This window comes from Shewanella scandinavica (genome assembly GCF_031932065.1).
GTDB lineage: Bacteria > Pseudomonadota > Gammaproteobacteria > Enterobacterales > Shewanellaceae > Shewanella > Shewanella baltica.
In genome coordinates, this window is record NZ_JAUOES010000011.1 from 115,177 (window position 1) to 163,200 (window position 48,024).

Consider the following 48,024-nt stretch of genomic DNA (forward strand, 5'->3'; position numbering starts at 1 on the left):
CTGATTTTAATGGTGCCAGCGGGCAGAGTAGTGCTGACTTTCGTCAACTCTGACTCGGTTTTGACCGTTTGATGGCCCTCAAAATCCTTAGTATTAAACACTGGGTTACTGAGTTTGTATTGCTGTAATTTAAGCTCTGTCGGTTTGGTCAGGCGCGTCATGCGGATGCCATGTATGTTCAGGCGATCAATCACTTGCGTCCATTGCGCCGGAATATAGTAAGCGCTCGGACGAGTGACTTTAATATCGGGTACAGTCTCGGCGATCACGGGCAAGTTGGGGTACAGCTTAGGTTGACCGTTCCAGCGCACCACCTCAGTGCCACTGATGGGGCTCTTTTCGAGTTGATAGTCGATGCCCTTAAAATCCCAACCTTTTGCCAGCGGTGCCGATTTCCACGTTAGGGTGATCAACGGCGAAGCGCGATATTTATCTTCTTGAATCGCACTCTTCAGTTTAGTCGCCTGTTCGCCCACGGTTTTGAGGGTTTGCTCCAGCATCACATAGGTGCCGAGCACTCTTTGTTTAAAGGGTTTTAAGCTGTGGTTTTCAATCAAAATAGTGGGTAAATGGCGCGCATCACCATAACCGTTAGAGAAGCGCGGACTTGGATTCCACAGCGACATGCCTTTGGTGATATCGGCGTTATCCACGGCAAAAATCAGCGGGCCGGGAATATGGCCTTGCTCGGTTAATGCCGCTTCAACTGCGGGTCTGTAGCTGTTTTCGAGCCAGCGGTAACTGGCTGGGCTTAACCCTTGGGCAAGGTTATAACCAAAGGTGACATCGTATTGATAATCTATGCCGTCGGTGACATGCACGTCGATATACAAGTCTGGCTGCCACACGTTGATTGCGCGCAGCATGTGCTGCATTTCTAAGGTATCGGCCTTGGCATAATCGCGGTTAAGGTTAAGATTATTTGCCGTAGTGCGCCAGCCCATATTCACAGGGCCACGTTGATTCACGCGATTAAATTCGCCGCTGCGCTCATGGGCATCGACACTAAACATAGGCACAAACAAGAGGTTGGCTTTATCCAGCAGGGCGCTTTTATCGCCTTTAACGATGTCACGTAGCAGCATCATGCCGGCATCTTTACCGTCAATTTCTCCGGCATGAATCCCTGCTTGCACTAAAACCGTTGGCTTAGTGTTTTGCTTGAGGCGTGCCGACTCATTAATGCCTTCACTGCTGGCGATATACATCCAAATATCGCGGCCCTGTGGGCTCTTACCTAAGCTAACCTTCTGTAATTTATCTGTCTCACCTGCCAGCTTGTCGAGCCAAGCGATAGTGGCATCGTAGCTTGGGCTCTCAATACCACTACTTTGCTCAAACGGCGTCGCCCACTCGTTATCGACACTCAACATGAGCGATTCGCTGGCGCCATGCCAAGTGATACTCGGCGGTAAAATCGCATCGTTGACAAAGGTATTGGCTCGCTCAGGGATGGGCGCTGGTTGTGCTTCTGGCGCCGTAACTGTGGTATCGGCCAGTACATTAGTCGCAGTTTCAGTCGCTTGGCTATTCGCTGCTGGACTTGCATCCTGTGGCGTTGTTGCTACTGGGGTTTCAACTGGCGTTTTGTCGGTGACGGTTTGCGCCGCAGCGACTGACGTTGAGGTTGGCAAATCAGTAGATGCTTGAGCTGTTTTGGCTAAGGTTTTTGCCTCGTTGGCAACAGCATCGACAGTGTAGAGACTGCCGGCAGAAAGGCAGGCAATGGCGATAACGGAGAGGGAAAATAAGCGCATGAAAAGAGTCCAGATATCGAATTTTTAATAGGACGGTATCTTTTCATTAAACGCCCCGTTAACGCAAGGGCGGTCAAGGGGTTATCTTGGTTCGCGAGAGTGATTTTTAGCTGTGATTCCCCGTGGTAACGGCTTATGAACGCTTGGCAGTTTTGTGTAACACGGTTTGTCCGCGATAAGCGATTTCGATAATCTCGATATCGGCGTAGAGGGCTTCGACGGCGATGGCGAGTTGATAGATAAGCCAGCCGTATCCCGTGAGGGCAAATCCCTGCGCGACTTCATTTGTCAAAGGGGCTGAATTCGGCGTCTGAGCGGCCAAGCTGAGTTGTAATCTGAGTTGCAACTCTTGCCCTAGGGCGGTGGGCAGCGTGGGTAAAGATGCGGTTTTACCTGCGACAAATTCACTCAGCCTTTGAAGATGGGCAGTAAGCTCGGCGGCGACGCGATTGATTTGGTGGTAAGCCTCTTTGTCGGCTTCCTGCCAGCGACTCAAAGGCAACAATTCGAGTAGGGTGATCAGCCGAACCTGTTTATTGACCAATTCCGCCAGCAGTATTTTATGCTTTTTTAAGGTTTGGCTTTCCCACTCGAGGGAGAAAAACAGCTTCTTTTGGGTTAATACCGCTTTCATGGCCGCTTCGAGTTCGGCGCGAAAATCTAAATCATGGTTAGCGGGAGCGTGTAAATGTTGGGTGAGCACCTTTGCCATATTGTCGATGGCATTGGCGAGCTGGCTGCGCCAGTCTTGTTTGGCCTTGATTGGGAAAATAAATAGCGAGACTAAAATAGCAATCACGCAGCCTGAGAGTATGTTGGCTGTGCGCCACAGCGCTTCAGAAGTATCATGGTTAGCATCGCCGACCACTATGATGATGGTAAATCCTGCCACGAGATAGGCGTAGCTGTAGCGTCCCGCCGAGATAAAACAAATCAAGCTGACGGCTAAGATCAGTAGCCCCATAATCAGCCAATAACTGTCGATAGTGGCGACTAACATCACGCCATAAGCAGAACCTAAACAAGTGCCTACCGCCCTTTGCAGGGACTTTTCAATCGCACCACCCACCTGTGGCAGGCTCATCATAATGATCACGATCGTCACCATGCTCCAAATAAAATGTGGCGGCGACCAAATGGCATTAATGGTGACGGCAATCAGCAAGGCGAGGCCAAGTTTAAGGGCATGAATGGCGCGGAAATGGCGATAGATAAAGTCGGCAAAAGGGCTTGCAGGGGCAAAGACGGACATAATGCAACACTCCTTTGGGCTGATGATAGCCAAACTATTATCGCAGAAAGACGTCGCGTCCGTGTGGCTTGGCAGATAAAGAAATACGAATTGCGAGGCAGCGCCGTTTGAGCTTAGTCCAAGGCGCCGCCAAGATCACATTAATTTCAATTAAGTGATAATAAATCAGTAGGATAGAGTTCGGTATATCTAACAGCGGGCATAAAAAAGGCTTGAATAAGCCTTGCCTATTCAAGCCGATATTTGAAGCCTTGAGTGACTGTTTCGCTAGCTTAAGCTGCGCTCGCTATCCGCTTTAACGTTAACTTCTGTGTATTTATCCATGATCAAGGCACAAGCCGCATCGCCAGTAATATTAAGTGCGGTGCGGATCATGTCAAACACTCTGTCTAAGGCAAACAGCAAAGGTAAGCCATCGATAGGGATGCCAGCCGCTAACAACACTGCCACCACTAAGAATGATGGACCGGGCACACCCGCTTGGCCAATTGCGCCTAAGGTTGAGGTGAAGATGATGGCTGCATAGGCTGTCATCGACAAATCGACGTTATACATTTGGGCGAAGAACATGGCCACTAAACCATAATAAATCGCATTGCCGCTCATATTGATCGTGGCGCCTAACGGCAGCACGAAGGCTGTGGTTGCCTTAGAGACTTTAAGATCTTCTTCGCAGGTTTCCATATTCACCGGCAGTGTCGCCATTGAAGAGGCGGTCGATAATGCCATCACCTGAGGTTTTTTCATCGCCGAAATAAACTGGCGTGCCGAGGCTCTCGAGAAGAGCTGCACCACCAATGGGAAGAAGATAAAACCGTAAATCAGAATCGCGGCCACAAACACGGCGAATAACTTAAATACGACTTCTAAGGCATCGAAACCGAAGGTGCCGACAGAATCGGCCATCAAACCAAATACACCGATAGGCGCAATGATCATCACGCAGTTGATCATCCACACAAAGGCGTCAACAACAGTGTTGAGTGCGGCTAAAATTGGCTTAGCGCCATCGCCTTTAACCTTGGTCAGCGCGATACCGAAGAAGATACTAAAGACTAAGATTTGTAAGATGTTACCGCCGTTCAGCGATTCGAACACATTGGTTGGGATCATGCCGATAAAGGTATCCATAACCCCTGGCAATGCGCCGTGTTCCTTAGTCACTTCCATCAAATCTGGGCTGCTATGGGCAGTGAAATCAACCCCCGCGCCCGGTTGGAACAGATTGCCCATCACCAACGCCAGTACTACGGCGATGCCTGATGTCACGATAAAGAAGCCAAAAGTGCCAATGCCTATCTTACCTGCCGATGGGCTATCGCCTAAGCTTGCTGCGCCGCTGATGATAGAAACTAACACCAGTGGTATCACTAGCATTTTGATTAAATGGATAAAAATGGTTCCGAGTGGTGCAAACACGCTTGCACTTTCGCCCATGATAAAACCGACTAGCGCGCCGATAATCATGGCAATAACCACTTGCACACCAATGTTGCCTAATAAACTCTTGCTCTTCATTCTTGCGAAACTCCCCAGTTGCCGCAGCATTTTGTGTCATGTAGGCGATTTGAATCTAGACGCCGTAAACCTTAGTGATTAAGGCCTACTCTAGGCTAAAAGCCAATGCCCGACACTTTTTTTGTCCGGCTAAAGTACCACAATTGCATAGCAGGGGATTGTGAAACATCACCAACCTTGGTTTCAAAATAACCAAAGTCTAAATCACGCCAACATTAAATGAATAATACTTAATTTTATCGGCTTAAAAATGAATAAAGTTTATTTAATGGTGCGATTTTAGCTGCCAGATTGATGAATTGTGATTTTGCGTTAGGTTGCACAGTCGCGTTGGGCCGATATAACGACTGTTGAAAGTATCAATTTTAACCTTTGCGTAGTTTTTTCTGTGGTATACAACCTGTTTTTTCCATTATTTATGGATGAACTGACTGCAAGTGATTAGAAGGAGCAGATTAACTCAAAGCCATAGACTTATATTTTTTAAGCAAGTTAACATGTCACTCTGACGTTAATATGAAGGAGACATTGGTGGATATAGGATCATTCCTTGGCGAATCAGAGCCGTTAAAAAGCTGGGTTAATAAGTGTATTACTCAGCGAGGCTTACAATATTGGCTTGTTTATCAAGATACTGCGGAAAATGAAATTCTCCAACTGACCACGCGGCTACTGCCAATTGTCGATGATATGAGGGATTGGTCTAATGAAGAAATCGATGAGTTTGAAGATAGTCTGATAAACAATGGTTATTGCTATCTGCTCAATATGGATCAAATCGAAGATGTAATCGATAATCTTAAGCAGCAAAAAGCTCAGCCCAGTGAACAGGAACTACTTGAAGCTATTATCTTTTACTATGAGCGAGATGCGTTTATCAGCCTCTGATAGGCTTAGTTTTCGGAGTGTAGTGACTTAAGTCGAGTAGAGATAAGCGCCCCTGAGGTATCACTTCAGGGGCGCTAGTTTATTAAGGTTGGGTTGTTAGGGATTTAAAATGGTTGTATAGCGTGTTGCTGAAGCTGCTGTCGTAGGTAAATCGATAAAACTGTTTATTTACTGATGTATCAAAAGCCTTGTTTAGCTCAACTTCGGTCAGCAAGTAAGGGCTGACTAGGTAGTAGTGTGAACTAACCATTTCGCGCTCAATAGGGTCTTCAACTATTTGAGTTATGGTCAACAGCTGCTCATTACTTGGACTGGTACTAATGCCCCATTCATATTGCGCTTCGGGTTGGCCGAAACTATCGAGAAGAGTGAACTTATTAGGCGTATCTTGAATATACCCGTCAGGGTAAGCGTACGACCAGAAGAGTTGCACTAGCAGCTTAGAGTACATCTGACTTGCTGTTGCAACATCAGTTTCATGTTTGATGGGGGCTTCATTGCGGCATAACACGTCGTCTGTTTGCTTAATATCCATGCGATATATTTGCGAAGGCCAAGATAGTGGCGCCAGTTTAAGATCCGCAGGGAGGTTCACTAGCAAATCTTGCCAGTCAGCGGCACTGTTTTGGTACTTCTGAAAATTCATTTGGATTTCGACATCAGTGCCAGCGTAGACGGTTTTTAAAAGGTTGCCCTCAATGATCGGCTCTTTACTGACATAACCTTGATCGTTACGTGTGGAATTAATCCATTTTTGCATCGGCTCATTCCAACATTCGGTTTCAGTATCCTCTTGAGATGTTTTTTCGATGAGCATAGCGACTTTACCTGAGATCACGCCAGTAAGGCTTTGCTCATCAACACCATAATCCAAGGTGATAAAATGACTGTTGCGTACGGTTTGTATACTGAGTACATGTAATTCGCCTGCTTGATTGTGCATACTGCTATACACATTATCCCAGTCAACACTGTTCATGGCTTTGTCATCAACCGGCGCTTCCATATAACCGAAGGACACTAAGGTATTTTCAACCTTATTGGTGACGGCGACAGGATTGGTTTGCAGATAAGCATCAGTGCCAAATCCATACCCTAGGATTAAATTCTCGAAGGCTTCAAATGCGGCGATTAACACTTCGATGGCTGCCAAAATTTCCACTGTGCGCTCATTGGTGAGATTTAGCAGATAATCGTGTAACAGCAGAGTGTCGATAAATGTCGGTTGCAGGGTTATTTCGGGCGAAAGACTAAATAAATCGGCTTCGACTTGTTTAAATCCAGTGGCGTATAAGGATTTGAGTTTGGCGCGGAACTCAATCACTTGCTGTGGCGTTAAGTCGGCCTCAATCATCTTGCGATAGCGTGAAAACTCAATATTGGTCAGCGCGTTGATATGACCCGCATGATCGGGCAGGGCAACGATATTCATGCCGCCAGTGGTGGCGCTGGTGTTAGCTGCGGCGGAGCTCATCGCCAATGCTGAGCGTGCAGATGACGGTGCGGTATCAATCCAATTGGCCAACAGGTAATAGTTAGGTTTTTCGGTCTCGCTTTTCCAATCTATTTGATATTTACCATCGGTATCCGTCGTTGTGCTGGGTTCGCCCTCAGAGCAGCTTAAGTCTTGGTTGAGGTCGACACACACATTCGCACCAGCGATGGCACCGATATAGCTGACTTGCCCAGTAACGTTATGCGCATATTCAGTCGGTGGAGTAGGCTCTGGGATCTGTGTTGTATCATCTTTATCGTCCGAGCCAGAACATGCCGTCAGTAAACTGGTGGCGATAAGCAAAGAGAGCAGTTTAGGTTTAAACATCTTGTATCCTTACGTGAATATACTCGGCAACTTCCATCGCCATTATTTAAGCCGTGTCTATTTTATTTTAATATTAATCAATATCTTGGAACGTTTGTTTCTATTGTTTAAATGTGATTAGCTTTACATTGGGTACGATGACGGGGGTAGGCAATAGCGGATAGCAATTGAGAACGCTTTTGATGAGACGTTTACCATTTTTTAGAGAAATCCCTTTCGCTACGACTTAACATCCAATCCTGTAATTAACTCAGGCGCCTGTTGTGCTAGTGTTAATTGCTTGTGTATTTTCCTTTCTGTTTAAAAATCAAACAAGTATGCAAAAGTATGAAAGGTGCATACTTAGCTTGAAGATTTTAATGAGAGACTTGAGCTGGTTAGATCGCACATTCCAGCATTAACAGCGGTATGCCATTGGTTTCTGCTTGTTGCATACGTTCTGCCATGTCTGTTGGACTCAGTCCAGGATGGATAGGAATAAGCTTTTTTGATGCCAATAATGTTTTGAGTTCAGCGCAATTCACTGTTTTGTCAATGCTGATGGTCTGGACGTTAAGTTCGATTAAGCTTGGCCAATTATTTGAGCTAATGCGGCTGAGGAACAGGCTATCGAGTTGTAGGTTTTTACCCGAAAAGTCAGTGACCTTCATATCGGTCAGCATTAAGGTTTTAAGATTATTACTGTTCAGATTACCGAGTGTGCTGAGCGTGCCACCTTTTAAGCTTAGGGTGTCGAGATTGTTAAAGGCGCTGAGATCTTGCAACGTCACTATGTCTGTGGGGTTAAATTGGCAGTTAAGCAGACTGAGTTCTTGGCTCTGCTGAATAGTGAAGAGTTTAGTTTGTTTTTGGATGCAGTCATTAAGTGGCATATTGCTGAATTTAACGGCGGATATCGGTTGTGAAATCTCAGTAGCGAGCTCCGTTTCAGGCTCATCAGACTCGCTATTGTCTTGCTCAGTATCCTCTTCGATGGCTTGTTCATCTCCCATATCATCGAGTATTGGCGCATCATCTTCAGCCATTTCATCCGCCATATTTTGTGATGCAGTTGGGTGGGGCAAGCCCTGTTTAGCCGCAAATGCATTGATAAAGGCGTTGGCTATTGCATCTCCTTTTTCGCCTGTGAGTCCATCGACAATAGCCGGTGTATCATCGCCTAAAACACAGAGCCGAAATCGATGAAACAGACTCGTTAAGGTGTTTACCCGTGCCTGATTAATATTCATGTCCATTAAGGCTGGAAAAGCGTCGCCTAGGTTTTGGAGTTTAGGGTAAGTGTTGAGCCTATCCACATAGGCGTTGAGCTCTTTGATTTGTGCTCTGAAATCTGCCACAAGTTCTGGTTGATGGCATTGACTCGCATGCGGAACTTGCTGCTGTAATTCTTTAAAATACCTAAGGTACTCATTCGCTAACATGAGTTGTTGCTTTGCCTTAATCGCCAGACGTTGAGGAATGCCTTCCCTTATAACGGCAAGTGCATCACCTTGGTGGCGATCTAACGCATCGTCAATTCTGTCCTCTGGTGCTGTTTCCCCTAATGCAATGGCTTGCTCTATGAGTGGTACTGTTTGGCTGTCAAAAGTCGCCAAAGCCTGATCTCTATCCAGCGCGGCGCTAGCAGGAAAAATACTGCAGGCAAGTAAACTATATAGGGCAATTAAAGAGAGAAACCGAGGGTAGTGGGCTGATGGCAAAATAAACGTCCTTGTGATGAAGCTGCTCTTGGCGAAGAGAGTGATTAAGTGTTTGACATCAATGTCAGGTTGCCGTTTTTTTAGTCAGTTATTTTTGCGTGTAGAGCCCGTCTCCTCAATCACGCTAAAGTATTAACTTTTGTTAGGTAAGGTTTGGTTAAAACGGCAGATTATCTTCGAAATACCATTTACCAGCAGCTTCAAACAGAATGCAGTTCACGCTTCCTTTTTGTTTTCTGCCATCAGGTCTCACAAAGTAAAAGTTATAATGCAAATCTGCCATGTTTGTCATATCGGGATATTGCCCTATGTTATCTTTACTTGGGTCTCGAAAACTGGATTCTTGCTCGGAGAATACGATTTTATCTAATGGAATTTGACCGAACATTTCATTTTTATAACCATTGATGCTAAGCATGGCCATCTTCTTCGCTAACTTACCTTCATTCCATGTCTGTAACATGGGATGAAACTCTTTAATCATGGCATCCATTTTGTTATCGCGAATATCCTGCATCATTTTGTCACAGCGGGGTTTTAGCTCGGCAATTAATTCAGCAGGTAACTCTGAACCTGTGGCGTACATGGGGAATATCGCTGCAAGCCCTAGCAGTAGAGATATAGGTTTACCGAGTTTAAATAGGTAGAGTTTCTGTAATTTCATATGAGTTCCAATATCAAGAGTTTAATGCCACAGGGTTGAGGCCCGTATAGCTGACTTATATTTCGTAAGAAATACGCTATTTCTTCTCTGCTTGTCATCGCTATGCTGTTACAAACAGGGGAAGGTATTTCTGTAATTGAAAATAATCACATAGCGTTACTGCATCAGCTTGCGAGTGCGCCATGGTTCTAATTGGTATCTCATCATTTCAGGTAGTTATCTCGCTATAACTTATTGAGTAATTTGTTCACAGCATCGCCTGCCGCTGCGACCCTCTGAAAAAAAGGCGGCTGATTAAACGTTTCGGGTTGTGTAATGTGGTTACGAATATAGTCTTCGAGTTGTTTAACGTCGGGTAGAGATTGGGTTTGTACAAAGAATGATTGATAGTCAGGGATGGATGTCGTGCTTTTAATGCCACTAAATTGCCAAGCACGTGATACCGCTGTAGTTGCATAATCAATAGTGATTTCAGACTGACCATAATAGACGGCATTAAGTATTTGTTGTTCGCCTAAGAATACCAATATTTGGTCGTAACCTTTGTTGGAGACTGGCAGTAGTAACTCTCTTTGAACACTAAAAAAGAGGGAGTCTTCATTATCACTACCCATTGATAGCGCAGATAATGTCGAGGCGTTGAGGGATACATCAGAGGCTATTTTTAGTAACACTGAGCGATTAACTTGCACATTAAGGGTATTGCTCTTGCCGTAGGTATTTTTGACATATAATTCTCCCGAAACAGCGGTATTGGGAATATCAAAAATTAATTCAACTGGGTTGATTGAGCGAGGCACAATCTCTTGTCCAGAGAAAACCACTTTAGTCTGTTCATTAAAATGGCTGCCTCTCAGTAACATTTCAGCGCCCGGTTTTGCCCGCAGAGCCGTTTGCTCGAGTATTATGGGGATATTTTCATTACGATAAAGGATATCAATACCATTGGCGCTGATTAGATTCGAGGCAACAAAATACATTTGGGTTACATCAGCCGGCAAAATGAAATCCACACTTGCATCTTGATTTACTTCGACTGGCATATTGATTGGTCCACCAGACTTACGGGCAAATACAAGTAAACCATCACTCAGACCTTCACCCAGTATTCGATGTTTTTTATTCGCGATGAAAACGTCTTTTATTGGTGTCTGTCCATCATGTAGATAATAGATAGTTCTAATTTCTTTATAATTTTCAGAAGGGTAAGCCGCAGATTTTACTCTTGAATGAGGTTCTATATCATTGACATCTAAAATAAGATCGTCGTCGTCATCGAGATCGATGAAATCAGCCAGTGCATCGCCATCAAAATTGAGCGGAGATTGACTATTCTTACCTACTTCCATGGCATCCAATACCGAGTTTCCATCGGCATCAAGGTCAGCAAACGCTGCTAATCCGTCATTATCTAAGTCAGTCGCACCCTCCAAGCCATCTTTTATTCCATCTGCATCAGTATCATCATCGAGCCAGTTGGGTAAGCCATCTCCATCGACGTCATGCAGCATCAGATTGTCAGATTGAAATACATAGAACTCTTCCCCGTCATAAATACCATCATTATCAGTATCCTGAGAATAAGCTTCAAAACCGAAGGCTGGTTCTATTGCGTCATCAATGGCATCTACGTCATTATCAAAAAATGCCGCTATCTTGTAGTTAAAATCAGGCCTGCCGCGGAAAAGTTTGTCATTGATTACCAGATAATAAACGCCTGATGTCCTCGGTTTTACTTGGATTGCGCGCTTATATTTTCCGACAGGCTGATAGTTTGGTGCCCATGCAAGGATAGCTAGTCCCTCGCTATCTAACACTGCCATACCTGGTGAGAAATCATGACTTTGGGAAGATAATAAAAACGTGACTGATTTGCCTGCCTTTAGTTTTATCTGGTAAAAATCGAGATCATTGACTTGTTGCACAACCCCAGAAATACGCGATGGGATTTGTTGGACATGATTTGCAACATCTTGATTATTATTGAACTCTTCTTCAGCAACTAAGGCGTACTGACTTTTATATTTATCAAACGGATAATCATCCAATTCGTCGGGCACGCCATCTCTATCTTCATCTTTATTTTCCCAAGTGCCTTGATGCTCTGTTGGCGTGACAGTTGTTGCTTGTGTAAATAGCGGCATGGCTAAAAGGGCGATTAAGGATAGGATCCGAGCTGAGTGGGCTGATGGCAAAATAAACGTCCTTGTGATGAAAGTGAATCTCGGCGAATAGACAGGTTAAGTGATTGACATCTATGTCAGTCTGTTTCTTTTTTAGCCAGCCATTTTTGCGTTTAGAGTTCGTCATCACAATCACGCTAAAGTATTAACTTGCCAACCAGAATAAGCCATTAGCCATCTGCGCTTTATTCATCTTGTCAGGTCTTTATTTTAATCAAACAGTAATGGAACAGCACAAAACTGTGATATTTCTTGCCCCAGCTTTTTCATTTGGGGCAAGTCACCATATTGAAATCTCAATGGTTCAATTTGAGTATCCATCACAATTAATAAATCATACCTATGGGGCTGGCCGAGACGTTGCCGTATTTGAAATGCTGCAATGTGGTTGATGGGGATGACTTGTTGGGTTAGCGGATAGAGCGAACTGACGTTAATGGTGATTAGTTGTTGTTTGAGATCAAACTGAATACGCCTACGAGCAAATAGTAGATGCCAACTAAGAAGTGCAATGAACGACCAGATAATCACTTCGGCATAGGACCAATGCTCAAAACCTAGCGCGTTAAATAAGGTGAGTGAAGCGACTAGGCTTGCAAAAATCCAGCGCCCAATGGTTTGTGCTCGAGTTTTAGCCATGATTGCTATGGTCGGTGAGAGTTGTTTAAAGTGCATCGCTATAGGCTTCCAATAAACTTCATCGCAAAGCCAAACACCATAATAAATGGCAGCGGATAAAACAGTTTAAGTATTAATTTGGGGTGCCAAAGTGGTTCGATATCTGCCGAAGGCGGACGATGAGTAGGATTGTCATTCTCTTTAGCGTCAATCGCTTGTGCGCTATATCCATCGACCGTGTTGATGGTGTCGACCTCTTGCACTAGCGGTTTATTCTGATCATTTAGCGAGAGTGACGCGATAAGTGGTTCATTCGATGAGAGTATGTCTAGCTCACGGATATTGGGAAATTGGGTGATTTGCTCTTTGGCAGGAAGATTAAATGTCTGTGCAAAGAACATCATAGCTTGAGTGGTATCGGTTAAACTGCCGATTGGGTACACAAGATTATGCAACTTAAGCTCATATTGGTTTCTGTTATAACTATCGTGGCGCAATAGTAACTCGGTAGATTTCAGTGGTGCTAGGTAGGCTTTTTTGAAGTGATAACCCAAAAATTGTGATTGTACGAAACGTTGCTGACTTGGATTATCAAGTACCAAATGCTGCTTGAACGCCCAGAGAATGAGTACTAGAGGTAGCAACAATGCCACGACAAACTGGTAAAAAATCTGCTCACCGCCGTCGAGGGTGATCGCCATGATAAGAGATGCCGAAAGTGGCAATAGTCCCAATAATGCTAACCCTCGACGAACATAATGGCTCTTAGTTGCAAGACGAAGCTGTTCATGCAATCCATCAGGATTGATAAACCTTTGGGCCTTTTTAGATAATTGCGAATACTGCATTACTACCTTGCCTTTATGTCGTTGGCTGTTTTAGATCACTTACGGCAATTTGGAGAGGAACCAACCTTTTGGTGTTTCGACAAATTTGCAACTGACCGAGGCTTGTTTATTGGGGCTGGTGATCAGCAGTTTAACTCTTGCTTCTTGGATAGCGCCTTTTTGCCGTTTAAATTCGTCTGCTGTGCTATAGCTCACCCCTTTGGGAGTAATTTCATCCATGGTTCGGTCAACATACCAGCGCTTGTGGGAGCGTTGCAAAATCTCGCCAGCATATTCCTGTTCTTTTTTAGTTGGTGCGTACGGCATAAGAGCGATAAAGGTCGCTAGGTCTTGGGTCTTAATAAAATCGAAAGTGCCTAAGCAGCGTTGGGTTAATTCATCGTCTAATTTTTGATTTACTGCTTGCACACATAGCGGCATAAATAAAAGGGCGATTATGGATAGGATCCGAGCTGTGTGGGAAGATGGCAAAATAAACGTCCTTGTGATGAAAGTGAATCTCGGCGAAAAGACAGGTTAAGTGATTGACATCTATATCAGTCTGTCGTTTCTTCGACAGCTATTTTTGCCTGTACAACCCATCGCCTCAATCACGCTAAAGTATTAACTTGTTTCATATTTGTTATTGCGCAATCCGTTTAGTGTTACTTTTCGCAGCAGTATTTCTATGGAGGGTAAATATTGATGCGTGTTTCTAAGCGGAGTTATTTAGTGGGGATATTGGCTATGTCGACGAGCCTGTTGCCATTGTCGTTAATGGCGGCGGATGAGGGATTATTTACGCCTTTTCCTACGGCGAAATTAAAGGATGAATTGACGCGCCATTATGCCGAATATCCCTTTATTATCAGCGCGGGTGAACAAAGGTCTGACTATCGTTTTAAGCCCATCTTCGGTCAGGTCCATCAGCAAAAATACAAATTAGCGCCCGAATATAGCCCTGCGCATATTCTCGACAATTACCGTGAGCAGATTAAAAAGCTTGGTGGCGAAGTCCTATTCGAGTGTCTGCTTGAGGCTTGTGGTGATTCTCGCATATTACGAGAGAAAATTGCGCTGTTGGATGGCGTTATTGGTGTTGAAAGTGGTTACTTGTTTGCTCGAGTTAAAAATGAGCAAAAAGAGTTTTATACCGCCATACAAGCAGCAGTTATGGATGATTCTGCGGGTCTTCATATTACGACGCTCGAGGCGATCCCCGAGCCGTTAGACTTAGTCACGGTTAATGCCGCATTTTTACAGCAGGAGCCTAAGCAAATCGAGTTTAAAGATAATCAAAAGAAGGATACCAACGGCGCCGAGGATCATCCGCTTATCAGCCGCCTAAAGGGAAGCTATATTCAGGACTTTAAACGCCAAGGCTTTGCGAGCACTGCCTTTGTGTCTTCAATGGATGCAAGCAATAAGCCTGTGCTGGTGGATCGTGCGGGTAAGTTGACTCAAAATGGCTATTCAATACCAAAGGAATATTCGGGTTACGAGGTGTTCACTAACTACAAGGTGGCATTGACTAAACTCGGATTCGAGACGCAATTTGAGTGTCAGGGAAAGGCCTGTGGTAGGGAGGATAGGTTTATCAAAGCCATCGATTCTCTAGTGAATATTGGTAACGAAGACAGCCAGTTTTATGCTTGGTATACCTTAACGCGCCCCGAGGGCAATGTGCATGTGAGCACTTATACCCTTGGTTATATTGATGGTTTATGGACCGACTTGCGGGTGTTAGAGGAGACAGAGCTTAAGGATGACCGCGTGGGGATCAATCTTGAGGCGCTGACCGACCAAATCGAAGCCAAGGGGCATGTTGCCTTAGAAGGGCTGCTATTCGAGTACGATAGCGACAAGTTGCTGCCCGAGGCGCAGCCCGTTGTCGAGGTGCTTGCGAGTTACTTAAAGGCAAATCCTAAGCGTGCATTTTATGTGGTGGGTCATACCGATGACAAAGGTAATCAAGCCTATAACCAAGGTTTGTCACAACGTCGTGCTGTTGCAGTCGTCAAGCTGCTTACCGCAAGTCATGGCATTAAAGCTCAACAGCTTGAAGCTGTGGGTATTGGCGAGCATGCGCCCATTGCCAGCAATAATGATGAGGCGGGGCAACAACAGAATCGTCGAGTGGAGTTAGTGCTGAGATCGGATACTAAGTAAGCCCAATCGTTTGATTCAATGAATATAAAAATGGCGTCAGCTCTTGTCGAGTTGGCGCCATTTTTGTTTATCTGCGATCGCTCAGCCGACGTATCCGCTAAGCGATATTCAGGCTAAGGCTAAGATAGTGCTGGGAAGGAGAGTGAACTGCCAATTCCTAATGGCAGGCCTAGGGCCCAGTAAGCGAGTAAGAAACCGCTCCAAAGCAGCAGAAAACTGATTGAAAACGGCAGCATCAGCGCCACAAGGGTGCCTATGCCTGATTCCTTAACGTATTTTTGGCAAAACACCACTATCAGCGGAAAATAAGGCATCAGCGGGGTGATGATATTGGTCGATGAGTCGCCCACGCGGTAAGCGGCTTGAGTCAGATCGGGCGATACGCCCAGCTCCATCAACATGGGCACCATGATGGCACCAATCAAGGCCCATTTGGCCGACGCCGAGCCGACTAATAGATTGACTAACGCGGTGAGAAACACAATCCCCACTAATGTTACACCCATAGGAAGGGCCAATTCCTTTAGCGCCAACGCGCCTTTAATCGCCATTAATGCGCCTAAATTGGATTGACCAAAGGCATAAATAAATTGGGCGCAGAAGAAGGCCATGACAATGTAATAACCCATACCGCTCATGGACTTACTCATGCCTTGAATAATGGCTCTGTGGTTGTTTGCCGTGCCAGCGACGTAACCATAGACTATGCCTGGCACGAGGAAGAACACAAAAATAATCGCCACAATGGAGCGCATTAAGGGAGCCGAGGCACTGGTTAAGGCGCCATCGGTACCACGCCAGGCAGAGTTGTCACCATAGGCGCTAAACACTAGACCTAAGGCACATAACAACATGGCGCCCATGGCGAATTTGAGTCCGCGGCGCTCATGGGGTTGCAGTTCATCTAGGGTTGGGAGCGTGCTGGGATCGCCATTCACAGCTGTGTTTTTTAGGCGCGGCTCAATCACTTTATCCGTTAAGAACCAGCCAACTAAGATAATTAAAATGGCAGAAGCCGACGTAAAGAAGATATTATTCAGTGGGTTAATCGTTAATGTGGCAGCCGCTGGGTCGGCCGATAATCTTGCCGCCGCCTGAGTTAAGCCAGCTAACATAGGGTCAAGGCTCGATGGCACGCCAACGGTTGCAGAAAAACCGCCGGATACGCCAGCAAAAGCGGCGGCAATACCGGCTAGAGGATGACGACCCGCGGCATAGAAGATCACCGCGCCGAGTGGGATCACCAGTACATAACCCGCATCAACCGCGACATGGCTAAGGATACCCACGGCGATCAATACCGGGGTGAGTAACATCTTGGGGGTCACCGATAAAATCGAGCGCAGGCCAGCATTAATAAAGCCAGTATGCTCAGCCACGCCAAGCCCCAGCATAGCAACTAGCACGACACCGAGCGGCGGGAAAGTCACAAAAGTGGAGACTATGTTCGAGGTAAATGCAGTCAGTGCGCCGCCTTCGAGCATATTCACGACTTGAATGGGGTTGCCCGTACGAGGGTCGATTTCATCAAAACTGACACCCGATAATCCCCAAGAGATCAGCCAGACTAGGCCCAGAAACATCGCAAATAACACCGCCGGATCGGGCAGTTTATTGCCGACGACTTCGACGCCATTGAGAAATCGCTGGAATCCAGTGACAGGTTTATGGTTTTCCATTTGGGTGCCGCTTCCTAAAAAATGATGATTGTTATCTGTGATTATAAAAACGCAGCATTAATTTAAGCTTGGTTTAACTAATCGATAAGAAATAAAACACATAAAAATCTATCGCAGTGACTTTAGTGCGGCTGGCTATTAGTCATAAAATCCATAGGCAAATAAAAAGCGCGGGTTCATGACTGAACCCGCGCTTTTTTACTCAACAATGTGTTTGATTACATTATCTAAATGAATCCGCTAACCGCTTATGCCTTTGGGCCTGCGTTACGGATGGCATCTGACACTTGGTACTTAGCGAAGTTCTTAGTGAAAGCTTCGGCCAGTTTTTGGGCGTATTCAGCATATAGCGCTTTATCGCCCCAAGTGTTGATTGGGTTGAGTAAATTGCTGTCTACGCCTGTGACTGCCACAGGCACGGCCAGATTCAGCGTGTCTAAGTGGACGGTTTCAACATCTTTCAACTCACCGCTGACAATCGCATCGACGATGGCGCGCGTCGTAGGGATGTCGAAACGTTTACCCACACCGTGTGGGCCGCCAGTCCAGCCAGTGTTAACTAAGTACACTTGGCTACCGAATGACTCAATGCGCTTCATTAACAGTTCTGCGTACACGCCTGCAGGGCGTGGGAAGAAAGGTGCACCGAAGCAGGTTGAGAAGGTCGATTGGATCGCCGAGGTTGAGCCGATTTCAGTCGAGCCCACTTTAGCGGTATAGCCAGACAAGAAGTGGTATGCCGCTTGTTCTTTGGTCAGGATAGAAACCGGTGGTAATACGCCAGACACGTCGCAGGTTAAGAACACAACCGCATGTGGCTCGGCGCCGCAGTTGTCTTCTTTACGTTGGGCGATGTGCTCCAGCGGATACGCTGCGCGGGTGTTTTCCGTCAGGCTGCTGTCTTTGTAGTTGGGTACGCGGTGTTCGTCCATTACGACGTTTTCAAGCACAGTGCCGAAACGAATCGCATCCCAAATAACAGGTTCATTCTTCTGGCTTAAATCGATACATTTGGCGTAGCAACCGCCTTCAATATTGAATACACCGCCAGGTGCCCAGCCGTGTTCATCGTCACCGATCAGGAAGCGTTTTGGATCGGCAGAGAGTGTGGTTTTACCTGTGCCAGATAAACCGAAAAATAGCGTAGTGTCGCCATCTTTACCTACGTTGGCCGAGCAGTGCATAGGTAGCACGCCTTGGGCTGGCAGCAGGAAGTTTTGTACAGAAAACATAGATTTTTTCATTTCGCCAGCGTATTTCAGGCCAGCTAGCAGCACTTTACGTTCGGCGAAGTTTAAAATCACCGCTGCATCTGAGTTAGTGCCATCACGCGCGGGATCGCAAACAAAGTCAGGGGCATTGATGATCTGCCACACTGGCTTGTCTTTACGGTTAAATTCTTCTGGGATGATAAAAAGGTTGCGGGCGAACAGTTGGTGCCAAGCGTATTGCGTGGTGACACGTACTGGTTGGTAATGCTCAGTATCGGCACCGACTTCGAGGTCAGATACAAACAGTTCTTTATCGGCTAGGTAAGCTTCTACCCGCGCCCATAAACCTTCAAAAGCACCGGGGTCGAAAGCTTGATTGACTGGGCCCCATTCGATGTCTGCTTCTGAACTGGGTTCTCTTACGATAAAACGATCGCCGGGTGAGCGACCACTGCGAGCGCCTGTTTTAGCGACTAATGCGCCATTGGCTGTCAATTCACCTTCGCCGCGTAGCAGGGCAAATTCGACAAGTTGTGCTGTTGAGGGGTTAAAGTGAACGCGGTTTAATCCATCCGCCATAGTGAGGTCTCCATTTGATTTGTAAGGTTATTTTTTGTTATCGATCGTCTGCCGATTTTATTTTATTTATTACCTAAGCTTTGCTAGGTAACAAAGTGAGGCGATTGTAGCCTAAGCCGAGTGCAATGTGTGAGGGGATTGTGGGTATGAATAAAAAATGGGCGCCGAATCGGGCGCCCATATTGTTTAACTTTGATGATCCGTTTAACCGATTATTGCTGGGTCGTTGACGTCTGACCGTTCGCAAATAATGCCGCTACGTCTATGGCATCAAAAATGTATTTTGCGTGGCAATATTCGCAGCCCATTTCGATCTTGCCGTCTTCGGCGAGAATGGCTTCGATTTCTGCTTGATCTAAGGTTTTGATTGCGCCGGCACTGCGTTCATGGGAACAGGTGCATTTAAAGCTCACATCGATAGGATCGAATAGGCGCACTTCTTCCTGATGATAGAGGCGATGTAATACGCTTTCTGCATCAAGAGTGAATAACTCTTCGGCCTTGATGGTCGACGTTAGTTGGCTCAAGTGTTCGAAGTCGGCGTTGTGATCTTGCTGGCTTGGCAGAATTTGTAGGAACATGCCCGCCGCTTGTTTGCCGTCGGCAAATAACCAAATGCCTGTTGGTAACTGTTCAGATTGATTGAAGTATTCTTCAACACAGGCCGCAAGTGTTGGCTTGTCCAGTGCGACCACACCTTGGTAGCGCTCACCTTCATCGGGTGTTAAGGTGATGACCATATAGCCCTGACCGAACAGATCGGTAAGGCTAGCATCATCGGCAAGTTCAGCATTCCAGCGAGCCACACCGCGTAACTCTTGTAGATTGTTACCGTTGATCACTGCTAAAGAAACAGGGCCGTTGCCTTGTAACTGCACGCTGATATCGCCGCTAAATTTTAATGTCGCGGTTAATAGCGAGGTGGCCGCCATTAATTCACCCAACAGCACTTGCAGTACGGCTGGATATTCTTGGGCGCTGATCACTTGTTGATAGCTGTCTTGTAACTGCACCAGTTCACCACGCACATCGGCATTGTCGAACAAGTAGCGGTGTAAAGTATCTTGGTTCATCGTGTATCTCACTGTTAAAGGTCTTTAAAGCGCATGAGCTGACGTCGTTGCTTTTTATCTGGTTTCTGATCGGGTATCGGGTTATTGAGCATGTTGAGACGTCGTTGCTCAGCATTAATGGCCCGTTTAGCCAGACTTGTCGCGGTTTCTTCGTACAATTCTTGTGCAATCGCACCACTTTGGCGTAATTGCGATAATTTTTTTATGACGATCTCTTTATCGTCATATCCTTGGCGTATCTTAAGGACGGCGCCTATCTCGGCATTCCTACTAGATTTGGCGCGCTGGCCGTTGTAATGTACTTTGCCGCCGTTAATCATTTCTTTGGCGATGGCACGGGTTTTATAGAAACGTGCAGCCCAAAGCCACTTATCGAGTCGAATGTCTGTTTTGTCGCTTTGACTTTGCGTCATAGTGTCTCCAGCTAAAAGATCGATGAGTTCACATGCCGAGCAAGAAAATGCGTGAAGTGCATTTCTATTATGTTAAAGGGTGGCGTGCTTCACACCCTTTTGTGGCGGGCAAAGTTAGCATAATTGGCCTATTTTCGCCAATTTGAATGCTGTTATGGGCTTGTTGCCAAATGCAGCCTAGGTTAGCATGAGGCGGTTATTGCCTAATTATTATAATCAGAACAGAGACCTGTATCGAGGGTCCACATAAAATATGGATTTATTAGATAAAGTTATCGCAAAAGCCATTGGCATGCCCCATAAACTCCTAAGCCGGATTGTCTTCTGGTTGGGCTTTATTGTGATCATGTTGTTAGCTGCGCAAATTACATGGAAACTAGTGCCTACTCACTCATCTGCCAGTGCTTGGTCCCCAACGCCCGTAAGCGTGAATGGCAAAAGTGCCGGTCAGGTTGATCTCGCAGGTCTGCAGCAGCTTGGACTCTTTGGTAAGGCGGATGCGACATCTGATAAACCTAAAGTCGAAGTCGTTGAGACTGTGACCGACGCACCTAAGACTACACTTTCAATTCAGCTGACTGGGGTTGTCGCATCGACGGCCGACCAAAAAGGCTTAGCGATTATTGAGTCCAACGGCAGCCAAGAAACCTACAGTTTAGGCGATAAGATCAAGGGCACATCTGCATCACTCAAAGAAGTCTATGCCGACCGTATCATTATCACTAACGCTGGCCGTTACGAGACCTTAATGCTCGATGGCTTAGTCTATACCAGCCAAAGCCCAGCCAATCAGCAGTTACAACAAGCTAAGAGTAATAAGGCTGGCTCGGCAGTGAGCCGTGTTGATCAACGTAACAATGCCGATATTTCCCAAGAACTCGCCGAATCCCGCACCGAATTGTTAGCCGACCCGAGCAAGATCACCGATTACATTGCCATTTCACCCGTGAGACAAGGTGATTCTGTGGCGGGTTATCGTTTGAATCCAGGGAAAGACGCCAATTTGTTTAAGCAGGCGGGTTTTAAAGCCAATGATTTAGCCAAATCGATTAATGGATACGACTTGACCGTAATGAGTCAGGCGTTAGAAATGATGAGCCAATTACCCGAGTTAACCGAAGTGTCCATTATGGTTGAGCGGGAAGGACAATTGGTTGAAATCATGTTTAGTTTGCCGCAATAACACGCGTTAGAGGAAAGAAAAAGAATGAATAACAAAAGGATTCGACGCAAGCTGATTGCTGGGGTTGTTGCGGGTGCAGCCATGTTCTCCTCCCAATTCGCTTGGTCTGAACAATATGCGGCCAACTTTAAGGGCACAGATATTCAAGAGTTTATCAATATCGTTGGTAAAAACCTGAATAAGACCATCATAGTCGACCCAACCATCCGCGGAAAAATCAACGTTCGCAGTTATGATCTGCTGAACGATGAACAGTATTACCAGTTCTTCCTCAACGTCTTACAAGTCTACGGTTATGCCATCGTCGAGATGGAAAATAACGTCATCAAAGTCATCAAAGACAAAGACGCCAAAACCGCAGCCATCCGAGTGGCAAATGATAACGAACCCGGCATGGGCGATGAAATGGTCACCCGCATCGTGGCCTTATATAACACTGAGGCCAAACAATTAGCGCCCTTGTTACGCCAATTAAATGATAACGCGGGTGGCGGTAACGTAGTGAACTACGATCCCTCCAACGTCTTGATGTTGTCTGGCCGTGCTGCCGTGGTGAATAAGTTGGTTGAAATTGTCCGCCGCGTAGATAAGCAGGGCGATACTTCAGTACAAGTCGTGCCGCTCGAATACGCTTCTGCGGGGGAAATGGTACGAATTATCGATACCCTTTACCGTGCCACGGCTAACCAAGCTCAATTGCCAGGCCAAGCGCCAAAAGTGGTTGCCGACGAACGCATCAACGCTGTGGTTGTTAGCGGTGATGAAAAGAGTCGCCAACGTGTGGTCGAGCTTATTCATCGTCTCGATGCCGAGCAAGCCAGCACCGGCAACACTAAGGTGCGTTACTTACGTTATGCCAAGGCCGAAGATTTAGTTGAAGTGCTGACAGGGTTTGCCCAAAAATTGGAGGGTGATAAAGACCCAAGCGCTCAAGCTGCAGGTGGTAAACGCCGTAATGAAATCAATATCATGGCGCATACAGAAACCAATGCCTTAGTGATCAGCGCCGAGCCCGATCAGATGCGCACTATCGAGAGCGTGATTAATCAGCTCGATATTCGCCGTGCTCAAGTGTTAGTCGAAGCCATTATTGTCGAAGTGGCTGAAGGCGATAACGTTGGTTTTGGGGTGCAATGGGCGTCTAAAGGAGGGCTCGGCACTCAGTTTAATAACTTAGGCCCAACTATCGGTGAGATTGGTGCGGGTGTTTGGGCTGCACAGCCTATCGAGGGGGATCTTGTTTGTTCTGGCACTAATTTAGACAATTGTAAGCGAAATCCAGATAAACAAGGTGATGTTACCTTGCTCGCCCAAGCTTTAGGCAAAGTGAACGGTATGGCTTGGGGCGTGGCCATGGGCGACTTTGGTGCCTTAATTCAAGCCGTGTCGAGTGACACTAACTCAAACGTACTGGCGACACCGTCGATTACCACCTTAGATAACCAAGAAGCGTCTTTCATCGTCGGTGATGAAGTGCCTATTCTGACGGGCTCTACCGCCAGTTCGAGCAACAGTAACCCATTCCAAACCGTTGAACGTAAAGAGGTTGGGGTTAAGCTGAAAGTGGTGCCGCAGATCAACGAAGGTAATGCGGTTAAGCTGACGATTGAGCAGGAAGTGTCAGGGGTTAACGGTAACACAGGGGTAGATATTTCCTTTGCGACTCGCCGTTTGACCACCACTGTTATGGCTGACTCAGGGCAAATCGTGGTTCTGGGTGGCTTGATCAACGAAGAAGTGCAAGAAAGCATACAAAAAGTACCGTTCTTGGGTGATATCCCCATCATTGGCCACTTATTTAAATCTTCTTCGAGCAAAAAGACCAAGAAAAACCTGATGATCTTCATCAAACCAACCATTATCCGTGATGGCATCACAATGGAAGGGATTGCTGGGCGTAAATATAACTATTTCAGAGCATTACAACTTGAGCAGCAAGAGCGTGGCGTTAACTTAATGCCAAATACAAAAGTGCCTGTGTTGGAAGAATGGAATCAATCAGAGTATTTGCCGCCAGAAGTTAACGCGATTTTAGAGCGTTACAAAGAGGGCAAAGGCCTAGATACTCAGATGCGTAAAACAGATCCGACTTTAAAGTCACTGGAAGAAAACAAGAATAAAGATAAAACCAATGAGTGAAATACAATTATCCCAAGTCGATGACCTCAGCCAAGTCTCCAATGAGCTAGGTCTGGAAGCTGAAGGTGATGAGGTGTTTCGTTCGAGCAGTAAAGAGCGCTTACCCTTTGCCTTCGCCCATCGCCACGATGTGGTGCTCGCGCCGGGTGAAACGGGCGACTTGAGCTTGTTTTATACCAGCAAAACACCGTTAACGGCCATGCTCGAAGCACGGCGCTATTCGGGTGTTGATTTGCCTTTGGTTAAGCTCGAAGTCGCGAAGTTTGAGGCCAAACTCACTCAAGCGTATCAGGCGAACTCGTCTGAAGCGCAGCAGTTGATGGAAGATATCGGCAACGAGATGGATTTATTCACCCTTGCCGAAGAACTGCCGCAGACCGAAGACTTGCTCGAAGGTGATGATGACGCGCCTATCATCAAACTGATTAATGCCTTGTTATCTGAAGCGATTAAAGAAGAAGCCTCGGATATCCACATCGAAACCTACGAGAAACAGCTCATAGTGCGTTTCCGTATCGATGGTGTGCTCAAGGAAGTGCTTAAGCCAAACCGTAAGCTGTCGTCGCTGTTAGTGTCGCGGATTAAGGTGATGGCGCGCCTCGATATCGCCGAAAAACGTGTACCACAAGATGGCCGTATTTCCCTGCGTATTGCTGGTCGTGCGGTAGATGTGCGGGTATCGACCATGCCATCGAGCCATGGTGAGCGCGTCGTGCTGCGTCTGCTGGATAAAAATACTGGCAACCTCGATTTAGAGCAATTGGGGATGACCGACAGTATTCGCGTTAAGTTTGAAGATCTTATCCGTCGCCCCCACGGTATTATTCTGGTGACTGGCCCAACGGGTTCGGGTAAAAGTACCACCTTGTATGCGGGTCTGACTGAGATCAACTCAAAAGACACCAACATACTTACTGTCGAAGACCCAATCGAATATGAGCTAGACGGTATCGGTCAAACCCAAGTTAACATTAAGGCTGACATGACTTTCGCTCGAGGTCTGCGCGCAATTTTGCGTCAAGATCCCGATGTGGTGATGATAGGTGAAATCCGTGACCTCGAAACCGCGCAAATTGCGGTGCAAGCATCACTGACTGGTCACATGGTGATTTCAACCCTGCATACCAACACGGCCTCTGGCGCAATTACGCGTTTGCAAGACATGGGCGTTGAGCCATTCCTTGTATCATCGAGTTTGCTCGGTGTGTTGGCGCAACGTTTGATCCGTACCCTTTGTCCCAAATGTAAAATTGAGCATGTGCCCGATGCACGTGAGCGTGAGTTACTGGGCATAGCGGCCGATGACGACAGACGTATCTTCCGCGCCAATGGTTGTAAGTCCTGTGGTAACAATGGCTACCGTGGTCGAACCGGTATTCATGAATTATTGCTGGTTGATGACAATGTCCGCGAATTGATCCATGGCGGCCGCGGTGAGTTAGCTATCGAAAAGTATATCCGTCAGTTTGTGCCGAGCATTCGTCACGATGGCATGAGCAAAGTGCTCGCGGGCATCACCACTCTCGAAGAAGTGCTACGTGTGACTCGCGAGGAGTAATTTATGCCAGCATTTGAATATAAGGCACTGGATGCCAAGGGAAAGCAGCTTAAGGGCGTAATCGAGGCGGATACCGCCAGACACGCCCGCAGCCAGTTGCGCGATCAGCGCATGATGCCCTTAGAAATTCTGCCTGTTTCTGAAAAAGAAGCCAAAGCCAAAAGCAGCAGCTTTGCGTTTTTCAAACGGGGTATCTCGGTCGCTGAATTAGCCTTGATCACCCGTCAAATCGCGACCTTAGTGGCCGCGGGTTTACCGATTGAAGAATCCCTCAAGGCCGTTGGTCAGCAATGCGAAAAAGATCGCCTTGCAAGTATGATTATGGCGGTACGTTCGCGGGTGGTTGAAGGTTACAGTCTGGCCGATTCCTTGGCCGAATTTCCGCATATTTTCGATGATTTATACCGTGCCATGGTGGCCTCGGGTGAAAAGTCCGGTCACTTAGAAGTGGTGCTCAATCGTCTGGCAGATTATACCGAGCGACGCCAACAGCTTAAATCTAAGCTGACCCAAGCCATGATTTATCCTGCGGTATTGACCACAGTGGCGATTGGGGTGATTTCCATCCTGCTGGCTGCGGTGGTGCCGAAAGTCGTTGGGCAGTTTGAACACATGGGCGCCGAGTTACCCGCTTCGACCCGCTTCTTGATTTCGGCCTCTGACTTTGTGCAAAACTACGGTGTGTTTGTGGTCATTGCCATAGTGATGCTGTTCGCGCTCTTTCGGCGCATGTTAAAGTCGCCTGCGTTTCGAATGAATTACGACAATTTTTTATTGAGCATGCCAGTTGTTGGCCGCGTGAGTAAGGGCTTGAATACGGCACGTTTTGCACGGACCTTAAGTATCTTATCCGCAAGCTCTGTGCCTTTGCTTGACGGTATGCGTATCGCCAGTGAAGTATTGCAGAATGTGCGAGTACGGGCCGCAGTGGATGATGCGACTGCGCGGGTGCGTGAAGGAACTAGCTTAGGTGCGGCATTGACTAATACTAAGTTGTTTCCGGCAATGATGTTATACATGATTGCCTCGGGCGAAAAGAGTGGCCAGCTTGAGCAAATGTTAGAACGCGCCGCCGATAACCAAGACAGGGAATTCGAGGGCAACGTCAATATAGCGTTAGGGGTATTTGAACCTATGCTGGTGGTGAGTATGGCGTGTGTGGTGCTGTTTATCGTGATGGCGATTCTGCAGCCAATCTTAGCCTTGAATAACTTGATTAGCGGTTAATTTTTTGAATTTATGGATTATGACCAAGTCGATTGGCATAGGATTTTTTAGGAGAAGTAGTCGATGCAAATGAACAAGAAACATCAAGGTTTTACCTTACTCGAAGTGATGGTAGTTATCGTTATTTTAGGGATTTTAGCCTCTATGGTGGTGCCTAACTTAATGGGTAACAAAGATAAAGCTGACCAACAAAAAGCGGTATCTGACATAGTCGCGCTCGAAAATGCCTTAGACATGTACAAGTTAGATAACGGCATCTACCCGACGACCGAACAAGGTTTAGAAGCCTTAGTGCAAAAGCCAACGATTTCGCCTGAGCCACGTAACTACCGTGAAGATGGTTATGTAAAACGTCTGCCAGAAGATCCATGGCGCAATAAGTACTTGCTGTTAAGCCCTGGCGAAAACGGCAAGCTAGATATATTCACTGCAGGCCCAGATGGTCAACCAGGTACCGAAGATGACATCGGTAACTGGAATTTACAGAATTTCCAATAAGATGTTAAAGCTGCGCCACGCTGGTTTCACCTTAATGGAGGTGATGCTAGTGATCTTGTTGATGGGACTCACGGCCGCGGCCGTGACTATGTCTATCGGCAATTCGGGCCCACAACAGGCCCTAGATAGAACGGCGCGGCAGTTTATCGCTGCCACTGAAATGGTGCTCGATGAGACCGTTTTGAGTGGCCAATTTATTGGTATTGTGATTGAGAAAACCAGTTATCAGTTTGTTTTTTATAAAGACGGTAAGTGGGATCCTTTGGATAAAGACAGGCTCTTGTCTGAAAAGCAGATGGAGCCGGGTGTCGTGATGAACTTAGTGCTCGATGGTTTGCCCTTGGTACAAGACGATGAAGAAGACGATTCTTGGTTTGAAGAACCACTAATTGAGCCCTCTGCCGATGACAAGAAGAAACATCCTGAGCCACAGGTCATGCTATTCCCGAGCGGCGAGATGAGCGCTTTTGAGCTGACGTTTATCGCCAAAACTGACAAAGGTCAGCAGGCCGAAGCGTTAGTGGTCGGCGATGCGCTGGGCAGATTAACCATAGGGCGCCCCGATGAAACGCGTTAAGGGCATGACGTTACTCGAAGTGATTGTGGCCCTTGCCGTGTTTTCGATTGCGGCCGTGTCGATCACTAAAAGTTTGGGCGAGCAGATGGCCAACATGCCGATTCTGGAATCGCGCACTTTGGCACAGTGGGTGGCCGATAATCAGATGGTCGATGCCAGACTCGAGCCGCAGTTTCCTGAAATCGGTAAAAAAGAAGGCCAAGTTGAACTCGCAGGAAAGGATTGGTATTGGCGTAAAGAAGTGGTGAAAACCACGGACGATAATTTTCGTATGATCCGCATAAGCGTGAGTGAAGACGAACGATATCAGCGTATTGCAGCACAAGTGAGCAGTTATGTCCTTAAAACTGACTAGTGCGCAGCGGGGATTTACCCTACTAGAAATGCTGATCGCTATCGCGATTTTCGCCATGATAGGTTTGGCTTCTAATGCCGTGCTCAGCACTGTGCTGACCAACGATGAAGTGACGCGCACTTTCTCTACTCGGCTTAAAGCCCTGCAGCAAGGCTTTGGTGCGATTGAGCGTGATCTCGCCCAAATGGTGGCGCGTACACCCAGATTACTCGAAGGGGGTCGAGGTTCGACCGTCTTCCAAACGGGCAATGATATCTTAGACTCGGAATCAGAAGCCTTAGTGTTTTACCGTTTAGGTTGGTTAAATCCCGACGGTTTATTACCGCGGGGCAGCTTGCAGTCGGTGGCGTATGTGGTGCACGAAGGGCGACTGGAGCGTTGGTATTTTCCTTATCCTGAGCCTGAATTTGGCGCCGAGCCGATTAAGACAGTGGTCATAGATAAAGTGTTGTCGGTGGAATATTCCTTCTTTATGGATGACAAATGGGAGCGCAAAGTCGAGGCGACTAAGTTGCCTAAAGCGATCGCCATGGAAATTGAGATTGAAGGCTTAGGCAAGATCCAACGTAAGTTCTTGTTACCGCTAGGTGCTGCAGCACCTGAAAAGTCTAAGGATGATGATAATAAAGACGAAAATCCGGACGATGCTAATAAAGATAAAAACGACGATGGCAGTGATACGGGCAATGGTTCCGGTGACCCAGATTCTGGCGATACCGGAGACGGTGATCCTGATGCAGAGGGCCGCGAATGAGAACCCAATCTCGGTCTAAACAGCGCGGCGTTGCACTGATCGTTGTGCTCTTGATAGTGGCTATGGTGGTGATCATCGCGACAAATATCACTGGCCGTAATCAGTTGTCCATGCGCCGAACCTTAAACTTGGCTCAGTACGATCAAGCTTATTGGTATGCGATTTCCGCCGAAGAACTGGCGAAGAAGATTTTAAAACAAGATTTAGATGACTCTGAAGGTCGAGTCCACAGGCAGCAATATTGGGCCATGGCCGATGTAGTGTTTCCAGCGGAATACGGTGAAATCGCGGGTAAGATCACTGATATGCGCGCCTGTTTTAATTTAAACGCCTTGTCGGTTACCACGAAAGAGGTGGAAAACGGTCAACCTAAGCTGCCGTTGGCGGCGAAGCAATATAAGGCTTTGTTGGTGAGCTTAGGGATGGACGACTTTAGTGCGGACCGTCTGACTCAGACCTTAAAAGATTATATCGACGATGACACCACGGCCAGCCCCTACGGCGCCGAAGATGCCGAATATGAATCGCGAAATGTGCCTTACCGTGCGGCCAATACGCTGATGAATCATCGCAGTGAGTTGCGCGCTGTGATGGGATACACCCAAGATATCTATTTGAAACTCTTGCCCTATGTTTGTGTGATCCCAGGCAATGACAGGCAATTGCTTAACGTCAATACTGTGGAAGTTGAGCAAGCGGCGCTGTTAGCTGGCATGCTCGATAATCAGATTTCGGTCGGCGAAGCAGAAAGCATTATCAACCAACGCCCCGGCGATGGTTTTGACAAAATCGAAGATTTTTATGAAAGCTCATCTATGGGCTCGATCAAGTGGGAAGGTGCCATGAAGTCGAGTTTTGTCATCGGTAGCCAATATTTTCTGTTGGCCTCGGGGGCGAAAGTCGATAACGCCGTATTTAGAATGGAAAGCGTGCTCAAAAAGGGCGGCGGCAACAAAATGGAAGTGCTCACCCGTCAGTTTGGTGGCCAAAAATAATGGCAGCGCTCACCCGGCAGGGTTTGATGTTGGTGGACAAAAATAATAGCAACGAGCTCAGTCACGCTTTCTTGACTGGGACTGGTGGAGAAAAACTGTGAGTGAACGGCTATTTATTCGCTTGGGCAGAACAGCAGAGCAAGCATGCTCATGGCTCGTTTGGTCTGAGCAAGAACAGGAAATTATCGCCTCTGGCGAGCTCGCCAATGCCCAAGGTTTGTCGACCTTAACTGAGCGTGCGGGTAACCGTCCCGTCGATGTGTTAGTGCCCGCCGCGGCAATGACACTCACTAGCGTGCATTTACCCGAAAAAGGCCAACGCCAAGCCTTGAAAGCCTTGCCCTTTATGCTCGAAGAAGCTTTAGCCGAGGACGTGGATGCCATGCATTTTACCGTCGGCCCGCGTGATGGCGATGCCTTAAGCGTGGTCGCCGTGGCCCATGAGCAAATGCAGACTTGGCTGAGTTGTTTGACCGAAGCGGGTTTAAAAGTGAAACGCATCGTACCCGATTGCTTAGCCTTACCATTGCAAGAGTGCCAATGGGCGGCAATGAATTTTGGTAATGAACTATTACTGCGTACCGGATTAGCCACAGGCCAGAGTTTACCTTTGCCTTGGTTACCGATTGCGCTGGAGCAACTTAGGCCCGCACAGGGCGAAGTGTCTGTCGCCAGTTATACCGATATGCAACTCGAAGGTGTTGAGCTTAAGCCGCAGTCACTTGAGCTACCTATGTTAGTGTTAGCCCGCGGTATTTTGCATGCGCCAGTTAACTTACTGGGCGGCGTTTACACGCCTAAGCGTGAATACAGCAAACAGTTGATGATGTGGAAGAGCGCTGCCATCGTTATCGCCATCGCTTGTGTGCTGGCCTTAGTGAATAAAGGGCTGACCATACATCAAGTCAATGGTCAGATTGCCGATCTTAAAGCTCAGAGCGAATCCATTTATCAGCAAGTGGTGCCGGGGAATTCGCGCATTGTTAACCTGCGTTCGCAGATGGAAAGTCAATTACGCGCATTGCAGGGACAGGGCAGTGGCGCCGAGTTTTTTGCCATGCTCGATGGTTTGCAGGATGCCTTTAAGCAAGTGCCTGAACTTAAACCTAATAGCTTAAGATTCGAAAGCGCACGTAACGAGATCCGCATGCAAGTGAGTGCGAAAAACTACGCGCAAATCGAGAAGTTTAAAGAGATCGTTGGTCGTCGTTTCCAACTCGATGGCGGCACTATGAATAGCGGTGAAGATCAAGTCACCAGTACCTTAACCTTGAGGAGCAAATAAGATGGATAATTTGCGGACTTGGTGGCAAGGGCTCGCATCGCGCGAGCAGCAGTTAGTCGGTTTTTGTTCGGTATTCTTAGTCATTGGTATTTTTTATTGGGGTGTTTGGACGCCAATCGCCACTGCCGAAGCCGATGCATTACGTAACCTCACTGCACAGCAACAGACGTTGAACTATGTAAAACAAACGGCGAATAAAATTTCGGGTTTGAAGCAAAACGGCGCTAAGCCGACTATGTCGGGTAGTTTAAGTTCAGTGGTTAACCAAACTGCGGGCAATTATGGGTTAGTGATTACTCGTATGCAGCCCCAAGGCGATAAGATCCAAGTGTGGATGGATGATGTTCCTTTTGATGCCTTGTTGGGTTATTTGAGTGAGTTAGTGCAGAAAAAAGGACTATCACTCGAAAGTGTTGATTTGGCAGAGGCCGATGCCCCTGGCTATGTCAAAGTTAGACGTATCCAACTGTCGCAATAAATTAAGGTGTAGCTGTGAGTTTGATAAAAAAAGTCATCATAGGCGTACTGATTTATTTAGTATTTTTAGTCGTTCTATTTCCCGCTAAGATTGCGATAGCGTTAGCGCCATTACCTGCAAATATCAGTGTTTCGGGTGTGAGCGGCAGTATTTGGTCTGGCAACATAGAAACCTTAAGTATGCCGCAACGCCAGTTAGAACAAGTGCGTTGGGATCTCAGTCCTTGGGCCTTGTTGTTAGGTAAAGTGAAAGTTGATTTTCAAGTGGGCAGCCGCGCCACACCTGTCAGCGCTAAGGGATTAGTCTCTTGGTCCATGGGCGGCTTAAGTGCGCAGGGTTTACGTTTCGAAGCGCCAGATAGCTTTTTACTCGGCAATGCAAAACTGCCCTTTAAAACCGAAATATCCGGTGAAGTTAGCCTATTAGTCGAGACGTTAGAGCAAGGTAAACCTTGGTGCGAGCAGTTGTCTGGTAAGCTGTTTTTGAATCAAACCAACGTTAAAAACCAGTTTGGCAATTATCCACTAGGCAATATCGAACTCGGCCTGAGTTGCGTTGATGGCAAAGCGCAATTAGCCACAGATGAAGCCAAAAACCAGCTCGGTATCGTCGGCACTTTGCAGTTAGACGAAGGCAATATGGTCAAAGTAGCTGCTAAGATTAAAGAAACGGCTGAGCAACCAGAAGATATGCGTAAGTCACTGGGTATGCTAGGTAAACGCGGCAGCGACGGTTATTTCCCTGTGGTATATCAGGGTCGTATTCCTGGGCTATAGCGCTGTTTCAGCGCGCGATGATAGATCTGCACTATGAATGAAAACGAAGGCACCTTAGGTGCCTTTTTTATTGTCTTTTTATCGTGTTAGATCCTTGAGTAGCGAGTGATAGTCGGTAATCGCGGGGAAATCTTGAAAGACTTTGACTGGCTTTTTACTGTCTGGGTTAGCAATCCCCAACTGATGGCCTACGCCGGCAAGTTTAGCGGCCTTGAGTATGGGTTCGCTGTCGTCGATAAAGAGACAGCGACTCGGCTCAAGTTGAAACTTTTCAAACAAGGTGAGCCAGAATTGTGGGTGTTCCTTAGGGTAACCCGTCTCGTGGCTGGAGATCATTGCATCGAGCCCTGCGGCCAGCTCGGTATGTTCAAGCTTTAAGGCAAGACTCTTAGGGTGGGCATTGGTCACCAGAATGCGCTGTTTACCTGCAGAGGCCAAGGCCGCTAAAAATGGCATGCTGTCTTGACGTAGCTGAATGCGATCCACCAAAGTGCGATGCAAACCCATAATGTCGAGTTGTAGCTGCTCCTGCCAATAATCGAGACAGTACCAATCGAGTGTGCCGACGACTTTTTCATAGGCATTTACGACTAACTGCTGCGCTTCGTCCTCGCTCAGACCCCGTTGCCTGCTTAATTCCTGCGGCACTAAACTCAGCCAAAAATGGTTGTCGAAGTGCAAATCCAATAGAGTGCCGTCCATGTCGAGTAGAACTGTATCGATAGTCTTCCAGTTAAACATTGGGTATTTCCTATTCTTTGCATGCTGAACAACGCCTGCGATTAACGCGTGAGCAGGGTAATTGTCAAAGGCTGTCATTATGATTATTCACGCAACTTGTATGCTCATATCTTTGTGCTAGTCTTGGATGACTAATAATTTTTAGTCTGAAAATTAAGCGGTTGGATATGGATATCTGTTCTTTTGCCCTATTAGCTCAAGTTCCAAACTCCCTAAGTTTACAGCAAGAGCTTAATGCTTTGCTGCTGCAAGACTGGCTACCCCACGTAAATCAGCGTGATTATCGTCAAGGGGATCAGGGCGGTTGGGATGTGCTCGCTTTGCGCTGCGCCGCTGAGTATCAAGCCGCGCATCCTATCTTGCAAGCCTTCTCCATAGCTACACAGGAGTACTGGCAAGATCTGCCTTGCCTCGAATCTAGCTCTGCGCTACTCAGTGTGATCAAATCTTTAGCCTGTCCGGTGAAATCCGTGCGCTTGATGCGCTTACATGCGGGGGCAGAGATAAAGCCCCATAGAGATCAAGGACTCTGCCTAGAACAAGGCGAGGCAAGATTACATTTGCCACTGCAAACGAATGAGCAACTCAACTTTTACGTGGACGATAAACGTGTACCCATGCAGGCCGGAGAGCTTTGGTATATCAATGCCGACCAAGTCCATTGGGTTGAAAATAAAGGGCAGGATGCGCGGATCAATTTAGTGATTGATTGCGAGGTCAATACTTGGTTAAGGGAGTTAATCGATGCTGCAAAGATCGGAGCTTGAATTAGGGCATAGTTTGGATGTAGCTGTATTAACTCAGTTTGCTAATTCGCTACTGCTGTCGACCTCAGCAGGGGAGTCTAAACGGCTCATTGATCCCATGTTGAAGCAGTTGTGCCAAATAGCGGCAGTGGAGTTACACCCCGAGTCTTTTTTGGATACTGAGGCGAGCCATACGCCTTTTGGTAAGGCGGTGTCACTCACTACCGCAGCGCAGTGTGCCGAAGATCCCGAGCGGGGCCGAGTCTTTATACAAGGGATTTATCAAGCAATACAAGATCGTCTAAAGGCTCATCCCGGGCAGACTGTGAACATCTTATATGCGGGGACAGGGCCTTTTGCTTGGTTATTATTACCTCTGCTGCCGTTATTTTCTGCGAGTCAAATTCAAGTGACCTTGCTCGACATTCATCAAGCCTCGTTAGATAAAGTCACTAAGCTTATTGAACACTTTGATTTGGCTGATCGTGTGGTGGAGAGTGTCTGTGCGGATGCCACGCTTTGGCAGCCAAATACAGTCGTAAAGTTTGATGTGATTCTTTCCGAAACCATGAAGCACTTGTTGCAACAGGAGCCGCAAGTGCAAATTTTTACCCATTTACAGGCGTATCTTGCAGATGATGGTGTGCTCATCCCGCAAAATATTGAGTTAGAAGCTTGGCTTGAGTGTCGTACTGTGCAGGATTTTGTGGAGACGCATTATTTAGGGCCGTTATTCGCGCTCAACCTACAAACAGCACGCTTACTTGCCGATGGAGATCGTAGCTTCTTGGCTGGTACTTTACTGCTCCCCGATTTCAGCCCGAGTGCGGTAACGCTTAAGTTCACGACTTCCATTCAAGTCTATGGTAATTCCATGCTGAGCGAATACCAATCTCAACTCACGTTACCTCGATATCGACGTGAACATTGGCTTAAGCCACTCTCATGCCTTGCTTTTCGATATGAGCAGGGTACTCATCCCGATTTTGTATTTGATGTTATAGAGCAAAAACCAGTGCTGGTGTCGAGTGACGATCTGAGCTGCTTAGGCATTTATCATTTGCAGCGGCTTTGGCAAAAGATACAGCTACGCAAACGGGGAGTGCCATTCACTGAACTGGCTAATGAATGGCACTTAGATAAAACCTTGCTGGATCTCTGTGGAATAGGGCTAGAGCCGGGTCTAAGAGCTTTATATCAAAACGATCATCAGTCAGCTTTTGTTGCTTACATTCAGCAAATCGCCAAGCTGACAGCCGCGGATATTGCTGGGATTAATCAGCAATTAGGCGCTATTTTCCATGGATTAACGGCATCGGTCACAGTACCAGAAGTCGAAGACTTCAATCCAGCGGAGGTTGAAGACTCAAATCCGGCTGCGGTACTCAGTGAGTCACAACTCAATTTTTGGCAAAGTGAAGGCTACTTAGTGATCCCGCAAGTACTCACGGCAGAGCAATGCGCCGCAACTCGAGATTTTATTTGGCAGCAGTTAGGAGCCAATGAACAAGATCCCACCACTTGGTATCAACCTCATGAGTTTATGCAGAAAATCATGCTGCAACTGTTTCGCCATCCGCAACTGGACGCGAATCGACAAGTCCCCAAAATTCGTCAAGTGTTTGAACAATTGTGGCAGCAAACGGATTTAGTTATGACAACCGATAGAGTCAGCTTTAATCCACCAGAAACGCCAACTTGGCATTTCCCCGGTCCTGATATGCACTGGGATATGCCGCTACAGCTCCCCGTTAAGTTTGCGACGCAAGGGTTAATTTATTTAACCGACACTGGCGAGGAACAAGGCGCATTCTGTTGTGTCCCAGGATTTCATCTCAAGATAGAGGAGTGGCTTCTCGAACAGAGCAAGCCTGATATTGAGCTTCAGCAACAGGATTGGTCATGCTGGCCAGTTAAACCAATCGCCGCTAATGCAGGTGATTTAATCATTTGGCACCATGCCTTGCCCCATGGCGCAAGCCCGAATCGGGCTAAACTACCGCGTATGGTGCAGTACATAAACATGTATCCCTTATGAATCCAGAACAATGCTATTGGTCGTTAGTCCATAACCCCGCAGCCTTGAGAGAGCTAGGCAAGGCGACGACTATGGTTGGGTTTTGCCAATATTTGCGGCGATTTTGGTGTTTGCCAGATTATGGTGATGAGGCGTTGCTGGCGATTTTGTGGGCAGGGAATCGGCAAACCTTAGCTCCAGATTTTTCCCTTTTATGCCAGTTTTGGGTGCCAGCAGACTATGACCCTAAACGCAGAGTATTAGAGTGGATGTCCGCCGCAGAAAAACCGATTCACCCATTCTACTCGGAGCATATTTCTGCCGTGCGGGGTCAGTTATTGTCAGTCTTGATCAAACCTAAAACCGCTCTCTTACCTGCGCCAAATCTTTCGGGACTAGTAGAACAAGTGCAGCCTGCCGGATTCATATTTCACCTCTCCCGCTGTGGCTCTACCTTAGTGTCGCGCAGTTTTGCTGGGTTATCTAAATGCAGGGTGTTATCTGAATCGCCTTTGCTGACTCAAGTGTTACTGGACGGGAGCCTATCAGACACACAAAGACGTGCGGCTTTAACATTTTGCATTAACACTCAAGGTCAGTTGTTTCATCCTGAACAGCATTTGTTGATTAAATGGAATGCGTGGGATTTGCAGTTTTGGCCCTTGATCCTATCACTTTATCCTCAAGTTCCTGTGTTATTGCTACTTAGAGACCCCGTCGAGATCTTAGCCTCACAGCAAAAGTCTGCTGGATATCATATGGTGCGACAACCATCTCGACCTTTATTCCGTGAATTATCAGTACCAGAGGAGGAGTCGATACTGGAGTATCAATGCAAGGTATTGCGCTTGTTATTGGATTATGGCTTAGAGATGAGTCAGTGTAGCCAAGTGATGGTCGTGGATTATCAGGAGCTGTTACCCGCGATAGCGAATAAAATCGCAAACTGGTTTTCGTTGGATCTCTCTCAAGAAGAGTGCAGTCAAGTCGAACAATGCCAGTTAATACACTCTAAAACAGCCACGCAGCCCTTTGTAGCAGATTCACAATCTAAACAAAGTTTTTTTTCGGCTAAGCAAAAAGAACAGATCCACCGTTATTGTAACTGGTCTAATCTTCACCTTTTTGAAACTAAAAGTTAACATGAATCTTGTATTTTTGTGTGATGTGAACTAGCTTTAGCCAACTATCTATATTAAAAAATATCAGCAAGTTAACGTTTTTATTCTAGGGATGGAAAATGCAATCATGTACCTCCAAGCAGTTAGCCGTTTTATTCTGCGAACGCATTCCCCTGAGTCACTCTTTAAACCTGTCATTCGATTTGTCGAGTTTTGCTCGTTAACCCCGAGCCGAGCTGCCACGGCGAATTAATGAACTATACAGCGCTGTCAGAGTTAATTATTACAGGGAATGTGTTTGATGGTAGAAGACATAGTATTACCTAAAGCCTATTCATTGCGTTACGCGTATAAAAATGACGATGCTTTTGTATTTGCACTATTTTGTTCTGCAAGGACGGAACTGTCTCTATTACCGCTTTCCCCACAGCAACGAGAGCTGTTAGTGCAACAACAATACCGCTTACAGCAAGCGGGTTACGCTGCCCAATACCCTCAAGCTGTGACTCTAATCATTGAATATCAATCAATTTCTATTGGCAAAATCATACTTAATCCCTCTGCTAACGGTGTCCATATCGTCGACTTTGTCATCGCGCCGCAATTTCGTGGCTATGGTTACGGTTCAGTCATTTTAGACTCGGTAAAAGCCTATGCCCAAGCAAAAGAGGCGAGTGTGAGTCTGAGTGTTGATCGACAAAATATGCGTGCGAAACAGTTATATCTCCGCTTGGGTTTCTTACCTTTTGAAATATCACCTACCCAAGAGTGGCTATCGTGGCCATCACCATAGGTAGTGTTGTTTCGGGGTAGTGGAAAGCGTGTGTAATCAACCTGATGATGTTTGGACAGGTTTGCTTTTATTAAGGAGTCATGGATGTCTGATAATTTTCTTGGAGAAATTAAGCTTCTCCCCTACGAATGGGCACCTAAATATTGGGTTTTGTGTGCCGGGCAATTATTGCCAATCAATTCCAATCAAGCGCTTTTTTCATTATTGGGTACGACCTACGGTGGAGACGGTGTCAATACCTTTGCATTGCCGGATTTACGTGGTCGCGCACCGGCTCACCCTAATGCTGCTATGGGTTTGCCACAGGGTAGCAAGGCTGGTGCAGAAAATGTAACCCTAGTACCCAACAACCTGCCAGTCCACAATCACCTTGTGATGGCCAGTTCTACGGCGGGCGATACCGTGCTTTTTGCAGGCAATAATATTGCCGCTGCCAAGAACAACGCAGGCGCTGTCAATTTGTATGAACCCGCTGCAAGTTTGCAAGCGTTGGATCCTGCAACGGTATCCAATACCGGCGGTAACCAACCCCATCAGAATTGCCAGCCTTCGCTGGTGATGAATTATTGCATTGCCACTCAAGGCATTTACCCTTCACGTAACTAGAGGAGAATCACTATGGATGCTTATATTGGTGATATCCGTCTGTTTGCGGGTAGCTTTGCACCGAGGGGTTGGATGTTGTGCGCGGGTCAGCTATTAAGTATTAGTGAGCAGACGACGCTTTTCGCTCTGATTGGAACGACATACGGCGGCGATGGAGTCACCACTTTCCAGCTGCCAGATTTGCGCGGCCGGCTTCCGGTTGGGCAGGGCAACGGCGCGGGTCTTACTCCCCGTGTTATCGGCCAGCAATTTGGTGTTGAATCCGTGACCTTGTTAACACCGCAAATACCTTCACACAGCCACAGTTTTTCGGCGAGTACAGCAAGTCCCTCCACATCACCCAGTCCCACGGGTAATGTGTTTGCCCACAGCAATACCGATAATATTTATGCTCCTTTGCCAACTAGCGGTGCCGATCCCCAAGTTATGAATGCACTCAGTGTGCAAGCCACCGGGGGAACACAACCACACAATAACATCATGCCTACCACAGCGATAAATTACATCATGTGTATTGAAGGCATTTTCCCATCGCGTAATTAAGGAGCGAAATTATGGATCCATTTATTGGTGAAATCCGTTTGTTGCCATTCAGCTTCGCTCCCCACAATTGGGCGCTGTGTAATGGCCAAACATTGTCAATCGCAAGTAATACCGCGTTGTTTTCAATTATCGGAATTACTTATGGTGGTAATGGTACAACTACGTTCCAATTGCCTAATTTGCAGGGGCAGGTCGTTGCGGGCGTAGGTCAGGGGCCCGGGCTGAGAACCTGGGATTGGGGCGAACAGTTTGGCGAAAATGGGGTGACGCTGCTTGCCACTGAAATGCCAGCGCACAACCACACGCTGACCGGTTTGAATAATCAGGGGACTTTGCCTTCTCCGGCAGCGAATACCTATCTGGCCAAGGATATTCGTGGTGGCAGTGGTATCGTCAACTATATGCAGACCGCGCCGGGTACATTAAATACCGCTATGGCAACACAGACTTTAGGTATAAGTGGTGGTGGTCTACCCCATGAAAACCGTCAGCCATTTCTGGCATTGAATTATTGCATTGCCCTTTATGGTGTATTTCCGGCACGCAATTAATTGATGAATGATCCCCGGCATGTTTGTCGGGAAGTTTTTTATAAATATTTTTAATTAGTAAGTCACATTGATGCCAAACAAATTACATTTTATTTCAGGTTTACCGCGTGCAGGCTCGACGTTGCTCGCAGGTATACTCCGGCAAAATCCACGCTTTCATGCGGCTATGAGTAGCCCTGTAGCAGGGCTTGTTAATGGCGCCCTCGAACAAATGGGGGCGGGTAGTGAGTCCTATTCATTTTTCGATGAACATAAGCGTAAGGTCATTTGTCGGGCATTAATTGATGCTTATTACCAAGATAAAAACCATCCGGTGATTTTCGACACCAACCGTCACTGGACTGCTCGTTTGCACCAATTGGTAGAGTTGGTTGATGATTTTAAAGTGATTTGTTGTGTGCGTAATCCGGCTTGGATTATGGATAGTTTTGAAGTGATTTACCGTAAAAACCCTTTTGATTACAGCCGTATGTTCAATTCGGCCTCGCGCCAGACTGTGTATAGCCGCTGCGAGTCATTAATCAATGCTGGTGGCGCGGTTGGAAGTGCATGGACGGCACTAAAGGAAGCCTATTACGGCGAGTTTTCTGATCGCTTGCTATTAGTGGATTATGATCTGCTTACCCAGCATCCGGCACGCACGCTGGAGTTAATCTATCGTTTTATTTGCGAACCGCAATTCGAACACGATTTTAATCATGTCGAATATGCTGAAAATGAGTTTGACCACAATCTTGGGGTCAAAGGTTTGCATAGCGTTAAGCGGAAAGTGGAATACAAAAGTAGGCGCAGTATTTTACCGCCTGACTTATTTATGAAGTATCAAGAAATGGACTTCTGGCTGGATAGTACTGGCACTGCAGCCAATATTATTGCAAGTAAAAAACCTGTAGCACCTAACGCAAAAAATGAAGGGAATCACTTATCATGAGACACGCACTGCTTAGTGGGCTTTCCTCGCTGTTATTACCATTCGGACTCTATGGTGCTGGTGCTATTGCAGCGCCGAGTTATCAGCGATCCTATTTGAATGCATCGATAAATGCATCGACCGATCTATTATTGCGTTCAGACACCTCTTTACCACAGGATCTAATTGATTTATCTGGCGATCAACTGGATATCCAGAGTGCACATCCTGTGCGTGAGCTGGTGATTGTTGATGGTGCAGTGACTGATGCCGATAAGGCTGTGCTGCGCCGCGCCCTTAAACCTAGTGTTCAATTGGTAGAGTTAGATTCTTCTATCGCTGGATTACCGCAATTAATTAATGTACTTGATGAACACAAAAATCTCGCCGCTATTCATGTGGTCTCCCACGCACAAGCGGGTGCTATTTTGCTCGGTAATTCACGTATTACCCCGGAGACAATCCAGCATGAAGTGCACGCATTTGCCGCGCTAAAAGGCGCGGTGCGTGAAGGTGGCGATTTATTATTTTACGGTTGCGATCTGGCCGCAAACGAAACCGGTGAAGCGCTGCTGGATATCATTAGCAATAACACGGGTTTGGATATTGCCGCTTCCAATAATTTAACCGGTAATGCCGAATTACAGGGCGACTGGGATTTAGAAGTTACCCGCGGAAATATTGAATCTACGTTGGCGTTTTCTGAGAAGGCGTTAAGGGATTTTTCGGGTGTATTAGCGGCTTCGAATGGTACAAAAACATTTTCTGGTTGGTCAGGAAATCTCACTACAGAACTTAGTACTACCGATTTCAGATTAACGGCAACGGATGGAAATAATAGTATACAGAATGTTGGAATTTATGGAGGCATTGCTTATACCTCGACCGGTACTCCCAATATTAATAGTAATCACTATTTCTATTTAAAGGCAGACGGAACCAATACTACTGCGTTTGAGCTCACAGGCTTAAGTAGTGGAGAAGCCCCAGGGTATAACCATAACTTCACCAATGTGCGGATTGTGGGCATTGTTCGGGGGGGGGGCACGGTCAACTCTTCTACAATAAATGGCACTAGTACTTTCGATGAATCCTTTACTTTCGAATCGGGGCAACTAACCGCATTTTCCGGGGTTAAGCTGACAGGTTTTAAGCTTTATTTTGATTGCAGTACAAACTGTATCCAAGCGGCTGACGTCGCCAAGTTTGAGTTCAGAAGTTTTACCATCCAAGGCGCTGTTAATACACCGCCTGCTGTTACCCCAACACTCAGCAGCGTTAACTTATCGGATTCAGCACTGAGAGCAGGCGAAACCTCCACAGTCACTTTTACATTTTCAACGGCGGTTACCGGTTTTACCAATGCTGATATCACTATTCCAAATGGTTCACTGAGCGCTGTAAGCTCTGGTGATGGTGGCACTACCTGGACGGCAACTTTCACACCAACAGCTAGTATTACCGATGCAACAAACGTATTTACGGTTAACATGACTGGCGTCAGCAGCGTTGCTACATCAACACCAGGAAGCGGCACCACCAATTCCGGTAATTTCACTATTGATACATCGCGACCAACAGCAACAATTGTAGTTGCCGATAACGCCTTGATGGTTGGGGAAACCTCGCTGGTTACCATCACTTTCAGTGAAGCGGTGACGGGATTTGCCAATGCGGATTTAACGATTGCGAATGGTACTTTGAGTGCAGTGAGTTCTGGTGATGGAGGCATTACCTGGACGGCTACATTGACTCCCACAGCCAGTACTACTGATGCCAGTAACCTGATCACACTGGACAACACTGGCATGACCGATGCGGCAGGCAATGCTGGAACGGGTACAACAGACTCCAACAATTACGCCGTAGATACCGCCCGCCCCACAGCATCAATTGTGGTGGCTGATACAGCGCTGTCGATTGGTGAAACCCCGCTGGTCACCATTACGTTCAGTGAAGCGGTGACAGGATTTACTAACGCAGATTTAACCATCGCCAACGGCACACTCAGTACGGTGAGTTCCGGTGATGGTGGTGTCACCTGGACAGCCACCTTTACACCTACGGTCAGTACTACTGATGCCACCAATGTCATCACGCTTGCTAACACGGGTGTAAGCGATGCATCAGGCAATACAGGAACAGGTACTACTAATTCCAACAATTATGCAATCGATACGGTTCGTCCCATTGCTTCAATAGTGGTTGCTGATACCGCACTGGCTGTAGATGAAACTTCATTGGTCACCGTCACATTCAGTGAAGCGGTGACTGGTTTTACCAACGCCGATTTAACCATTGCCAATGGTACTTTGAGTGCGGTGAGCTCTGGTGATGGCGGCATTACCTGGACGGCAACATTGACTCCTACCGCCAGTATTACCGATGCCACCAACCTGATCACTTTGGATAATACCGGTGTAACAGATGCAGCAGGTAACGCAGGAAGCGGAACTACTGATTCCAATAATTATGCAATTGACAGCCTGCGTCCAACGGCTTCGCTGGTTGTGGCGGATACAAGTTTGTTAGCCGGTGAAACCTCTCTGGTGACAATCACCTTCAGTGAAGCGGTGACAGGTTTTACTAACGCCGATTTAACGATTGCGAATGGTACTTTGAGTGCGGTGAGTTCTGGCGATGGAGGCATCACTTGGACGGCGACATTGACGCCGACAGCCAGTATTGCGGATGCCACTAACCTGGTCACACTTGATAACACTGGTGTGACCGATACTGCAGGCAACGCAGGAACGGGTACTACTGATTCCAACAATTACGCCATATCCACTGTGCGCCCTACGGCATCAATTGTCGTTGCTGATACAGCTCTTGCAGCAGGTGAAACTTCGTTAGTCACAATCACCTTCAGCGAAGCGGTGACTGGATTTAGCAATGCTGATTTAACCATTGCTAATGGAAGCTTAAGTGCGGTGAGTTCTGGTGATGGCGGCATTACTTGGACGGCCACCTTCACACCCACAGCCAGTATTACGGATACCAGCAATGTCATCACTCTAGCTAATACCGGTGTACAAAACGCTGCTGGTAATACAGGAAGCGGAACGACTGATTCCAATAACTATGCAATTGATACTGCTCGCCCCACAGCCTCAATAGTGGTTGCCGGTACTGCACTGGCGATTGGTGAAACCTCGTTGGTCACTATTACTTTCAGTGAAGCGGTGACAGGATTTACTAACGCAGATTTAACGATTGCCAATGGAACACTGAGCGCGGTGAGTTCTGGTGATGGTGGTATTACTTGGACTGCAACTTTAACACCGACGGCCAGTATTACCGATGCTACTAATGTCATCACATTGGATAATACTGGCATCACAGATGCAGCAGGTAACGCGGGAACAGGCACAACTGATTCCAACAATTATGCAATTGACAGTACAAGGCCAACCGCGTCACTGGTTGTTGCTGATACAGCTTTGGGTGCTGGTGAAACGTCATTGGTCACCATTACTTTCAGTGAGGCAGTGACCGGCTTTACCAATGCGGACCTTACCATCGCGAATGGAACATTAAGTGCGGTGAGTTCATCGGATGGTGGCATTACCTGGACGGCGACTTTGACGCCAACCGCCAGTGTGACGGATGCAACCAACATCATTACATTGGATAACACTGGAGTGGCCGATGCGGTTGGTAATGCGGGCACAGGCACAACGGATTCCAACAACTATGCCATAGATACAACACGCCCAACGGCCACAATAGTCGTCGCGGACACTGCATTAGCGGTTGGTGAAACGTCCCTGGTGACCTTCACTTTTAGTGAAGCTGTGACTGGTTTTACCAATGCGGATCTGACTATTGCCAACGGCACTTTAACTGCGGTCAGCAGCGGTGACGGTGGCATTACCTGGACGGCGACTTTGACGCCAACCGCCAGTGTGACGGATGCAACCAACATCATTACATTGGATAACACTGGGGTGGCCGATGCGGCTGGTAATGCAGGCACAGGCACAGCGGATTCCAACAACTATGCCATAGATACAACACGCCCAACGGCCACAATAGTCGTCGCGGACACTGCATTAGCGGTTGGTGAAACGTCCCTGGTGACCTTCACTTTTAATGAGGCAGTGACTGGTTTTACCAATGCGGATCTGACTATTGCCAACGGCACTTTAACTGTGGTCAGCAGCGGTGACGGGGGCATTACCTGGACGGCGACTTTGACGCCAACCGCCAGTGTGACGGATGCAACCAACATCATTACATTGGATAACACTGGGGTGGCCGATGCGGCTGGTAATGCAGGCACAGGCACAACGGATTCCAATAACTATGCGATAGATACAGCCACGCCAACAGTACAGAGTGTTAACCCACTAGATGGCGATATTGGGGTGGCAGTTAGTGCCAATTTTGTGCTGACTATGAATGAAGATATTCAACTCGGTACCGGCAATATAGTGATCTACGACGCCGATGATCTGGCCGTAGCGACCATTGATGTGACTGCACATGCGGGACAGTTAAGTACAGCTGGTGGCATGTTGACTATTAACCCAACCGCGAATCTAGTTGAAAACACCAGTTATTACATTCAAATCGCTAATGGGGCTATTACCGACTTGGTGGGTAACCTTTACGCTGGGATTAGCAATAAAACCGATTGGAACTTTACCGTTGCCGATGTTACACCACCGGTGGTGACTGGGATTGTCGTGACGGGATCGCCCGCAGCGAATGCGGCTAGTCTAGTGTTCACTGTGAGTTTTGATGAGATAGCGAGCAATCTATCTACCGATGATTTTGTGCTCACGGCAACAGGCTCGGCCAGTGGCAGTATTGCCAGCGTTTCTGCGGCATCTGGAAACAGTGTTGATGTGACTGTGAATACTGTGAGCGGCACGGGTAGCCTGAGACTCGATGTCAAGGCGAATTCCAATATCCAAGATGCTTCCGGTAACGGTAATGGAACCAACGGCTATACCGCCGCTTATACCGGTGGTGCAAGTCATACTGTCGATCGCGATGCGCCTTTAGCACCTTCGGGGCTGGATCTTGCCACGGCTTCCGATTCCGGGATCATCAGTACAGATAATTTAACCAGCGATACCACCCCGACAGTCACAGGCAGCGCCGAGGCGAATAGTACTGTGACGCTCACGAGCAGCATCGATGGTGTATTGGGTACAACAACGGCAGATGGTTCTGGAAATTGGTCGTTTACCACGCCGCTATTAACCAGTAATTCAGCGCATAATATTACGGCCACTGCGACCGATGTTGCGGGCAATACTGGCGCGGTGTCGACGGCACTTGCGCTTACGCTCGATACACAAATTCCCTCGATAACCAGCTCGGCCCCTGCAGGAGGTGCCGCGGCGGATGCCAGTGTGATATTCAACCTCGCCTTTAGCGAATCGGTGAATAGCCTGACGACGGATGATTTTGCCCTGGTGAGCACAGGCACCGTATCTGGTACTATTTCGAGCGTTTCCGCTAGCTCTGGAACCGGTATTGCCGTCACTGTTAATGGCATATCGGGTACGGGTAGTCTGAAGGTCGGCCACACAGCGAGTGATATTGTCGATGATGCGGGTAATGCACTCGGTGCCTATAGTGCCGGCACCGCACACTCGGTCGATACGGATGCACCAACTATTTCGAGCGTCAGTTTTGACCAGACGTCGGTGACTCAGGCAAATCAAAATGCGATTAGCCTGACCTTAGCGAGTGCGGAGGTGGGAACCAGCGCAAATTACACTATTACCGGCAGTTCAGGCACGCCTGTCACTGGCACTATTGCCGTCGTGAGTGCGTCACAACAGCTCATCAATATAGATGTGAGTGGCTTAGGGGATGGCACTTTGACAGTGAGCCTGACCCTGACAGATGCGGCGGGTAATGTTTCTAGCCCCGCCGTGACCGATACCATATCGAAAGATGCCACAGTGCCTACAGTGGATGTCGTCGCCGTTAGCGATGGGCATTATGGTGTCGGCAGCACTATCGATATCACTGTCACCTTGACCGAGGATGTGACTGTTTCTGGCACACTCTCTACACTGTCGCTCGATATCGATGGTGTGGCTCGTCAAGCGGTATTCGTGTCTGCTACCGGCGGTGTGCTGACCTATAGATATACAGTCCAAGCGGGTGATAACACGGGGGCGAGTGGTTTAATTGTCGATACCAATGGCATAGCACTTAATGGCGACACTATGCGGGATGCGGGTAGCAATGATGCCGACTTAAGCTACAGCCAGTGGAGCAGTGTCGATGTGATTGTCGATACGACGGCTCCCGTCGATCCTATTGTTACTGCGCCTGCTGGCACTATAAGTACCAATCTGGCAACGACATTGATCAGCGGAACGCACCCTGACGATGGGGTGACAATCAGCCTCTATGCCGATGTGGATAATGACGGTGTTGCCGATAACGCGACTGTGTTGGATGACACTATAGTGGTCGCGGGCACTTGGACTCTGAGTGCCTCATTATCGACGGACAGCGACAATAATTTCGTTGTGATTGCCAGCGATGCAGCGAGCAATGTTTCCGCACCCCAGAATGTCCCTACTATTACTCAAGACTCAACGGCGCCAGCTGCTCCATCTACGCCAGATCTGGATGCAGCAAGCGATTCGGGGACGAGTTTCGCGGATAATATCACCAAGAATACAACACTCGTGTTGACGGGGACCGCAGAGGCTGGTGCCAGTGTCGTCCTTAGCAGCCAACTTGATGGTGAGCTTGGCACTGTCAATGCGGATGGCAGTGGTGATTGGAGCGTTAGTGCGACCAACGTGAGTGCGGGCACCCATAGCATCACAGCGGTTGCTACTGATATCGCAGGAAATAGCAGTGTCGCATCGAGCGCTCTATCTGTGACTATTGATACGAGTGCGCCCACTTCCTCAGTAATTGATAATCAAAACATTCAACCTGGCGAGAGTTCATCTACGCTCGCGTTTACTATTGCCGATGATGTAACCGCTGTGACGGATATTCTTGTGACGCCAGCGAGTTCAGATACCACAGTGGTCCCACTGGCGGATGTTGTATTAGCAGGAAGCAATGCCGACAGAAGTGTGACTGTGACTGCGCTTGGCTCGGGTACCAGTACCATCACCCTTACGCTCGAAGATGGTGCGGGTAATACTAGTACTCAAACCTTCGAGGTTGTGGTGAATAGTGCTCCGACTATTTTGGGAATACCCGCGACGAATGTGGCTCAAGGTGCACCTTATAGCTTTGTGCCAACAGGTGCAGATGCGGATGGTAATAGCCTGCTCTTTGACATTACGAATCGACCTGCATGGGCGAGCTTTAATACGGCAACAGGGGAATTAAGCGGTACGCCAACGAATGCGGATGTCGGTGTGACGACGGCAATAGTGATCAGTGTGAGTGATGGAGTGCTCAGTGCGAGCCTGCCCGCTTTCAATCTCACGGTCACCAACGTCAATGACGCACCGACCATCAGTTCAACGGCCATCACTGCCGCCACCCAAGATGTGGCGTACAGCTACACCTTTGCGGCGAGTGATACTGATGTGGGCGACACCTTAACCTTAAGCGCGGTGACTAAACCAAGCTGGTTGAGCTTCAATGCGGCTACTGGATTGTTAAGTGGTACGCCAAGCAATGCCGATGTGGGCAGCCATGCGGTGACACTGAAAGTCACCGACACGGACGGCTTAACGGCAGAGCAAAGCTTCAGCATCACGGTCACTAACGTCAACGATGCGCCGACGATTAGTTCAACAGCTATCATTGCCGCCACTCAAGATGCGGCGTACAGCTACACCTTTGCGGCTGCGGATACCGATGTGGGCGATG

At 47.4% G+C, this 48,024-nt stretch carries 38 protein-coding genes (1 of these 38 only partly in view); 23 read left to right on the forward strand and 15 right to left on the reverse strand.

Translation table 11 applies throughout. The features are described from left to right. From Q4Q50_RS11840 to Q4Q50_RS11850, 3 genes are all read right to left on the reverse strand, one after another. A protein-coding gene (locus tag Q4Q50_RS11840; RefSeq protein WP_311899450.1) for a M14 family zinc carboxypeptidase crosses the window boundary here: on the reverse strand, positions 1 to 1,757 show its 5' portion. Its footprint begins 304 nt before the window's first position; only the first 1,757 of its 2,061 coding nucleotides appear in the window; its start codon is at positions 1,755 to 1,757; its stop codon lies off the left edge, out of view. Between the two features lie 133 nt (positions 1,758 to 1,890). Then, positions 1,891 to 3,009, reverse strand: coding sequence for an FUSC family protein (locus tag Q4Q50_RS11845; RefSeq protein WP_261271960.1), 1,119 nt, complete (start codon positions 3,007 to 3,009; stop codon positions 1,891 to 1,893). A gap of 267 nt (positions 3,010 to 3,276) precedes the next feature. Continuing rightward, complete coding sequence (locus Q4Q50_RS11850; protein ID WP_311899454.1) at positions 3,277 to 4,527, reverse strand: dicarboxylate/amino acid:cation symporter; 1,251 nt, start codon at positions 4,525 to 4,527, stop codon at positions 3,277 to 3,279. A 531-nt stretch (positions 4,528 to 5,058) separates the two neighbouring features. On the opposite strand from Q4Q50_RS11850, the gene Q4Q50_RS11855 reads away from it, so the two are divergent. After that, positions 5,059 to 5,415: a DUF7716 domain-containing protein gene (locus tag Q4Q50_RS11855; RefSeq protein WP_300479586.1), complete on the forward strand. Its 357-nt coding sequence runs from the start codon at positions 5,059 to 5,061 to the stop codon at positions 5,413 to 5,415. Positions 5,416 to 5,497: 82 nt separating this feature from the next. Here the strand turns inward: Q4Q50_RS11855 and Q4Q50_RS11860 are convergent, their stop codons facing one another. The 7 genes from Q4Q50_RS11860 to Q4Q50_RS11890 form a co-directional block, all read right to left on the reverse strand. Next, positions 5,498 to 7,237, reverse strand: coding sequence for a hypothetical protein (locus Q4Q50_RS11860; protein WP_311899457.1), 1,740 nt, complete (start codon positions 7,235 to 7,237; stop codon positions 5,498 to 5,500). A 377-nt stretch (positions 7,238 to 7,614) separates the two neighbouring features. Further along, on the reverse strand, positions 7,615 to 8,832 hold the full coding sequence (locus Q4Q50_RS11865) for a hypothetical protein (protein ID WP_311899459.1): 1,218 nt from the start codon (positions 8,830 to 8,832) through the stop codon (positions 7,615 to 7,617). A 262-nt stretch (positions 8,833 to 9,094) separates the two neighbouring features. After that, entirely contained in the window at positions 9,095 to 9,601 is a 507-nt protein-coding gene (locus Q4Q50_RS11870) for a hypothetical protein (protein WP_311899461.1), read from the reverse strand. Positions 9,602 to 9,825: 224 nt separating this feature from the next. Continuing rightward, positions 9,826 to 11,796, reverse strand: coding sequence for a hypothetical protein (locus Q4Q50_RS11875; RefSeq protein WP_311899462.1), 1,971 nt, complete (start codon positions 11,794 to 11,796; stop codon positions 9,826 to 9,828). A 198-nt stretch (positions 11,797 to 11,994) separates the two neighbouring features. Then, entirely contained in the window at positions 11,995 to 12,459 is a 465-nt protein-coding gene (locus Q4Q50_RS11880) for a hypothetical protein (RefSeq protein WP_311899463.1), read from the reverse strand. Positions 12,460 to 12,461: 2 nt separating this feature from the next. Further along, a complete protein-coding gene (locus Q4Q50_RS11885) occupies positions 12,462 to 13,250 on the reverse strand; it encodes a hypothetical protein (protein WP_311899465.1) in 789 nt (262 codons plus the stop codon). Positions 13,251 to 13,289: 39 nt separating this feature from the next. Beyond that, entirely contained in the window at positions 13,290 to 13,658 is a 369-nt protein-coding gene (locus tag Q4Q50_RS11890; RefSeq protein WP_311890568.1) for a hypothetical protein, read from the reverse strand. Positions 13,659 to 13,934: 276 nt separating this feature from the next. On the opposite strand from Q4Q50_RS11890, the gene Q4Q50_RS11895 reads away from it, so the two are divergent. Further along, positions 13,935 to 15,398, forward strand: coding sequence for an OmpA family protein (locus tag Q4Q50_RS11895; protein WP_311899466.1), 1,464 nt, complete (start codon positions 13,935 to 13,937; stop codon positions 15,396 to 15,398). Positions 15,399 to 15,517: 119 nt separating this feature from the next. Here Q4Q50_RS11895 and Q4Q50_RS11900 read toward each other — a convergent pair whose 3' ends face one another. The 4 genes from Q4Q50_RS11900 to hslR all read right to left on the reverse strand — a co-directional run bounded on the left by Q4Q50_RS11900 (position 15,518) and on the right by hslR (position 20,353). Then, complete coding sequence (locus tag Q4Q50_RS11900) at positions 15,518 to 17,077, reverse strand: AbgT family transporter (protein ID WP_311890570.1); 1,560 nt, start codon at positions 17,075 to 17,077, stop codon at positions 15,518 to 15,520. A 248-nt stretch (positions 17,078 to 17,325) separates the two neighbouring features. After that, the gene (locus Q4Q50_RS11905; RefSeq protein WP_259483935.1) at positions 17,326 to 18,867 is read right to left on the reverse strand and encodes a phosphoenolpyruvate carboxykinase; all 1,542 of its coding nucleotides are present in this window, start codon (positions 18,865 to 18,867) and stop codon (positions 17,326 to 17,328) included. Positions 18,868 to 19,079: 212 nt separating this feature from the next. Beyond that, complete coding sequence (gene hslO, locus Q4Q50_RS11910) at positions 19,080 to 19,940, reverse strand: Hsp33 family molecular chaperone HslO (protein WP_115335977.1); 861 nt, start codon at positions 19,938 to 19,940, stop codon at positions 19,080 to 19,082. A gap of 14 nt (positions 19,941 to 19,954) precedes the next feature. Next, entirely contained in the window at positions 19,955 to 20,353 is a 399-nt protein-coding gene (hslR, locus tag Q4Q50_RS11915; RefSeq protein ID WP_259483934.1) for a ribosome-associated heat shock protein Hsp15, read from the reverse strand. Between the two features lie 253 nt (positions 20,354 to 20,606). Here hslR and gspC point away from each other — a divergent pair, with 253 nt between their 5' ends. From gspC to Q4Q50_RS11975, 12 genes are all read left to right on the forward strand, one after another. Continuing rightward, a complete protein-coding gene (gspC, locus tag Q4Q50_RS11920; protein WP_311899468.1) occupies positions 20,607 to 21,536 on the forward strand; it encodes a type II secretion system protein GspC in 930 nt (309 codons plus the stop codon). Positions 21,537 to 21,560: 24 nt separating this feature from the next. Continuing rightward, entirely contained in the window at positions 21,561 to 23,675 is a 2,115-nt protein-coding gene (gspD, locus tag Q4Q50_RS11925) for a type II secretion system secretin GspD (protein WP_311899470.1), read from the forward strand. Continuing rightward, a complete protein-coding gene (gene gspE, locus Q4Q50_RS11930) occupies positions 23,668 to 25,233 on the forward strand; it encodes a type II secretion system ATPase GspE (RefSeq protein WP_311890573.1) in 1,566 nt (521 codons plus the stop codon). The genes gspD and gspE overlap by 8 nt, the downstream gene beginning before the upstream one ends. Before the next feature lie 3 nt (positions 25,234 to 25,236). Then, on the forward strand, positions 25,237 to 26,460 hold the full coding sequence (gene gspF / locus Q4Q50_RS11935; protein ID WP_311890574.1) for a type II secretion system inner membrane protein GspF: 1,224 nt from the start codon (positions 25,237 to 25,239) through the stop codon (positions 26,458 to 26,460). Between the two features lie 63 nt (positions 26,461 to 26,523). Next, positions 26,524 to 26,958, forward strand: a complete 435-nt coding sequence (gene gspG / locus Q4Q50_RS11940) for a type II secretion system major pseudopilin GspG (RefSeq protein ID WP_006083645.1) — start codon at positions 26,524 to 26,526, stop codon at positions 26,956 to 26,958. 1 nt (position 26,959) lies between these two features. After that, entirely contained in the window at positions 26,960 to 27,535 is a 576-nt protein-coding gene (gene gspH / locus Q4Q50_RS11945; RefSeq protein WP_259513025.1) for a type II secretion system minor pseudopilin GspH, read from the forward strand. Continuing rightward, entirely contained in the window at positions 27,522 to 27,890 is a 369-nt protein-coding gene (gene gspI / locus Q4Q50_RS11950; protein WP_011982092.1) for a type II secretion system minor pseudopilin GspI, read from the forward strand. Before gspH ends, gspI begins: the two co-directional genes overlap by 14 nt. After that, positions 27,871 to 28,644: a type II secretion system minor pseudopilin GspJ gene (gspJ, locus tag Q4Q50_RS11955; protein WP_311899472.1), complete on the forward strand. Its 774-nt coding sequence runs from the start codon at positions 27,871 to 27,873 to the stop codon at positions 28,642 to 28,644. Before gspI ends, gspJ begins: the two co-directional genes overlap by 20 nt. Continuing rightward, positions 28,641 to 29,639 carry a type II secretion system minor pseudopilin GspK gene (gene gspK / locus Q4Q50_RS11960; RefSeq protein WP_311899474.1) on the forward strand — a complete coding sequence of 333 codons (999 nt, stop codon included), beginning with the start codon at positions 28,641 to 28,643 and terminating at the stop codon, positions 29,637 to 29,639. Before gspJ ends, gspK begins: the two co-directional genes overlap by 4 nt. A 97-nt stretch (positions 29,640 to 29,736) precedes the next feature. Continuing rightward, positions 29,737 to 30,924 (forward strand): type II secretion system protein GspL, encoded by a 1,188-nt coding sequence (gene gspL / locus Q4Q50_RS11965; protein WP_261271939.1) that lies wholly within the window; start codon positions 29,737 to 29,739, stop codon positions 30,922 to 30,924. 1 nt (position 30,925) lies between these two features. Beyond that, positions 30,926 to 31,402 (forward strand): type II secretion system protein M, encoded by a 477-nt coding sequence (locus tag Q4Q50_RS11970; RefSeq protein WP_311899476.1) that lies wholly within the window; start codon positions 30,926 to 30,928, stop codon positions 31,400 to 31,402. Between the two features lie 14 nt (positions 31,403 to 31,416). Continuing rightward, complete coding sequence (locus Q4Q50_RS11975; RefSeq protein WP_006084937.1) at positions 31,417 to 32,178, forward strand: type II secretion system protein N; 762 nt, start codon at positions 31,417 to 31,419, stop codon at positions 32,176 to 32,178. A gap of 78 nt (positions 32,179 to 32,256) precedes the next feature. On the opposite strand, the gene yrfG is transcribed toward Q4Q50_RS11975, so the two are convergent. Further along, positions 32,257 to 32,919: a GMP/IMP nucleotidase gene (gene yrfG, locus Q4Q50_RS11980; RefSeq protein ID WP_311899477.1), complete on the reverse strand. Its 663-nt coding sequence runs from the start codon at positions 32,917 to 32,919 to the stop codon at positions 32,257 to 32,259. A 167-nt stretch (positions 32,920 to 33,086) separates the two neighbouring features. Between yrfG and Q4Q50_RS11985 the strand changes: the two genes are divergently transcribed. The 9 genes from Q4Q50_RS11985 to Q4Q50_RS12025 form a co-directional block, all read left to right on the forward strand. Further along, the gene (locus Q4Q50_RS11985; RefSeq protein ID WP_311899478.1) at positions 33,087 to 33,686 is read left to right on the forward strand and encodes an aspartyl/asparaginyl beta-hydroxylase domain-containing protein; all 600 of its coding nucleotides are present in this window, start codon (positions 33,087 to 33,089) and stop codon (positions 33,684 to 33,686) included. Beyond that, positions 33,664 to 35,703 carry a phytanoyl-CoA dioxygenase family protein gene (locus Q4Q50_RS11990; protein ID WP_311899479.1) on the forward strand — a complete coding sequence of 680 codons (2,040 nt, stop codon included), beginning with the start codon at positions 33,664 to 33,666 and terminating at the stop codon, positions 35,701 to 35,703. Before Q4Q50_RS11985 ends, Q4Q50_RS11990 begins: the two co-directional genes overlap by 23 nt. Beyond that, a complete protein-coding gene (locus tag Q4Q50_RS11995) occupies positions 35,700 to 36,824 on the forward strand; it encodes a sulfotransferase family protein (RefSeq protein WP_311899481.1) in 1,125 nt (374 codons plus the stop codon). Before Q4Q50_RS11990 ends, Q4Q50_RS11995 begins: the two co-directional genes overlap by 4 nt. 280 nt (positions 36,825 to 37,104) lie before the next feature. Continuing rightward, positions 37,105 to 37,596 carry a GNAT family N-acetyltransferase gene (locus tag Q4Q50_RS12000; protein ID WP_311890580.1) on the forward strand — a complete coding sequence of 164 codons (492 nt, stop codon included), beginning with the start codon at positions 37,105 to 37,107 and terminating at the stop codon, positions 37,594 to 37,596. Positions 37,597 to 37,680: 84 nt separating this feature from the next. Next, positions 37,681 to 38,202 carry a phage tail protein gene (locus tag Q4Q50_RS12005; protein WP_311899482.1) on the forward strand — a complete coding sequence of 174 codons (522 nt, stop codon included), beginning with the start codon at positions 37,681 to 37,683 and terminating at the stop codon, positions 38,200 to 38,202. A 12-nt stretch (positions 38,203 to 38,214) separates the two neighbouring features. Then, entirely contained in the window at positions 38,215 to 38,745 is a 531-nt protein-coding gene (locus tag Q4Q50_RS12010; protein ID WP_311890582.1) for a phage tail protein, read from the forward strand. Between the two features lie 11 nt (positions 38,746 to 38,756). Further along, on the forward strand, positions 38,757 to 39,296 hold the full coding sequence (locus tag Q4Q50_RS12015; protein ID WP_263185007.1) for a phage tail protein: 540 nt from the start codon (positions 38,757 to 38,759) through the stop codon (positions 39,294 to 39,296). A gap of 70 nt (positions 39,297 to 39,366) precedes the next feature. After that, on the forward strand, positions 39,367 to 40,227 hold the full coding sequence (locus Q4Q50_RS12020) for a sulfotransferase (protein WP_311899485.1): 861 nt from the start codon (positions 39,367 to 39,369) through the stop codon (positions 40,225 to 40,227). Continuing rightward, the coding region (locus tag Q4Q50_RS12025; RefSeq protein ID WP_311899486.1) for an Ig-like domain-containing protein at positions 40,224 to 48,024 on the forward strand (7,801 nt) is incomplete at its 3' end. The genes Q4Q50_RS12020 and Q4Q50_RS12025, both read left to right, overlap by 4 nt.

What these genes read in the sequence shown, in the direction of transcription:
- Q4Q50_RS11845 (WP_261271960.1), bottom strand. Translation starts at nt 3,009, where the DNA reads ATGTCCGTCTTTGCCCCTGCAAGCCCTTTTGCCGACTTTATCTATCGC.
- Q4Q50_RS11850 (WP_311899454.1), bottom strand. Translation starts at nt 4,527, where the DNA reads ATGAAGAGCAAGAGTTTATTAGGCAACATTGGTGTGCAAGTGGTTATT.
- Q4Q50_RS11860 (WP_311899457.1), bottom strand. Translation starts at nt 7,237, where the DNA reads ATGTTTAAACCTAAACTGCTCTCTTTGCTTATCGCCACCAGTTTACTG.
- Q4Q50_RS11870 (WP_311899461.1), bottom strand. Translation starts at nt 9,601, where the DNA reads ATGAAATTACAGAAACTCTACCTATTTAAACTCGGTAAACCTATATCT.
- Q4Q50_RS11880 (WP_311899463.1), bottom strand. Translation starts at nt 12,459, where the DNA reads ATGCACTTTAAACAACTCTCACCGACCATAGCAATCATGGCTAAAACT.
- Q4Q50_RS11885 (WP_311899465.1), bottom strand. Translation starts at nt 13,250, where the DNA reads ATGCAGTATTCGCAATTATCTAAAAAGGCCCAAAGGTTTATCAATCCT.
- Q4Q50_RS11895 (WP_311899466.1), top strand. Translation starts at nt 13,935, where the DNA reads ATGCGTGTTTCTAAGCGGAGTTATTTAGTGGGGATATTGGCTATGTCG.
- Q4Q50_RS11900 (WP_311890570.1), bottom strand. Translation starts at nt 17,077, where the DNA reads ATGGAAAACCATAAACCTGTCACTGGATTCCAGCGATTTCTCAATGGC.
- Q4Q50_RS11905 (WP_259483935.1), bottom strand. Translation starts at nt 18,867, where the DNA reads ATGGCGGATGGATTAAACCGCGTTCACTTTAACCCCTCAACAGCACAA.
- hslO (WP_115335977.1), bottom strand. Translation starts at nt 19,940, where the DNA reads ATGAACCAAGATACTTTACACCGCTACTTGTTCGACAATGCCGATGTG.
- hslR (WP_259483934.1), bottom strand. Translation starts at nt 20,353, where the DNA reads ATGACGCAAAGTCAAAGCGACAAAACAGACATTCGACTCGATAAGTGG.
- gspC (WP_311899468.1), top strand. Translation starts at nt 20,607, where the DNA reads ATGGATTTATTAGATAAAGTTATCGCAAAAGCCATTGGCATGCCCCAT.
- gspD (WP_311899470.1), top strand. Translation starts at nt 21,561, where the DNA reads ATGAATAACAAAAGGATTCGACGCAAGCTGATTGCTGGGGTTGTTGCG.
- gspE (WP_311890573.1), top strand. Translation starts at nt 23,668, where the DNA reads ATGAGTGAAATACAATTATCCCAAGTCGATGACCTCAGCCAAGTCTCC.
- gspF (WP_311890574.1), top strand. Translation starts at nt 25,237, where the DNA reads ATGCCAGCATTTGAATATAAGGCACTGGATGCCAAGGGAAAGCAGCTT.
- gspG (WP_006083645.1), top strand. Translation starts at nt 26,524, where the DNA reads ATGCAAATGAACAAGAAACATCAAGGTTTTACCTTACTCGAAGTGATG.
- gspH (WP_259513025.1), top strand. Translation starts at nt 26,960, where the DNA reads ATGTTAAAGCTGCGCCACGCTGGTTTCACCTTAATGGAGGTGATGCTA.
- gspI (WP_011982092.1), top strand. Translation starts at nt 27,522, where the DNA reads ATGAAACGCGTTAAGGGCATGACGTTACTCGAAGTGATTGTGGCCCTT.
- gspJ (WP_311899472.1), top strand. Translation starts at nt 27,871, where the DNA reads ATGTCCTTAAAACTGACTAGTGCGCAGCGGGGATTTACCCTACTAGAA.
- gspK (WP_311899474.1), top strand. Translation starts at nt 28,641, where the DNA reads ATGAGAACCCAATCTCGGTCTAAACAGCGCGGCGTTGCACTGATCGTT.
- Q4Q50_RS11970 (WP_311899476.1), top strand. Translation starts at nt 30,926, where the DNA reads ATGGATAATTTGCGGACTTGGTGGCAAGGGCTCGCATCGCGCGAGCAG.
- yrfG (WP_311899477.1), bottom strand. Translation starts at nt 32,919, where the DNA reads ATGTTTAACTGGAAGACTATCGATACAGTTCTACTCGACATGGACGGC.
- Q4Q50_RS11985 (WP_311899478.1), top strand. Translation starts at nt 33,087, where the DNA reads ATGGATATCTGTTCTTTTGCCCTATTAGCTCAAGTTCCAAACTCCCTA.
- Q4Q50_RS11990 (WP_311899479.1), top strand. Translation starts at nt 33,664, where the DNA reads ATGCTGCAAAGATCGGAGCTTGAATTAGGGCATAGTTTGGATGTAGCT.
- Q4Q50_RS11995 (WP_311899481.1), top strand. Translation starts at nt 35,700, where the DNA reads ATGAATCCAGAACAATGCTATTGGTCGTTAGTCCATAACCCCGCAGCC.
- Q4Q50_RS12000 (WP_311890580.1), top strand. Translation starts at nt 37,105, where the DNA reads ATGGTAGAAGACATAGTATTACCTAAAGCCTATTCATTGCGTTACGCG.
- Q4Q50_RS12005 (WP_311899482.1), top strand. Translation starts at nt 37,681, where the DNA reads ATGTCTGATAATTTTCTTGGAGAAATTAAGCTTCTCCCCTACGAATGG.
- Q4Q50_RS12010 (WP_311890582.1), top strand. Translation starts at nt 38,215, where the DNA reads ATGGATGCTTATATTGGTGATATCCGTCTGTTTGCGGGTAGCTTTGCA.
- Q4Q50_RS12015 (WP_263185007.1), top strand. Translation starts at nt 38,757, where the DNA reads ATGGATCCATTTATTGGTGAAATCCGTTTGTTGCCATTCAGCTTCGCT.
- Q4Q50_RS12020 (WP_311899485.1), top strand. Translation starts at nt 39,367, where the DNA reads ATGCCAAACAAATTACATTTTATTTCAGGTTTACCGCGTGCAGGCTCG.